This window comes from Sphingomonas gellani (assembly GCF_900110035.1).
GTDB lineage: Bacteria > Pseudomonadota > Alphaproteobacteria > Sphingomonadales > Sphingomonadaceae > Sphingomonas > Sphingomonas gellani.
In genome coordinates this window covers 65,172-122,842 of sequence record NZ_FOCF01000004.1, presented here as the reverse complement: position 1 = coordinate 122,842, position 57,671 = coordinate 65,172, and the positions used below count along the sequence as shown (strand labels likewise).

General features: G+C 68.1%; 51 protein-coding genes (2 of these 51 cut by a window edge). 26 read left to right on the top strand and 25 right to left on the bottom strand.

The window, feature by feature from the left end:
• The 5 genes from BMX37_RS09325 to hflK form a co-directional block, all read right to left on the bottom strand.
• Positions 1-796: the 5' portion of a M20 metallopeptidase family protein gene (locus tag BMX37_RS09325; protein ID WP_093665475.1), read on the bottom strand. It extends 440 nt beyond the left edge of the window; 796 of the gene's 1,236 nt are visible here — the first part of the coding sequence; its start codon is at positions 794-796; its stop codon lies off the left edge, out of view.
• Positions 797-826: 30 nt separating this feature from the next.
• Entirely contained in the window at positions 827-2,497 is a 1,671-nt protein-coding gene (locus BMX37_RS09320) for a helicase HerA-like domain-containing protein (RefSeq protein ID WP_093665474.1), read from the bottom strand.
• Positions 2,498-2,805: 308 nt separating this feature from the next.
• Positions 2,806-4,341, bottom strand: coding sequence for a Do family serine endopeptidase (locus BMX37_RS09315; RefSeq protein ID WP_093665473.1), 1,536 nt, complete (start codon positions 4,339-4,341; stop codon positions 2,806-2,808).
• A gap of 137 nt (positions 4,342-4,478) precedes the next feature.
• On the bottom strand, positions 4,479-5,336 hold the full coding sequence (hflC, locus tag BMX37_RS09310) for a protease modulator HflC (RefSeq protein ID WP_093665649.1): 858 nt from the start codon (positions 5,334-5,336) through the stop codon (positions 4,479-4,481).
• Between the two features lie 5 nt (positions 5,337-5,341).
• Positions 5,342-6,460 (bottom strand): protease modulator HflK, encoded by a 1,119-nt coding sequence (gene hflK / locus BMX37_RS09305; RefSeq protein ID WP_093665472.1) that lies wholly within the window; start codon positions 6,458-6,460, stop codon positions 5,342-5,344.
• A 72-nt stretch (positions 6,461-6,532) separates the two neighbouring features.
• Here hflK and BMX37_RS09300 point away from each other — a divergent pair, with 72 nt between their 5' ends.
• Both BMX37_RS09300 and BMX37_RS09295 read left to right on the top strand, forming a co-directional pair.
• Positions 6,533-7,480 carry an Mrp/NBP35 family ATP-binding protein gene (locus BMX37_RS09300; RefSeq protein ID WP_093665471.1) on the top strand — a complete coding sequence of 316 codons (948 nt, stop codon included), beginning with the start codon at positions 6,533-6,535 and terminating at the stop codon, positions 7,478-7,480.
• A gap of 300 nt (positions 7,481-7,780) precedes the next feature.
• Positions 7,781-8,218 carry a CoA-binding protein gene (locus BMX37_RS09295; protein ID WP_093665470.1) on the top strand — a complete coding sequence of 146 codons (438 nt, stop codon included), beginning with the start codon at positions 7,781-7,783 and terminating at the stop codon, positions 8,216-8,218.
• 83 nt (positions 8,219-8,301) lie between these two features.
• Here BMX37_RS09295 and BMX37_RS09290 read toward each other — a convergent pair whose 3' ends face one another.
• From BMX37_RS09290 to BMX37_RS09280, 3 genes are all read right to left on the bottom strand, one after another.
• Entirely contained in the window at positions 8,302-8,838 is a 537-nt protein-coding gene (locus BMX37_RS09290) for a TspO/MBR family protein (protein WP_093665469.1), read from the bottom strand.
• On the bottom strand, positions 8,835-9,080 hold the full coding sequence (locus BMX37_RS09285; protein WP_093665648.1) for a glutaredoxin domain-containing protein: 246 nt from the start codon (positions 9,078-9,080) through the stop codon (positions 8,835-8,837). The genes BMX37_RS09290 and BMX37_RS09285 overlap by 4 nt, the downstream gene beginning before the upstream one ends.
• Before the next feature lie 117 nt (positions 9,081-9,197).
• The gene (locus BMX37_RS09280) at positions 9,198-10,403 is read right to left on the bottom strand and encodes an NAD(P)/FAD-dependent oxidoreductase (protein WP_244501500.1); all 1,206 of its coding nucleotides are present in this window, start codon (positions 10,401-10,403) and stop codon (positions 9,198-9,200) included.
• A 259-nt stretch (positions 10,404-10,662) separates the two neighbouring features.
• Here BMX37_RS09280 and BMX37_RS09275 point away from each other — a divergent pair, with 259 nt between their 5' ends.
• Positions 10,663-12,066, top strand: coding sequence for a carboxylesterase/lipase family protein (locus BMX37_RS09275; protein ID WP_093665467.1), 1,404 nt, complete (start codon positions 10,663-10,665; stop codon positions 12,064-12,066).
• A gap of 76 nt (positions 12,067-12,142) precedes the next feature.
• Here BMX37_RS09275 and BMX37_RS09270 read toward each other — a convergent pair whose 3' ends face one another.
• The 5 genes from BMX37_RS09270 to BMX37_RS09250 are packed head-to-tail and all read right to left on the bottom strand — an operon-like array spanning position 12,143 to position 16,426.
• Complete coding sequence (locus BMX37_RS09270) at positions 12,143-12,529, bottom strand: reverse transcriptase-like protein (RefSeq protein WP_244501499.1); 387 nt, start codon at positions 12,527-12,529, stop codon at positions 12,143-12,145.
• Entirely contained in the window at positions 12,526-13,062 is a 537-nt protein-coding gene (locus tag BMX37_RS09265) for a pseudouridine synthase (RefSeq protein WP_093665465.1), read from the bottom strand. The genes BMX37_RS09270 and BMX37_RS09265 overlap by 4 nt, the downstream gene beginning before the upstream one ends.
• Before the next feature lie 8 nt (positions 13,063-13,070).
• On the bottom strand, positions 13,071-14,687 hold the full coding sequence (locus BMX37_RS09260; RefSeq protein WP_093665464.1) for an NAD(P)/FAD-dependent oxidoreductase: 1,617 nt from the start codon (positions 14,685-14,687) through the stop codon (positions 13,071-13,073).
• Between the two features lie 56 nt (positions 14,688-14,743).
• Entirely contained in the window at positions 14,744-15,655 is a 912-nt protein-coding gene (locus BMX37_RS09255; protein WP_093665463.1) for a glycoside hydrolase family protein, read from the bottom strand.
• Positions 15,656-15,658: 3 nt separating this feature from the next.
• Positions 15,659-16,426: an SDR family NAD(P)-dependent oxidoreductase gene (locus BMX37_RS09250; RefSeq protein WP_093665462.1), complete on the bottom strand. Its 768-nt coding sequence runs from the start codon at positions 16,424-16,426 to the stop codon at positions 15,659-15,661.
• 187 nt (positions 16,427-16,613) lie between these two features.
• Here BMX37_RS09250 and BMX37_RS09245 point away from each other — a divergent pair, with 187 nt between their 5' ends.
• From BMX37_RS09245 to BMX37_RS09235, 3 genes are all read left to right on the top strand, one after another.
• Positions 16,614-17,585 carry an SDR family oxidoreductase gene (locus tag BMX37_RS09245; protein ID WP_093665461.1) on the top strand — a complete coding sequence of 324 codons (972 nt, stop codon included), beginning with the start codon at positions 16,614-16,616 and terminating at the stop codon, positions 17,583-17,585.
• Entirely contained in the window at positions 17,582-17,908 is a 327-nt protein-coding gene (locus BMX37_RS09240) for a hypothetical protein (RefSeq protein ID WP_170841913.1), read from the top strand. The genes BMX37_RS09245 and BMX37_RS09240 overlap by 4 nt, the downstream gene beginning before the upstream one ends.
• A 100-nt stretch (positions 17,909-18,008) precedes the next feature.
• Positions 18,009-20,483 (top strand): GH92 family glycosyl hydrolase, encoded by a 2,475-nt coding sequence (locus BMX37_RS09235; RefSeq protein ID WP_244501498.1) that lies wholly within the window; start codon positions 18,009-18,011, stop codon positions 20,481-20,483.
• Positions 20,484-20,534: 51 nt separating this feature from the next.
• Here BMX37_RS09235 and BMX37_RS09230 read toward each other — a convergent pair whose 3' ends face one another.
• Complete coding sequence (locus BMX37_RS09230; protein ID WP_093665459.1) at positions 20,535-21,422, bottom strand: aldo/keto reductase family oxidoreductase; 888 nt, start codon at positions 21,420-21,422, stop codon at positions 20,535-20,537.
• A gap of 88 nt (positions 21,423-21,510) precedes the next feature.
• Here BMX37_RS09230 and BMX37_RS09225 point away from each other — a divergent pair, with 88 nt between their 5' ends.
• A complete protein-coding gene (locus BMX37_RS09225) occupies positions 21,511-22,458 on the top strand; it encodes a LysR family transcriptional regulator (protein ID WP_093665458.1) in 948 nt (315 codons plus the stop codon).
• 11 nt (positions 22,459-22,469) lie between these two features.
• Here the strand turns inward: BMX37_RS09225 and BMX37_RS09220 are convergent, their stop codons facing one another.
• On the bottom strand, positions 22,470-24,263 hold the full coding sequence (locus tag BMX37_RS09220) for an ABC transporter ATP-binding protein (RefSeq protein WP_093665457.1): 1,794 nt from the start codon (positions 24,261-24,263) through the stop codon (positions 22,470-22,472).
• A 432-nt stretch (positions 24,264-24,695) separates the two neighbouring features.
• Between BMX37_RS09220 and BMX37_RS18785 the strand changes: the two genes are divergently transcribed.
• Positions 24,696-24,836 (top strand): hypothetical protein, encoded by a 141-nt coding sequence (locus BMX37_RS18785; RefSeq protein WP_212611423.1) that lies wholly within the window; start codon positions 24,696-24,698, stop codon positions 24,834-24,836.
• A gap of 64 nt (positions 24,837-24,900) precedes the next feature.
• Here the strand turns inward: BMX37_RS18785 and BMX37_RS09215 are convergent, their stop codons facing one another.
• Together BMX37_RS09215 and BMX37_RS09210 are read right to left on the bottom strand one after the other, a co-directional pair.
• The gene (locus tag BMX37_RS09215; RefSeq protein WP_139198059.1) at positions 24,901-25,950 is read right to left on the bottom strand and encodes a heparan-alpha-glucosaminide N-acetyltransferase domain-containing protein; all 1,050 of its coding nucleotides are present in this window, start codon (positions 25,948-25,950) and stop codon (positions 24,901-24,903) included.
• Between the two features lie 206 nt (positions 25,951-26,156).
• Complete coding sequence (locus BMX37_RS09210) at positions 26,157-26,894, bottom strand: GntR family transcriptional regulator (protein ID WP_093665455.1); 738 nt, start codon at positions 26,892-26,894, stop codon at positions 26,157-26,159.
• A gap of 260 nt (positions 26,895-27,154) precedes the next feature.
• On the opposite strand from BMX37_RS09210, the gene BMX37_RS09205 reads away from it, so the two are divergent.
• The 6 genes from BMX37_RS09205 to BMX37_RS09180 all read left to right on the top strand — a co-directional run bounded on the left by BMX37_RS09205 (position 27,155) and on the right by BMX37_RS09180 (position 35,955).
• The gene (locus tag BMX37_RS09205; RefSeq protein ID WP_244501497.1) at positions 27,155-29,809 is read left to right on the top strand and encodes a family 20 glycosylhydrolase; all 2,655 of its coding nucleotides are present in this window, start codon (positions 27,155-27,157) and stop codon (positions 29,807-29,809) included.
• Between the two features lie 185 nt (positions 29,810-29,994).
• Positions 29,995-31,773 carry a glycoside hydrolase family 9 protein gene (locus BMX37_RS09200; RefSeq protein WP_093665453.1) on the top strand — a complete coding sequence of 593 codons (1,779 nt, stop codon included), beginning with the start codon at positions 29,995-29,997 and terminating at the stop codon, positions 31,771-31,773.
• 142 nt (positions 31,774-31,915) lie between these two features.
• Complete coding sequence (locus BMX37_RS09195; RefSeq protein WP_093665452.1) at positions 31,916-33,433, top strand: circularly permuted type 2 ATP-grasp protein; 1,518 nt, start codon at positions 31,916-31,918, stop codon at positions 33,431-33,433.
• Positions 33,433-34,368, top strand: a complete 936-nt coding sequence (locus tag BMX37_RS09190) for an alpha-E domain-containing protein (RefSeq protein ID WP_093665451.1) — start codon at positions 33,433-33,435, stop codon at positions 34,366-34,368. Before BMX37_RS09195 ends, BMX37_RS09190 begins: the two co-directional genes overlap by 1 nt.
• Complete coding sequence (locus BMX37_RS09185) at positions 34,368-35,192, top strand: transglutaminase family protein (protein ID WP_093665450.1); 825 nt, start codon at positions 34,368-34,370, stop codon at positions 35,190-35,192. Before BMX37_RS09190 ends, BMX37_RS09185 begins: the two co-directional genes overlap by 1 nt.
• A gap of 16 nt (positions 35,193-35,208) precedes the next feature.
• Positions 35,209-35,955, top strand: a complete 747-nt coding sequence (locus BMX37_RS09180; protein ID WP_093665449.1) for a proteasome-type protease — start codon at positions 35,209-35,211, stop codon at positions 35,953-35,955.
• A gap of 3 nt (positions 35,956-35,958) precedes the next feature.
• On the opposite strand, the gene BMX37_RS09175 is transcribed toward BMX37_RS09180, so the two are convergent.
• Entirely contained in the window at positions 35,959-36,528 is a 570-nt protein-coding gene (locus tag BMX37_RS09175) for a Clp protease/crotonase-like domain-containing protein (RefSeq protein ID WP_093665646.1), read from the bottom strand.
• Between the two features lie 169 nt (positions 36,529-36,697).
• The gene (locus BMX37_RS09170) at positions 36,698-37,444 is read right to left on the bottom strand and encodes a glucose 1-dehydrogenase (protein WP_093665448.1); all 747 of its coding nucleotides are present in this window, start codon (positions 37,442-37,444) and stop codon (positions 36,698-36,700) included.
• 107 nt (positions 37,445-37,551) lie between these two features.
• Between BMX37_RS09170 and BMX37_RS09165 the strand changes: the two genes are divergently transcribed.
• Positions 37,552-37,908 (top strand): ArsR/SmtB family transcription factor, encoded by a 357-nt coding sequence (locus tag BMX37_RS09165; protein WP_093665447.1) that lies wholly within the window; start codon positions 37,552-37,554, stop codon positions 37,906-37,908.
• 150 nt (positions 37,909-38,058) lie between these two features.
• On the opposite strand, the gene BMX37_RS09160 is transcribed toward BMX37_RS09165, so the two are convergent.
• Together BMX37_RS09160 and BMX37_RS09155 are read right to left on the bottom strand one after the other, a co-directional pair.
• Complete coding sequence (locus BMX37_RS09160; RefSeq protein WP_212611422.1) at positions 38,059-38,802, bottom strand: hypothetical protein; 744 nt, start codon at positions 38,800-38,802, stop codon at positions 38,059-38,061.
• A gap of 91 nt (positions 38,803-38,893) precedes the next feature.
• On the bottom strand, positions 38,894-40,270 hold the full coding sequence (locus BMX37_RS09155) for a sugar porter family MFS transporter (protein ID WP_093665446.1): 1,377 nt from the start codon (positions 40,268-40,270) through the stop codon (positions 38,894-38,896).
• 490 nt (positions 40,271-40,760) lie between these two features.
• On the opposite strand from BMX37_RS09155, the gene BMX37_RS09150 reads away from it, so the two are divergent.
• The 8 genes from BMX37_RS09150 (at position 40,761) to BMX37_RS09115 (ending at position 49,394) form a co-directional block, all read left to right on the top strand.
• Positions 40,761-42,170: an NAD-dependent succinate-semialdehyde dehydrogenase gene (locus BMX37_RS09150; RefSeq protein ID WP_093665644.1), complete on the top strand. Its 1,410-nt coding sequence runs from the start codon at positions 40,761-40,763 to the stop codon at positions 42,168-42,170.
• A gap of 280 nt (positions 42,171-42,450) precedes the next feature.
• Positions 42,451-44,985: a TonB-dependent receptor gene (locus BMX37_RS09145; RefSeq protein ID WP_093665445.1), complete on the top strand. Its 2,535-nt coding sequence runs from the start codon at positions 42,451-42,453 to the stop codon at positions 44,983-44,985.
• A gap of 8 nt (positions 44,986-44,993) precedes the next feature.
• Positions 44,994-45,722, top strand: a complete 729-nt coding sequence (locus BMX37_RS09140) for a tetratricopeptide repeat protein (protein WP_093665444.1) — start codon at positions 44,994-44,996, stop codon at positions 45,720-45,722.
• The gene (locus BMX37_RS09135; protein WP_093665443.1) at positions 45,716-46,399 is read left to right on the top strand and encodes a Fe2+-dependent dioxygenase; all 684 of its coding nucleotides are present in this window, start codon (positions 45,716-45,718) and stop codon (positions 46,397-46,399) included. The genes BMX37_RS09140 and BMX37_RS09135 overlap by 7 nt, the downstream gene beginning before the upstream one ends.
• Entirely contained in the window at positions 46,396-47,034 is a 639-nt protein-coding gene (locus tag BMX37_RS09130; RefSeq protein ID WP_093665442.1) for a PepSY-associated TM helix domain-containing protein, read from the top strand. Before BMX37_RS09135 ends, BMX37_RS09130 begins: the two co-directional genes overlap by 4 nt.
• Positions 47,035-47,045: 11 nt before the next feature.
• Complete coding sequence (locus BMX37_RS09125) at positions 47,046-47,525, top strand: DUF2271 domain-containing protein (protein ID WP_093665441.1); 480 nt, start codon at positions 47,046-47,048, stop codon at positions 47,523-47,525.
• A 16-nt stretch (positions 47,526-47,541) separates the two neighbouring features.
• Positions 47,542-48,408, top strand: coding sequence for a DUF4198 domain-containing protein (locus tag BMX37_RS09120; protein WP_093665643.1), 867 nt, complete (start codon positions 47,542-47,544; stop codon positions 48,406-48,408).
• Positions 48,309-49,394 (top strand): FAD:protein FMN transferase, encoded by a 1,086-nt coding sequence (locus BMX37_RS09115; RefSeq protein ID WP_244501523.1) that lies wholly within the window; start codon positions 48,309-48,311, stop codon positions 49,392-49,394. Before BMX37_RS09120 ends, BMX37_RS09115 begins: the two co-directional genes overlap by 100 nt.
• A gap of 16 nt (positions 49,395-49,410) precedes the next feature.
• Here the strand turns inward: BMX37_RS09115 and BMX37_RS09110 are convergent, their stop codons facing one another.
• The 3 genes from BMX37_RS09110 to BMX37_RS09100 are packed head-to-tail and all read right to left on the bottom strand — an operon-like array spanning position 49,411 to position 53,810.
• Positions 49,411-50,313 (bottom strand): alpha/beta hydrolase, encoded by a 903-nt coding sequence (locus BMX37_RS09110; RefSeq protein WP_093665439.1) that lies wholly within the window; start codon positions 50,311-50,313, stop codon positions 49,411-49,413.
• Entirely contained in the window at positions 50,310-52,832 is a 2,523-nt protein-coding gene (locus BMX37_RS09105; protein ID WP_244501496.1) for a glycoside hydrolase family 9 protein, read from the bottom strand. The genes BMX37_RS09110 and BMX37_RS09105 overlap by 4 nt, the downstream gene beginning before the upstream one ends.
• A 60-nt stretch (positions 52,833-52,892) precedes the next feature.
• Positions 52,893-53,810, bottom strand: coding sequence for an alpha/beta hydrolase (locus BMX37_RS09100; RefSeq protein WP_093665641.1), 918 nt, complete (start codon positions 53,808-53,810; stop codon positions 52,893-52,895).
• 310 nt (positions 53,811-54,120) lie between these two features.
• On the opposite strand from BMX37_RS09100, the gene BMX37_RS09095 reads away from it, so the two are divergent.
• The gene (locus tag BMX37_RS09095) at positions 54,121-55,965 is read left to right on the top strand and encodes a diguanylate cyclase (RefSeq protein WP_244501495.1); all 1,845 of its coding nucleotides are present in this window, start codon (positions 54,121-54,123) and stop codon (positions 55,963-55,965) included.
• A gap of 42 nt (positions 55,966-56,007) precedes the next feature.
• Here BMX37_RS09095 and BMX37_RS09090 read toward each other — a convergent pair whose 3' ends face one another.
• On the bottom strand, positions 56,008-56,667 hold the full coding sequence (locus tag BMX37_RS09090; RefSeq protein WP_093665437.1) for a hypothetical protein: 660 nt from the start codon (positions 56,665-56,667) through the stop codon (positions 56,008-56,010).
• 240 nt (positions 56,668-56,907) lie between these two features.
• On the opposite strand from BMX37_RS09090, the gene BMX37_RS19015 reads away from it, so the two are divergent.
• Positions 56,908-57,306: a hypothetical protein gene (locus BMX37_RS19015; RefSeq protein WP_212611421.1), complete on the top strand. Its 399-nt coding sequence runs from the start codon at positions 56,908-56,910 to the stop codon at positions 57,304-57,306.
• Positions 57,296-57,671: the 5' portion of a TIM barrel protein gene (locus BMX37_RS09085; protein WP_244501494.1), read on the top strand. 77 nt of this gene lie beyond the right edge of the window; only the first 376 of its 453 coding nucleotides appear in the window; the start codon lies at positions 57,296-57,298; the stop codon falls past the right edge of the window. Before BMX37_RS19015 ends, BMX37_RS09085 begins: the two co-directional genes overlap by 11 nt.

The window sequence follows — 57,671 nt, the reverse complement described above, 5'->3', positions numbered from 1 at the left end:
TGTCGGGAATGATGTTGTGCGCACCACCATCAGCCATCAGCCGCGTGATCGACAGCACCGCCGGGTCCTCCACCGGCACGCGCCGGGCGATGAACGTCTGCAGCGCCGTGACGATCTCGCACGCGATCGGCAAGGGATCGATATTCTCGTGCGGCATCGCGGCGTGGCCGCCCCGGCCGATGATCCGCGCATGCACGGTGTTGGCCGAGGCGAGCAGCGGGCCGGGCCGGGTCACCACGGTACCGGCCGACATGTTGGGCGAAACGTGCAGGGCAAAGGCGGCTTCGGGCGCCGGATCGGCCAGCAAGCCGTCCTCCATCATGAACCGCGCGCCGTGATACCCCTCCTCGCCCGGCTGGAACATGAAGACGATCGTGCCGGGCAGCTCCTCGGCGCGCGCGCACAGCGCCTTGGCCGCGCCGACCAGCATCGCGGTATGCGTGTCATGACCACAGGCGTGCATCGCGCCCGCCGTCCGGCTGGCAAACGGCAGCCCCGTCTCCTCTGTCAGCGGCAGCGCATCCATATCGCCGCGCAGCAGCACCGTGCGGCCGTTGCCGCCCTGCCCCGACGCCGCCGCACGCCCGCCGCGCAGGATCGCGACGAAGCCCGTGGTGGAGGACCCGTCGCGGATCTCCAGCGGCAGGCCGGCCAGCGCAGTCTTCACCTTTTCCGTGGTCCGTGGGCAGTGCAGGCCGATCTCCGGATCGGCATGAATCGCGCGGCGCAGCGCCACCGTGTCCGCCAGGGCCGCTTCCCCCACGGCCGTCCAGTCGGTGTCGAAATCCTGGCCCATCGTATGCGTCCCTTGTTACAGCCGACGATCCTAACGCCCGCGCAGCAGGTTGCCTAGGATCGAGCGGGCGACGGTGCCGATCAGGCCGCCCGCCCCGCCCGATGCCGACGACCTGCGGCGGCTGCCGGTGCCCAGCACCTCTCGCCCGATCTCGTTGGCGACCTGTCGCCCCAGCGACGAACTCGCCGCCCGCGCCGCGCTGGTCGCCACCTTCGCCCAGGGGGAGTTGGCTGCGGCGCGATCCGCCTCACGCTGGCGCGCCTGCTCCGCCGCCTCGGCGCGGGCGACGCCGCGTTCCACCGCGATCCGTGCCCGCTCCGCCCGCGCATCCTCCTTCGCCTGCGCCGCAGCCGCCTTGGTCGCGGCGTCGCCCGCCTTCGCCTCCGCGACGGCGGCAGCGGCTTCGCTGGTCTTGGCGGCCAGCATCTCCTCCGCCGACTCGCGATCGACGAGCGTGTCGTACTTCGTGCCGACCGCGTCCGTGTCGATCAGCACGCGCCGTTCGTCCGTCGTGATCGGACCGACGCGGCTGGACGGGGGCGCGATCAGCGTGCGCGATACTGGCGCGGGCGCGCCGTCGGGCTGAAGCAGGGAGACCAGCGCCTCGCCCACCGCCAGTTCGGTGATCGCCGCGGCGACGTCCAGGCCCGGCCTTGGGCGAAACGTCTCCGCCGCCGCGCGCACCGCCGCCTGATCGCGCGGCGTGAACGCGCGCAGGGCATGCTGAACCCGGTTGCCCAGCTGCCCCGCCACCTTGTCCGGAATGTCGAGCGGGTTCTGCGTGATGAAGTACACGCCAACCCCCTTCGACCGGATCAGCCGCACCACCTGTTCCACCTTGTCGAGCAGCGCGTCGGGTGCCCCATCGAACAACAGGTGCGCCTCGTCGAAGAAGAAGCACAGCTTCGGCTTGTCGGAGTCGCCGACCTCGGGCAGTTCCTCGAACAACTCACTGAGCAGCCACAGCAGGAAGGTCGCATAAAGCTGCGGGCTGGCCATCAGCTTGTCGGCGGCGAGCAGGTTGACGACCCCGCGGCCCTTGTCATCGAGGCTGAGGAAATCCTTCATCTCCAGCGCCGGCTCTCCGAAGAAATGCTCGGCCCCCTGCCCGCGCAATTGCAGCAGCGCGCGCTGGATCGCACCGACCGACTGCTTGGACACATTGCCATAGGTCGTGGTCAGCTCACCCGCGCGGTTCGCGACATCGGCCAGCATCGCCTGCAGATCGTCCAGGTCGATCAGCGGCAGACCCTCCTTATCGGCGACGTGAAAGGCGATCGCCAGAACCCCCTCCTGCGCGTCCGACAGGTCGAGCAGTCGGGACAGCAACAGCGGCCCCATCTCCGTCACGGTCGTGCGGATGGGATGACCCTGCTGACCAAACAGGTCCCACAACTGGACCGGTGCGCCGGCATAGCGCCAGCCCGAGTCGCCGATCGTCGCAGCGCGCGCGGCGAACGCATCGTGCGTCCGCGCGGTCGCGGAGCCTGCCATTGCCAAGCCGGACAGGTCACCCTTCACATCGGCTACGAAGCACGGCACGCCCGCCGCCGAAAACCCCTCCACGATGCGTTGCAAGGTCACCGTCTTGCCGGTGCCCGTCGCCCCCGCGATCAGCCCGTGGCGATTGGCGCGGGTCAGGTCGAGATATTGCGGATCGGTACCATTCGCCCCCGCGCCGATCAGGATGCCGTTCGCCATCGTCCCTCTTCCTCCTTCCTGTCCATGATGAGCCCGTGCCGCCGCTAATCAAGTGCCCGATGGCGCAGGTCGAGAACGCCAAGCCGAGCCTCGGGCGCCCAGCGCCCCATCCTCTTTGATGTGGCGAGGGTTCTGCCCGCGAACCGCCGTCGTCAAGCGCGGCCGCTCACCCCCGGCACCCTGGGCTGTCGACCTATGGCCGGCACAAGCGCTCGAGGCCGTCAAGCTGACCCTGAAAAGCGAAGGGCCGCCGCGACATGATCGCGACGGCCCGACACATTCTCGAAATAGCGACCCTCCGGCCCGGCTTACTTGATCTTCACCGGAATGAAGCCGGCATTGCCCCGACCCCGGTTGACCAGCAGCAGTACCTGCGGCCGGCCCGAAGACTTCGCCGCCGCGACGGCGCGCGCCACATCGGCGGCGGTACGCACCGGCACCGAGTTGACCGACTGGATCACATCGCCACGCTTCAGCTTCTGGCCCGCATCGCTCGACGGATCGACCTGGTTGACCACCACGCCCTGCACCGTCGAATCGACGCCGACCTGCCGCGCGATCGCGGGGGTCAGCGGCTGGACCGAGATGCCGATCGCGCTGGACGAGGGCTGCGCCTGCTGCTGCGACGAGCCGCTGTCGTCGTCATCGCCGCCGAAACCATCGTCACTGCCCTGCGCCGCAGCCAGCTGATCCTCTGCCGGACGCGTGCCGACCGTCACGTTGACCGCCTGCGGCTTGCCGTCGCGCAGAACGTCGAGCCGGACATTGGAGCCGGGCGTGGTGTTCGCGACCAGCGACGACAGCGTCGTGTCGGGCGTCACGTCCTTGCCGCCGACGCGGGTCACCACGTCGCCGACGCGCAGACCGCTCTTCGCCGCCGGACCGGTCGGCTCGATCGTGCCGATGATCTCGCCCTGGTTCTTCTGGATGCCCAGAGCGGCGGCGATGTCGCCATCGACCGGGCGGATGCCGACGCCCAGATACCCGCGCTGGATCTTCTGCCCCGCGCGCAGCTTGTCGATGATCGGCCGCGCCTCGGATGCGGGGATCGCGAAGCCGATGCCGATATTGCCGCCCGACTGAGAGAAGATCTGGCTGTTGATGCCGATCACGTCGCCCTGCATGTTGAACATCGGGCCGCCGCTGTTGCCCTGGTTGATGGCGGCGTCGGTCTGGATGAACGTGTCGAACGGCCCGGCCTGGCCGGTCTGGCGATGCACGGCGGAGACTATGCCGGCGGTCACGGTGCCGCCCAGGCCGAACGGCTGGCCGATCGCGACCACCCAGTCGCCGACACGCGCACGGGTAGAGTCGCCCAGCCGCACGAACGGAAGGTTCGCGGCCTCGATCTTCAGCAGCGCAAGATCGGACGCCGGGTCGCGACCGATAAGCTTCGCCTTGTATTCCTTGCGGTCCTGCAGCGTAACGGTGATCGACTCGACGCTGGCGCCGCGCGCACCCGGCGCGATGACGTGGTTGTTGGTAACCACATAGCCGTCGGCGGAGATCAGGAAGCCCGACCCCAGCGACTGCGCCTCACGCGTCACCGGTGCGCCACCGCCGCCGCCGAACTGCTGGCCGAACAGGTCGCCGAACGGGGTGCCCGCGAACGGATTGGCCGGCTGCTGCTGCGTGATCTTTTGCGTGGTGGAGATGTTGACCACCGCCGGCTGCAACTTCGCCACTAGATCGGCAAAGCTGTTCGGCGCGCCTGCGCGCGGCACAGCGGCCGCGATCTGGCCGGGATCGTTCTGCGCCGTTTGCGGCGGCGCGGGCTGCAGCGCGAGGGCGGCCGTCGCTCCGCCGAGAAGAAGGGCACCGGTAATGGCGTGGGCGTTACGCAAGGGAATGAATTCCTCTCAGCAAAGCGTTCAGTTTCGGCGACTACTCACGCAGTCTTGCTGAACGCCGTTTGAATGTGGCCGATCACCCGGCCCGCGACAACGAAGGTGGGCATGGTGTGGGTGCAACGCCACCCCTTTTATCGGCTCCGCCCCGAGAATTCCTTCAGATAGGCGTTGTCGGGACCGAGCACGAAGCTGGTCGATCCGGCCGGTGCCGGGCCGCCATCGGCGCCGAACGTGTGCCGGTACGACTGCATCGCGCGGTAGAAGTCGTAGAACTGCGCATCCTTGCCGAACGCGTCGGCGTAGATACGGGCCGCATTGGCATCGGCATCGGCGCGAAGGATCTGGGCATTACGCTGACCCTGCGCGCGGATGGTGTTCGCTTCCTGCTGGCGCTGCGTCCGCATCGCGGTCAGCGCGCTGTCCAGCGGCGGTCCGCTGGGCAGATCGGCGCGCTTGATGCGGACATCGACGATCTCGACGCCGTACTTGCCCGCCTGCGCGTTCAAGCGGGTCTGGATGTTGTCCATCAGCTGCGCACGTTCCGGGCTGAGCAGGTCCGCGAACCGCCGCTTGCCCAGCTCGTTACGCAGCGCGGAGCCGAAGATCGGCCGCAACTGCGCCTCCACCCCTTCCTCGGACCCGGCGGTGACCACCATGCGCAGCGGGTCTACGATACGGAACCGCGCAAAGGCGTCGACATTCACGCGCAGCTGGTCAGTCGACAGGACGGGCGTATCCTCCAGGTCCAGGTCCAGCACCCGCTTGTCCACCCATACGATCTTGTCGATGAACGGCAGACGCGCGATCAGCCCCGCACCCGTGCGACCGAACGGCTGGTTCGGCTGGTAGCGGTTCACGGTGGCGACCGGCTGTTCGAAACGCAGGATCACCGCCTGTTGCGTTTCGGGCACGATCGCAAAGGTCGCGGCGGCAATGATCACCAGCAACAGCGCGGCGATGCCGACGAAGACCGGGTTGCGCAGGGTCATGGCGTTCACTGGCCGCCTCCCGCCTGGGGCATCGCCTGTTGTTCGGGTGGCGGGGGCAAGGGGGTCGCCCGCTTCAACGGCAGGTACGGGGTGACGCCGGGCGTCTCCACCACCGTCTTGTCGCTGCGCGCCAGCACCGCCTCCATGGTCTCGTAATACATGCGACGGCGGGTCACCTCGGGCGCCAGCCGGTACTGCTCGTACACCTTGTTGAACTGCGCCGCCTCACCCTCTGCGCGCGCCACGACCTGACCGGCGTAGGATTGCGCGTTGTTGAGGTTGGCGACCGCCTCCTGCTGCGCCGCAGTGACTGCGTTGAAGTCGTCGATGATGCGCGCCGGCGCCGATGCCTGCTTGATCGAGACGCCCTGGATGCGGACGCCCGATTTGTAGCTGTTCAAGATTTCCTGCGTCACCTCGGCGACGCGGGTCTCGACCACCGTGCGCCCCACGCCGGTCGCCTGTTGGAAGGTGGTCGTGGCCAGCACCTGGCGCATCGCGCTTTCGGCGGCATCGCGCACCGTCTGCTGCGGGTCGGCCAGCTCGAATACGAAGTCCTGCGGATTGGCGATGTCCCACCGCACCGCATAGGCAAGGTCGACCACGTTGCGGTCGCCGGTCAGCATCAGGTTCTCCGCATCGCCCACCGGGAAATTGTCGGTGCGGATCTTCTGCACGTCCAGCTTGCGGACGGTGGCGAAGGGCGCGGGCAGCGTCACCCGGATGCCTGGGTCCAGCGTGCCGGCATAGGCGCCCAGATAGGTCACGACACCGCGCTGCTGCGGGCCGATCGCATGGACGGCGGTGAACACGATCCACAACCCCGCGATCAGGGCTGCGCCGCTCCCCCACAGCGCCCGAGCGCTTCCGCCGCCGGGCATGCCGCCGAAACCGCCACCGCCGCCACCATTGCCGCCGCGCGCGCGCTTCAACAGCTCATCCAGCGCGGTCGGCTTCGCAGAGGCTGGACGCCTCCCGCCGGGCGGGACCGCCCACGGATTGCGTGGGCCGGCGCCGCCGTCTTCTCCACCGGAACCGCCGCCCCACGGCCCCTTCGGCTCTTCGGCGTTCAGGATGGGCGGAAGATTGGCGGCGCGGGTCCGCCAGCCGGTCAGCATCGTCATGGGCCCTCTATAGGAACGGCCCCGGCACAAAAACAGTGCCAAGCGCGCGTGCCGGGCGTATGCGCCCCTGCCATGATCGATCGAAGGCAGATTGAGGGCGCGGTTGCGGCAGTCGCAGGCCCGCGCGCGACCGTCCGCGTAGAGGGCGACCGCGTCGGCGTGGTGGTCGACGCGACCGGCCTGGACCCGCAGGCCCGCGACGCGCTGGAGGCATCGGTACGCGCCGCCGCCAGCGTTCCGGGTGCGGAGGTCCGGGTGGTAATGACCGCCGAACGCGCCACCCGCCGGCTAATCGCGGTCGCATCGGGCAAGGGCGGTGTCGGCAAGTCCACGGTGGCCGCGAACCTGGCGATCGCCCTGTCGCGCATGGGTCGGCGCACCGGACTGGTCGATGCCGACATCTACGGCCCCTCTCAACCCAGGCTGATGTCCGCCGAGGGGGAGCGGCCGACCGCCCGCGATGGCAAGCTGGACCCCGTCCCCACCCCCTATGGCGTACCGATGCTGTCGATGGGACAATTGGTCGAGCCGGGCCGCGCGATCGCGTGGCGTGGGCCGATGACCGCGGGCGCGCTGGGCCAGCTGGTCGACGCCGACTGGGGCGCGACCGACACGCTGGTGGTCGACCTGCCACCCGGCACCGGCGACGTACAATTGACCATGATCCAGAAGCACCGCCCGGCCGGCGCGGTGATCGTGTCGACGCCGCAGGACCTGGCCCTGATCGACGCGACCCGTGCGATCGACCTGTTCGCAAAGGCGGGCGTGCCGGTCATCGGGTTGGTGGAAAACATGTCTGGCTATGCCTGTCCCCATTGCGGCGAAGTGTCCGATCCGTTCGGCCGCGGCGGCGCGGAGGCGGAGGCGCAGCGCCTGGGTCTGCCCTTCCTGGGCCGCGTTCCGCTGTTGATCGCGATCCGCACGGCATCCGACGCAGGCCGCCCCCCGGCCAGCGACCCGGCCGATCCGGTCTTCGCGCCCATTGCAGAGCATGTCGCGGCGTGGCTGGCGGATCATTGAGGCGGTGGCGACAGCGTACTTCGTCGCCTGACGCATAACAGTAGACGCGATCACTTTGTGGGAAGTGCACCGCTTCTGCGCGCAACGCGCCCGATGCGCTTTCGCAATGACGTCAAGCTGACGCATGGCCGCGATCGATGACAAGGGGCGCAGCAAAAGTCTGGCGAGTAGCTCACGCCTTTCTCCGCCCCGATCTGCGGACCCACGTCTTCAGAAACGCTCCATACGGTACGCCCCGCGAACCGGTTTGAACCGCCTTTTCGCGCGCGCGTTCAGCTTGTGACCTATCGGAGAGTTGCCATGCCGCTGACCCGGGACGAAGACATAAAGGCGCTGCTGGCGGGGGCGCGGACCATCGCCATGGTCGGGGCGTCGGACCGGCCCAGCCGCCCCTCCTACGGGGTCATGGCGTTCCTTCAGCGGCATGGGTACCGGGTCATTCCGGTCAATCCGCAGATCACGGGCGAGCATGTCCACGGCGAGTTCGTGTTTCGCGACCTGCACCAACTGGGCGACCCGATCGACATCGTCGACATCTTTCGTCGCCCGGAGGCCGCCGGGGAGGCGGTGGATGAGGCGATCGCCGTGGGTGCAAAGGCCGTCTGGATGCAGTTGGGCGTCGTCAACCACGACGCCGCGGCTCGGGCGGAAGCGGCAGGGTTGCAGGTCGTGATGGATCGCTGCCCCGCCATCGACATCCCGAGATTGGGCGTCCCGCCGGTCGGCGGTACCGCCTGAGGCAAAGGATCGACCCCGGCCGCGTCGCCTTCAGAGGGCGCGGCTGCCTCCGCGGGCGTCGCCGCCCCGACGGGGCCGGTGGGCTATGCCGCCACGTGATCCTTGTCGGTGTTTCGAACCCATAGCTGTTCCGCCAGCACTGTCGCGAAGCCGAGCCATGCAACGAACGGCACCGCCAGCGCGGCGGCCGGTCGGTCGACCTTGGCCGCGGCGACGGCATAGCCGGCGCCCGTCGCGATCATCGCACCCGACGCAGCCGCACTGGCGCCCAGCTCGCGCTCGCGGAAGAACAGCGTGGTCCACCCGCCGATCATCCCGGCATTGACGAGCCACAGGCCGACCGTGACGTTGCGCAGCGGGGCGGCGGGTCGGCGCAGCAGGCGGTATCCACCGATGCCCAGCCCCACCTCCAGCGCCGGCCACACCGCGCCGAACACGGCGTCCGGCGGGGTGAAGGACGGCTTGTCCAGCCGCTTGTACCAGCGGCGGATAGCCGGATGCTGTCGGTCGGGCGCGTTGCGGCGGCCGACAAGGGCGCTGATCCCCAGCACGCCGAGTACCAGGCCTGCCGCAACCGGCCGGGACAATCCCGAAGCTGACGTCCCAACTGCCTGGCTCATGCCGCCAGGAACCGTTCCAGGTCGTCGCTGCCGCCGATCGGCTCGCCATCGATGACGATCTGCGGCGTCGTTGCGACGCCATGCTCCTGCTTGAAGGCGTCGACCTCTTCACGCGACGAAAGGATGCGGTCGTCCACCGTGTAGCCTGCGTCCTCCAGCATCTGCTTGGCGCGGACGCCGAACGGGCAGGTGTGATCGGGAAGGATCATCCGGTAGAGGATCGCACTCTTCTGCTCGGCCATGTCATCGCTCCTTGCCGGCATCATCGCCCGGCTCTGGTAGAGCGCAGGATGCGTCCCGGCGTTCCCTCGGGCGCAGCAGTTCAACAGCCGGATCGCGCTGGGACCGTGAGGATCGCGTCAGCCCATCTCCTTCAGCGGGATGGTCGCATCGCCCAGCCGCTCCGGCGGGGTCGTGGCGCCGGCCAGGACCATAGCGCGCCCCTGCACATAGTCGCGGGTCGCGTTGACGCAGTCGAGCGCGACCACCCGCCCCTGCCGCAGGTACACGAGGGAGAAGCTGCGCGTGGCCGGGTCGCCGCGCATCACCGCCTGGTCATGGCCCGCCGACAGTCCGACGGTTTGCAGACGCAGGTCGTATTGGTTGGACCAGAACCACGGCACCGCATGGTAGCGCGCGTCCGCCCCCATGATCGCCCGCGCGGCCACGACCGCCTGGTCGTTCGCATTCTGCACCGATTCCAGCCGGATTTCCGCCCCGTCCGCGAAGGCGTTGGCATGCAGGGCGCAATCCCCCACCGCATAGACGTGCGGCAGCGTCGTACGGCATGCCGCGTCGACCCGTACGCCGTTACCCCCCGCCGCCCCGGCCGCCAGCAGCGGCGCCACCGACGGCACAATGCCGACGCCGACCACGACCATCTCGCACGCCAGCGTCTCACCATCGGCCAGCCGCACGCCGACGGCGCGGCCCCCTGCCTCCTCGATGCAGGCGACGGCCGCGCCTAGCCGCACGTCCACGCCCCGCGCGCGATGCTCCGCCTCGAAAAAGCGGGAAAGCGGCTCGCCGGCGACACGGGCCAGCACCCGGTCGAGCGCCTCCAGCACCGTGACATGCTTACCCAGCTTGTTCAGTACCGCCGCCGCTTCCAGCCCGATATAGCCGCCGCCGATCACGACCACGCGGCTGGTGGCGCCCAGTTCCGCCGCCATGCGATCGACATCGGCGCGGGTCCGCACCGCATGGACGCCGACCAGATCGTGACCGGAACAGGTCAACCGCCGCGGCGCGCCGCCGGCCGCCCAGATCAGGTCGCGATACCCGATCGTCTCTTCGTCCTCGGTCGCCACGGTGCGCGCTTCGGCATCCACCGCCACTACGCGTCGCCCGGGCAGCAGCATCACCTGCTTCTCGGCCCAGAAGGCACGCGGACGGATCAGCAGCCGCTCGAACGGCTTGTCGCCGGCCAGATAATCCTTCGACAAGGGCGGGCGCTCATACGGCGCCTCATCCTCTTCACCGACGATCGCGATCGATCCCGTGAACTTCGCCTGCCGCAAGGCGATCGCCGCCTGCGCGCCCGCATGGCCGCCGCCGACGATCACGACGTCGAAAGTGGGTTCGGGCAGGTTGGTTTCGGTAAACAGGGTCGCGATCGAAGGTCTCCCGTAAGCCAGGACGCATGCTCAGCCGCGCCGTCGGCCGTCGCTACGGCAATTCGGCGGCGCTGAACATCGCGAAGCTCGGGCGGTCGGAGGCAGAGCCTGCCATCGCTCGCCGTGACGTCGAGCAACGCACGCTCTGGTCGCGCCCGGTCACCACCGCTACGATGCACCCTTTGACCCTTCCCGCCGGAGATATGACATGCGCGCCTTCCTTATCCTCGCGGCGTCGTCGGCGCTGGCGGTGGCCGCCTCCGCGCAATCGCAGGATCGGGGGACCCGCGTCACGATCGACACCGGCGCGCTTCGTGGCAGCAGCACGGACGGCGTGAGCGCGTTCAAGGGCATCCCCTTCGCCGCGCCGCCCGTCGCCGACCTGCGCTGGCGCGCGCCGCAGCCCGCCGCGAAGTGGTCGGGGGAGCGTGATGCCACGCGCTATGGCAACGATTGCATGCAGCTGCCCTTCCCCAGCGACGCCGCCCCCCTGGGCACGCCGCCCGCGGAGGATTGCCTGTACGCCAATGTGTGGAAGCCGACGGCGACGAAGGGCAAGCTGCCGGTCTTGGTGTGGATCTATGGCGGCGGCTTCGTGAACGGCGGATCGTCGCCGCCGACCTATTCGGGTGCGGAACTGGCGAAGCAGGGTATCGTGTTCGCCAGCTTCAACTATCGGCTCGGCCGCTTCGGGACCTTTGCGCATCCGCAATTGACCAGGGCGGATGCCGACCGGGGCCTCTTGGCCAATTACGGCTATATGGACCAGCTCGCGGCGCTGCGCTGGGTACGGCGCAATATCGCGGCGTTCGGCGGCGATCCCGCAAACGTCACCATCATCGGCGAAAGCGCGGGGGGCATGTCCGTCCACGCGCTGGTCACTTCCCCCTTGGCGAGCGGCCTGTTCAGGAAGGCGGTGATCCAGTCCGGCGGACCCAGCATGGAACCGGGCGCGACGCTGGCCGACGCGGAAAAGATCGGCGTCACCTTTGCCGCGGCCAAGGGGATTGCGGCCGACGATCCGCAGGCGCTGGTCAAGCTGCGTCGCCTGCCCGCCGACCAGCTGGTCGATGGCCTCAACCTTGCCGCCATGTCGCCAAAGCCTGGCCAGCCCAGGACCTATAGCTGGCCGATCGTCGACGGGCGCATCGCGGTTGATCTGCGCCAGGCCTATGCCAGCGGCCGCTTCAACAAGGGGCCGGTGATGCTGGGCGCGACCAGCGCCGATATCGGCGGCCCGTCGGGTTACATGATCAATGGCGCCCGCGACATGGCGAAGCTGTTCGCGACAAAGGGCGTGCCGACTTATTACTACCGCTTTTCCTATGTCGCGACATCGGCTCGGACGCCGGCGACGCAGGGAGCGGGTCACGCCACCGACATCCCGTTCTTCTTCGACACCGCCGCAATCAAGTACGGCGCGGACACCAGTGCGACCGACCGGGCCGCCGCCCGCACGGCCAGCCGCTACCTGGTCAATTTCGTCAAAAGCGGCGACCCCGCCGGTGCCGGACTGCCGGCTTGGCCCAGCTATTCGGTGGCAAAGCCGACCATGCTGGATCTGGATGCGGCCGGCGGCGCTCACACGGTGACGGATACACCCGCGCCGTAAGGGCGCGGGGACATAGCCCGCCTTGCCGCAGGCGGCGGACGCCGCGCCGCAGCCGGCTGATCGCAGAAGCATCGCCTCAGGGCGTCGCGCGGCCAGCCCGTTCGTGTGCCATGGCCAAGGCGATGCCCGCCAGGTTCTGCGTCCGTTTGACGTAGCGGATACGCCGTCGCCCCACCTGCCGCTCGATCGCGCGCAGCTCTTCCAGATGCCGCAGATGGGGCGCGGGGCATCTGACGGTCCCGTTCGCCTGCGCGATCACGGCCTTGGCATCGCCGAGGAACAGCGGATCGGCCAGGCCCATCGCCTGCGCCAGCCTGATCGCGCCGAGCAGCGCCAGCCATTCCGCCGTCATGCTGGTGCCGGGACCCAGACCGGTTTCCCGGTGGCATCGTCCGCCGACCACCACCGCCCACTCCATGCCGACCGGGTCCGGACGATACCCGCCGTCGAAGAAGACCTTCACGCCCTCCGCCACGTGCCCGGCGCGATCCCGTCGATCGTCCAGGCCCCCACGCTCCACCGCACCAGTCGCAGCGTCGGGTAGCCGACGGCGGCGGTCATGCGGCGGACCTGCCGGTTGCGGCCCTCCCGGATCGTCAGGCGCAGCCAGCTGTCGGGGATAATGGCACGGACGCGGATGGGCGGGTCACGCGGCCACAGCGCGGGTGCTGCGATCGCCTCGACCTCCGCCGGCGCGGTCATTCCGTCGGCCAGCGCCACGCCCCGGCGCAGCCGCGCCAGCGCGGCATTGTCGGGTACGCCCTCCACCTGCACGAGATAGGTCTTGGGCAGCTTGAACTTCGGCTCCGCGATCCGTGCCTGCATGCGTCCGTCGTCGGTCAGCACCAACAGTCCTTCGCTGTCACGGTCCAGCCGCCCCGCCGGATACACGCCGGGCACATCGACGAACTCCGACAGGGTGGAGCGCGGCGTCGGGCGACGCCGGTCGCTGAACTGGCTGAGCACGCCGAAGGGCTTGTTGAACAGTATCAGCATGGCGGAGATCAGCCTGCGCGGATGTTCAGCGCGACCGCTTCTGCGACCTTGATGCCGTCGACCGCGGCGGACAGGATGCCGCCGGCATATCCCGCCCCTTCCCCCGCCGGATACAGGCCGGCGGTGTTCAGGCTCTGCATGTCGTCGCCGCGCGTAAAGCGGACGGGCGAGGATGTGCGCGTCTCCACACCCGTCATGACCACGTCGGGATGATCGTACCCGCGGATCTGCCGTCCGAACACGGGCAGCGCCTCGCGCATCGCCGCGACCGCGAAATCGGGCAGGCACGCGGATAGATCGGCCGGCTGCACACCCGGCTTGTAGGAGGGGACGACACTGCCCAGCGTCGTCGACGCACGGCCCGCCAGGAAGTCGCCGACCCGCTGCGCCGGCGCCTTGTAGTTCGATCCCCCCGCGACATAGGCGCGCTGTTCCCAATGACGTTGCAGCGTCAGGCCGGCGAGCGGATCGCCTGGATAATCGCGCGCCGGATCGATCGCGACGACAAAGCCGGAATTGGCGTTCCGCTCGTTGCGCGAATATTGGCTCATGCCGTTGGTCGCGACCCGCCCCTCCTCAGACGTCGCGGCGACCACCGTGCCGCCCGGACACATGCAGAAGCTGTAGACGGTCCGCCCGTTCGAGCAGTGGTGAGAGATGTGGTATTCGGCCGCGCCCAGAATGGGATGGCCGGCATCGGCACCGAAACGGGCCTGGTCGATCCAGGACTGCGGATGCTCGATCCGGACGCCGATCGAGAACGGCTTTGCCTCCACATGCACCCCCGCCGCGTGCAACATCGCGAACGTGTCACGGGCGCTGTGCCCGATCGCCAGCACGACATGGCTCGCCTCCAGATAGCCGCCATCGTGCAGGTGCAGACCCCGGATACAGCGCTGCCCAGCCCCGTCCGTCTCGACATGCAGGCCGTCGACGCGCGTGCCGAAGCGGTACTCGCCGCCCAGCGCCTCGATCGTCTCGCGCATCGTCTCCACCATCTTGACCAGCCGGAACGTACCGATGTGGGGATGCGCCTCGGTCAGGATTTCCGGCGGTGCGCCGGCCTTCACGAATTCGGTCAGCACCTTGCGGTCCAGGTTTCGCGAATCCTTGATGCGGCTGTAGAGCTTTCCGTCTGAAAAGGTGCCGGCGCCCCCTTCGCCGAACTGGACGTTGGATTCCGGGTTCAGCACGCCGCGCCGCCACAGGCCCCAGGTGTCCTTTGTCCGTTCGCGCACGACCTTGCCGCGATCCAGGATGATCGGGCGGAAGCCCGACTGCGCCAGGATCAGCGCGGCAAACAGCCCGCACGGCCCCGCGCCGATCACCACCGGGCGGCCGCTCCCCTCCGGCGCGGTGGCGACCGGCCGATAGCTGGTGTCGGGCGTCGTGCCGATCTGGCGATCCTTGCGGAACCGGGCCAGCACCGTGCCCTCGTTGCGGACGTTGACGTCGACCGAATAGACCAGAGCGATGTTGGTCCGGTCGCGCGCGTCGTGCGCCCGCCGCGCCACGGCATAGCGGACCAGGTCGCGCGGGCCGATGCGCAGCCGCTTGCAGATCGCCGCCGGCAGCGCCTCGTCGGGATGGTGCAACGGCAGCTTCAACTCGGTGACGCGGATCATGCCCGCCGCTTACCCGCGAACGGCCGCCATACCAACCGGGCCGCGCTTGCCAGTCGCTATCCGTAGCGGCGAACCAGCGCGCGGCGCAGGATACGATCCTCTATCGAATAATAGAGCGCGATCAGCTCCCCCTCCATGACGGTCGACGCGGCAAAGGCGATGTCGGTGTCCGCGCGGCTGGTCGCCGGGGGCGGCACCAGAAACGGCTCGATCCCGCGTCCGGTCACGCGCGTGAAGCCGGGGTCGAAACTGATCCACCCGATCCGCCAGCGCGCGTCATGGGTCGCACCATTGTAGAACATCACCGGGTCCTGTCCGGGCAATATGGTCATCGGCCCGGTCGACAGGTGCCAATTGTCCCAGCTGTCCTCCCGTATCCCGAACGGATCGGGCTGCACGGTCCAGAGTCCATGCGGCGTCGGGCCGGCGGCCATGCCGATCCGCGACGCCTCGTCCGCCGCATATTCGTAGAACAGGCGCCAGTCGCCTTGCGGCGTCTGCGCCAGCGTCGCTTCCTTCATGTTGCCCTCCCCCGGCGGTGCCTTCAGCACCACTTCGCGCTTGGTCAGGGAGGACAGGTCGGGGCCGCACGCCAGGATCATCGCGCCCTGCTGGTGGGCGGCGTCGACGCCGGTGTAATAGACCAGATACTCGCCCGCGCCGTCGCCATGGCCGGTGCCCGTGACGACCACCGTCGGGTCCTCGCAGCCGCCGGCATCGTCGGCGCCCGGTCCCGGCGTGATCGCCAGCCCCTTGTCCATGTGGAAGAACAGGCCGTCCGTGCCGGCGCCGCCCGCGATGATCCCCGTCGGCATCGCCGGGGTCAGCGATCGCGGCACGCCCCGCACCATGATCCGGTACAGGTCGCCCTCCTTCCAGACGAAGGGGCTCATCAGGTCCATGCCGTCGATCGCCGATCCGGCGGAGATCGCGACGGTGTCGAGCTGCTCGACCGCAAAGGTGGGCATCGCTCAGGCGCCCTGCGCGACGGTCAGCGACAGCGCGCCGTCGATCGTGACGGTGGTGCCGGTGATATAGTCGGCGGCCGGCGACAACAGGAATGCGACAAGGTCCGCCACCTCGTCCGGCCGTCCGGCACGCTGCCACGGGATATTCGCCTCCAGCGTGGCGCGATAGGCGGCGTCCTCCATCGCATGCTCGTTCATCGGGGTCAGGATCATGCCGGGGGCTACCCCGTTCACCGCGATCCCCTTTGGCGCGAGTTCCAGCGCCAGCGTCGCGGTCAGCTGCGACAGGCCGCCCTTCGCCGAATCGTAATCCACGCCGCCGGGCCGCGGCGCGCGTTCGTGGATGGAGGAGATGTTGACGATGCGTCCCTTCGCGCCCTTCGCCTCCAGCGCGCGGACGAAGCGGCGGCAGGTGAGGAACGGACCGTACAGGTCGGACCGGATCACCCGGTCGAACTGCGCCAGTTCCATGTCCACCAGCTTCACCCCGCTCATGTTGAGACCGGCGGAATTGACCAGCCAGGTCGCCGTGCCGAACGTGCCTTCGACCGTGTCGAACAGGCGGCCGACCGCCGCCTCGTCCGCGACGTCGGTCTGGACGGCGATGGCACGATCCGCGCCGCCGATCCCGGAACACACGCGGGCGGCGGCGGCCTGATCGCGGAAATAGGTGATCGCCACGCGCGCGCCTGCGGCCGCCAGTGCGGCGGCACAGGCGGCGCCGATGCCGGACTCACCCCCGGTGACGATCGCTACGGGTGTGTCGGTCATGTCGGCTCCTGCGCAAAGAGGTGGTGGGCGGTGGTCCGTAAACGGTTCACCATGTCAACCGCTCCTCCTGAGGATGTCGTCGCTGTAATGTTGGCTGTAATGTTGGCCACCGGTGCTCCTGATTTTTGCGAGGCGGAACAGTGACGTCGGGCAATCGTCTCTCACGCCAAGGAAGCGAGGACACAGCATGGCCGGGAAGACCAAACTCCACCGCGTCGTCATCACGGGCGCATCCAGCGGCATCGGCGCGGCGACCGCGCTGGCCTTTGCCGAACGCGGCGCGCGGCTGGTGCTGGCGGCGCGGGGCGAGGCCGGGCTGGAGGATATCGCCCGCCGCTGCCGCGATGCCGGTGGAGAGGCGCATGTCCGCATCGTCGACGTGACCGACGCGCCGGCCGTGGCCAGGCTGGCGGCGGACGCCCGCGCGGTGTTGGGCGGGATCGACCTGTGGTTCAGCTGCGTCGGCGTGGGCGTGGTCGGCAAGTACGAGGATGTCCCGATCGCCGACCACCGCCAGGTGATTGATGCGAACTTGGTGGGCCACATGAACGAGGCGCACGCCGTGCTGCCGATCTTCCTTGCCCAGGATCGCGGCACATGGGTCAACATGATCTCGGTCGGCGGCTTTGTCGCGACACCCTATGCGGCGGCCTATGCCGCCAGCAAGTTCGGCCTGCGCGGCTTCAGCGAGGCACTGCGCGGCGAAGTGTCGAAGCGGCGCCACATCCACATCTGCGACGTCTATCCGACATTCGTGGACACCCCCGGCATCGATCATGCCGGCAACTACACCGGTGCGCGCCTGTCGCTGCCGCCCGGTTCGCTGTCGCCGGAGACCGTCGCGAAGGCGGTGGTGCGGCTGGCCCGGCATCCCCGGAACACCACGGTGATCGGTGCCCCCGCCCTTGCGCTGAAGCTGAGCCAGTTCACGGCGCCGAACCTGGGCGCCGCCGTCATGAACGGCTTCATGGATTGCTGGTCCGCACGGGCCGAGCCGGGGGAGGACACGTCCGGCGCACTGCACGACACCCCGGCCGCACCCAGCGGGGTCGAGGGCGGCCGGCGCCATCCGGACCGGCGGCGCAAGGTCGCCGGCGGCGCTGCGGTCGCGCTCGGTGCTGCGGCGCTGGGCACCTGGCTGTGGCGGCGCCGGCGTTGACCGATGCGCCCGTGACGCCGGACGGGCGCTACCTGGTGGTGCGTGGGCGTTTGTGGCGGCGGTCGAACCCCGACCTGCCGGAGGCCGTGCGACAGTCGCTGGTCGGCAGGCTGATGGACGCACGCCGCGCGGTCGGCCGGACGATGCGCTCCGGCGACGCGGACGCGCTGTCCGCTGCCCGCAGGGAGGTCGACGCAGCGAAGACGGCGCTTGGCGAACGCGGGCCCGTCTGGTGGACGGACGGCGCGCCCGACCTGAACCGCCGCATGGCGCGCAACACGTCCTATCGCGCGTGGTTCGAGGGGTTGTCCGGCCAGCCCTGAGCATGGCGGATCACGGGCCGGCTTACCGCGTGGCAAGTCCCTCCCCTTGCCTGTCCGGCCCCGCACGATAGGGTCGCGCCCGACGAACAGGGAGAGCAGCGTGGCACGACCGGGACACAGGCACGGCAGGCTCCAGACGAACAATGGCCGCCCTCTGGCGAGACGCCGCGCGACGGTGACCCTCGCCCGTGGAACCGCGCTCGTCGGCGCCGCTCTGCTGCTGAGCGGGCAGACCGCGCCACCGCCCGATCCCGCCGGAGAGGTCAACGTCTTCATCGGCACGACCAATGGCGGCAACGTGTTTCCGGGTGCGACGCTGCCGTTCGGCATGGTGGCGTTCAGTCCGGAAATGACACCGCTGCCCGGCAAGCGGTTCGCCATGTCCGCGCCCGGCGGCTATGAATGGCACGGCAACGGCGTGCGCGGGTTCAGCCTGACGCACGTGTCGGGCACCGGCTGTACCGGCGCGAGCGGCGACATTCCGATCATGCCGGTCACCGTTCCGGTGGAAACGTCCCCGTCCGCCGTCGACGCAGGTCTGGGCTATGCCGCAATCCTGGATCACGGCGAGGAACGCGCCAGCCCCGGCGCGTACCGGGTGAAGCTGGGCAACGGCGTCCTGGCGGAGCTCGGCGCAACGGCACGGACGGCGGTCGCGCACTTCGGCTTTCCCGCGGACAAGCCCGCGAACCTGTTGTTCCGCACCTCCGACAGCGAGGTCGGCAGCACGGCATCCACGATCCGCATCGATCCCGCGACGCGCACGGTCAGCGGCTCCGTGACCAGTGGCAATTTCTGCGGCTATCTGGCCGAGGATCGGCGCGAGAGCTATTACACGCTGCACTTCGTCGCGACATTCGACCAGCCGTTCACCACCGGCGGCACCTGGCACGACGACACGGTCGCGAAGGGATCGGGGACGGGCGTCGGCGGCACCGGCTATGGCAGTCGCGGCCATCCCCCGACGGGCAAGGGTGCAGGCGGGTGGATCAGTTTCGATCCCGCACAGTCGCCGGACGTTACGATGCGCGTCGGCATATCCTATGTCGACGAGGCGAGCGCGCGCGCCAATCTGGACCGCGAAAGCCCGGCGGGCACGACGCTGGCATCGGTGCAGGCGGCGGGTCGGTCCGCATGGAACCGCGCGCTCGGCCAGGTCGCGGTGACCGGCGGCACCGGCGATCAGCGCAGCGTGTTCTATTCCGCGCTGTACCATTCGCTGCTGACCCCGACGCTCTACAGCGATGCCGATGGACGTTACCGCGGGTTCGATGGCGCCGTTCACCACCTGTCGCCACGTCAGCAGGCGCAATATGCCAATTATTCCGGCTGGGACGTCTATCGCTCGCAATTGCAGTTGGTGACCCTGCTCGATCCGCAGCGTGGGTCGGACATCGCGCAATCGCTGCTCAACCAGGCCAACCAGCACGGTGGCGTATGGGACCGCTGGACCCATTTGACCGGCGCGACCAGCGTGATGAACGGCGACCCCTCGCCCCCGTCGCTGGCGGCGATCCACGCGTTCGGCGGCCGTGGGTTCGATCTGGCGCGCGCCTATGCCTCGCTGAAGCGGGCGGCGACCACGCCCACCCCCGGCGATCTGAGCCGCAAGGGGTGCCCGGTTCTGTGCGTCGGTCAGCGGCCCGGCCTCGATCAATGGCTGTCGCACCATTACATGCCGGTCGGCGCGCCCGGCTGGGGCACGGCCGCCGACACGCTGGAGATGGCGGCTGCCGATTTCGGCTTGGCGCAGCTGGCACGTGCGGCGGGCGACCGGCGCGGCGAGCGGATGTTCCTCGACCGGTCCGGCTGGTGGCGCAACCTGTTCAATCCGACCGCCACCCCGGCCGGCGGCTATATCCAGCCGCGTCGGGCGGACGGCAGCTGGCCGAGCTTCGACCCGGCATCCGACGACGAGTTCGTGGAGGGCAGCGGCGCGCAATATCTGTGGATGGTGCCGTTCGACCCGGCGGGCCTGGTCGGCGCGCTGGGCGGTCGGGACAATGCCGTCCGCCGCCTGGATGCCTTTTTCAAGACGCCCGAGGGCGAGTGGGCGGTGACCAAGTCCGGGCCGCTCCACGCAGAACTCGACAACGAACCGTCGATCGCCTCCCCCTGGCTGTACAATTTCGTCGGCCAGCCGTGGAAGACGCAGGAAACGGTGCGGGCGGCGATGGACCGGATCTGGACCAACACCCCCGCCGGCATTTCCGGCAACGACGATCTGGGACAGATGTCGTCCTGGTATGTGTGGGCGGCGCTGGGCCTGTACCCGCTCTATCCGGGTCGGGCCGAGCTGGTGATGGGCAGCCCGATGTTTCCCGCCGTCACCATCGATCGACCCGGTGGTCGCATCGCGATCACCGCCCGTGGCGCGGCGGCCGATGCGCCCTATGTCCAGTCGCTGCGCGTGAATGGTCGAACAAGCGACCGGCCATGGTTGCCCGCCAGCTTCGTGGAGCGCGGCGGTCGGCTCGATTTCGTGCTGGCGACGACGCCCGATCGAAGCTGGGGCAGCATGTCGGCGCCGCCAACCTTTCCGCCGGCCGGCAAGGGACGATCCCGCTCCCGCTGATCTACACAGGATCGCAAGTCCGGTCGGCCGGCCTCGCGATCCTGCGCGTCGTCAGTCGGCCGGACACCGCGCGCCGATCCCGTCCAACGCCGCCAGCGCATCGTCGGGCAGATGGAGTGAGGCGGCCGCCAGATTCCGCCGCAGGTGACCCACCGACGACGTGCCGGGGATCAGCAGGATGTTGGGCGAACGGTGCAACAGCCAGGCGAGCGCCACCTGCATCGGCGTCGCCCCAACCCCGACCGCGACGGTATCGAGCCGTTCCGATTGCAGCGGGCTGAACCCGCCGAGCGGGAAAAAGGGGACGTACGCGATCCCGTCCGCCGCCAGCGTGTCGATCAGCGCATCGTCGGCACGATGCGCCAGGTTGAACTGGTTCTGCACGCACACCACCGGCGCGATCGCGCGTGCCTCCGCCACCTGTGCCGCCGTCACGTTGCTGACGCCGAGATGGCGGATCATCCCCTCTTCCCGCATCCTGGCCAGCGCCTCGAACGGCGCGGCGATCGATCCCTCGGTCGGGCCGGCAGTGCCGCCGCCGAGCATCGACCGGAAATTGACCACCTCCAGCGTATCGAGCCCCAGGTTGCGCAAATTGTCCTCCACCGCGCGGCGCAGGTCGTCCGGCGACGCGGCCAGGTTCCACGACGCGTCCTGGCCCCGCACCGCGCCGACCTTGGTCACCACCACCAGATCGTCGGGGAACGGCGCCAGCGCCTCGCGGATCAGCTGGTTGACGATGTGGGGGCCGTAGAAATCGCTGGTGTCGACATGGTTCACCCCCGCCGCGATCGCCTCCCTCAGCACCGCCAGCGCGCCGTCGCGATCGCGGGGCGGTCCGAACACATGGGGCCCGGCAAGCTGCATCGCGCCATATCCCATCCGCCGCACGCTGCGGTCGCCCAGAGTGAAGCTGCCGGCCGTATCAAGCATCTGCATCGTCGATCTCCTTTCCACGCCAGGTAAGGGTTGCCGATCACGCCGATAATCCATCATGATCCGCACGGGCTGTACGGAAAGTCGGACAATGAATGCGGACCTGTCGGACCTGAACGCGTTCCTTGCGGTGGCCGGCGCGCGGGGCTTCCGCGAGGCGTCGCGAACCGCCGGGACCAGCGCATCGACCCTGAGCGAGGCGGTGCGCCGGCTGGAGAGCCGATTGGGCGTCCGCCTGCTCCATCGCACCACGCGCAGCGTCACGCCGACCGAGGCGGGTGCGCGACTGCTGGAGCGCCTCGGTCCGGCCTTGGGAGAGGTGGCGGCGGCACTCGGCGGCGTCGACGAACTGCGCGACGGGGTCAGCGGCACGCTGAGGCTCAACGTGCCGGTCAGCGCGGCGCGGCTGGTGATGCCCGCGATCCTGCCCGGCTTCCTCGCCGCCCATCCCGGCGTGCGGGTGGAGGTCGTCGCGGAGGACGGCTTCGTCGACGTGCTCGCCTCCGGCTGCGACGCCGGCATCCGGTACGACGAGCGACTGGATCAGGACATGATCGCGGTGCCGATTGGGCCGCGCGTGCAACGCTTCGCTACCGCCGCTGCGCCCGCCCATCTTGACCGGTTCGGACGGCCCGAGCACCCGCGCGCCCTGCTGGACCACCCCTGCATCCTGGGCCGCTTCGCCAGCGGCAGGCTGACGACGCCATGGGAGTTCGAGCGCGCGGGCAAGATCGTGCGGATCGAGCCGCAGGCCCGGCTGGTCGTCGGAGTCAGCGGCGCGATCGACCTGGGCGTGGAGGCCGCCCTGGCCGGCGCCGGCGTGATCCACCTGTTCGAGGACTGGCTGCGCCCCCATCTGGCGAACGGGTCGCTGGAGCCGGTGCTGGAGGATTGGTGGCAACCCTTTTCCGGGCCGTTCCTGTATCACTCCAGCCGCCGTCTGGTGCCGCCGCCGCTGCGCGCGTTCATCGACCATGTCCGCGCCAAAGCCTGGTCCGAGCCGGCCGTCACGACGCCACCCGACCCCGCCGCCGGGTAAGGAACGGTCGCTCAGCCGACGATGTCCGCCGCCGCCGTCCCCGCCTGACGCTCGAACAGGCGACGATATTGCCCGTCCCCTTCGCGGAGCAGCGTGTCGTGGGTGCCGTCCTCCATGATCTGCCCGCCGGAAAAGACCAGGATCCGGTCCAGCGACCGCACCGTCGACAGCCGGTGGGCGATGACGATCGTGGTCCGCCCCTCCATCAGGCGCACCATGGCCTGCTGGATCGCCGCCTCCGACTCCGAATCCAGGCTGGATGTCGCCTCGTCCAGGATCAGGATCGGCGCATCCGCCAGGAACGCGCGCGCGATCGCCACCCGCTGACGCTCCCCGCCTGACAGCTTCACACCACGCTCCCCGACCAGTGTGTTGTACCCCTTGGGCAGGCCCGCGACGAAGTCGTGCGCATTGGCTAGGCGCGCGGCCTGCTCGATCTCGGCGTGCGTGGCACCGGCGCGGGCATAGCCGATGTTCTCGGACAGGGTGCGGTGGAACAGCACCGGCTCCTGCGGCACGATCGCGACCTGCTGCCGCAGCGAGCTTTGCGTCGCATGCGCCACGTCCTGCCCGTCGATGGTCACACGACCGGCATCCACGTCGTAGAGCCGCTGGATCAGCTTGACGAAGCTGGTCTTGCCCGATCCCGACGGCCCGACCAGACCCAACCGCTGCGCGGCCGGAATGGTGACGTTCAGATGCTCGTACAGCGGGCGGTCCTGGCCGGCATAGCGGAACGTCACATCCTCGAACCGGATCGCGCCAGACGAAATCGCGATCGGCCGCGCATCGGCGTGATCCGCGACGCCCAGCGGCTGGTCGTGCAGCTGCACCAGTTCCTCCATCTCGTTCACCGACCGCTGCAACTGATGCACATATTGGCCGATGTCGCGGAGGTAACCGTTCAGTACCAGATAGCTGGTGATGACATAGGCCATGTCGCCCGCCCCTGCCGCGCCGCGCGACCACAGCCACAGCGCCGATCCCGTCGCCGCGACCCGGATCAGCCACAGCAGCGCGAGCTGGGCGGAACCCGCCCAGGTGAACGCCAGCCAGGTGCGCAGCGTCCGTCGGCGCCACTTCGCCAGGGTCTGCGCCAGCCGCGCCTCCTCGCGCGCCTCGCCGCCGAATGCCTTGACCACAGCGTTGGTGCCGATCGCATCGGCCAGCACGCCGCCCACTTTCGTATCCCACTGGTTCGACAATCGCGCGATCGGCGCCAGCACGCGCGTCGCCAGCGCCACGGTCAGCACCAGATAGGCCAGCGCGCCCAGGCCCATCACCAGCCCCAGCACGGGCCAATGCAGCGCCAGCAGGATCACCGTGCCGACCAGAACGGTCAGCGACGGCAACAGCGACAGCAGCAGCACGTCGTTGAGGGTGTCCAGCGCCCACATGCCGCGCGTGATCCGTCGCACGGTGGACCCGGAAAAGGCGTTGGCATGCCAGTCGGTGGACAGCCGCTGAACACGCGCGAACGCCTCCTGCGCCACGGATCGCATCATGGTCAGCGTCAGCGGCGTGATCGTCCACCACCCCAGGTGTCGGAACACGACCATGGCGCCGCCCAGCGCGGCGATGACGGAAAAGGCGCGCCATGCCTGCGGCGCGGCACCGCTGCCCACCGCATCGATCATGTGGCCGGCATACAGCGGCACGAAGATCTCGGTCGTCGTCGCCAGCAGCATGGTCGACGCGCAGGCCGCCGCCAGCATCGGGGTGCGCGCCCACAGGCGAAAGGTGAAGGACAGCACGTGCCGCAGCACGGAGGCGCGCGGAAACAGGTCTTCGGTGTCGTCGGTCATGGGAAGATCACCGCGCCGAACGCGCGGTCCTTATGTCAGCGAGGATGGCATGGGCTCAGGCGCAGAACCCGCCGCTTCAGTGGTGCAGCAGGCCACCGACACACAGATCGCCGGGGGTGAGCATGACATGATCGGTCATCGTCGCACTCCCTTCCCGCTGATCGCTAACGGGCGGGCACATAGCGCATCCGGATGCGAGAATCTATCGCGCGTGTGGTTAGGACCGGCCGGTGCTTACCTGCTCCAGTGGAGGCCGCCTTGTTGGGCAGCAGCGGCTCGATCACACGCAATTGCAAAGTCGGTGAGATCATATCGGCTCATGCCGAATCTGAATCAGAACCTGATGTCCTGCGGAAGCGGGTGTCCGAAAAACTTGTAGATCAAGCGGAAGTCCGCCAGCTTTTTACCTGGGAGACAATCTAACGCATGGATATGAACAGCAAGGCCTTTGGACCATTCGGCTATAGCAACCGCTGGTATGACCGGCTCGGCGGCCGCAATTTTAATCCCAAAGAGTTTGCAATGCTCCTGCTCGTCGTCGTCATTCTAGCTGCGATATGGCAACTTTCCTGAGATGGCCCGCGCAGCGTCGCGCTTGGAAGGAGCGCACGCTCCGTCCCGTTAAAGAGTTTACGACCTAATCCGACCCTACCCGCCGGCCGTGGCGCCAGACGCCCTTCGGCACGCCCTCCCGCCCCAGCCACGCCAGATCGGCAAAGCGCCCGACGACGACGCTGCCGGTAACGTCATCAAAGCCGAGGAAGCGCGCAGGCGCACCGGACGCCATGTGCGACGCATCCGCGATGTCGATGCCGGTCATGCCAACGATGTTGCGCAACGCCGTCGTCATGTCCAGGTCGCACCCGGCGAGCGTGCCGTCGCTCGACCGGCAGATGCCGTCCCGCGCCTCGATCCGCTCGCCGTTCAGGATAAAGGATTTGTCGCTGCTGCCGACGCTGGGCATCGCGTCGGTGACCCCCTGCGCGATCGCCGGCAGGGTGCCGAGCAGCCCTTCGGGATCGTATCCCTGCGGTCCCGCCACATAGATGTGGTTGCCCGCCCCCAGCGTGGCACGGTCGGCCCACCCAGCGAGGTTCAGCCCCCTCACCCGAAGATCCGTCGACTGACCATCGGGTTGCGGCAGCAGGATCAGCGGCCAATACGCGACCAGCAGCACCGTAGCGGTCGCGACCCAGGCGCGGATGCCGCTCTTCAGAAAAATGAGCGCACAGATGCCGTAAACGATGCCGATCCGTTGCAGCACGCCCCAGAAGCGCCAATCCGCCGTCGCCATGTGCGCCAGCCAGTGCAGATTGGACAGCAGGAAGCCGATGACGAACAGCCGGACGCAGCGTCTGGTGATACGAAGCCCGACGGCGCCCGGTCCGACCCCGCGCTTGTCCCGATCCAGCGACGTCGGGATCGCCACGCCCATCATCATCAGAAAGGCGGGAAACACCGTGTCGGCCAGATGCAGCCCGTTCCAGTGTTCATGGCTCAGCGTGGCATAGACCTGCGCCTTGTTGTCGTAGGACATCGCCGCACTGGCATTGGCGAGGATCATGCCCATCACGGCAAGCCCGCGCAGCACGTCGAGCGACGCATCCTGCCTGGTGTCCGACCCTCCCCCCGATCTTCGTGCACAGCCACCATCCTCCGGACGATCATCGGCATCTAACGCGAACACGGCCGCTCGGATGGCGCCAATGTTTAGATAGGTATTGTTGTTGTCTCGTGGTTTCGGCGGCTGGCAGTGTCGCCCGGCAGGCAACAGTGGCACGCCATCGATTCGGCAGCGCTCCTACGCGATCGCACACCAACTTCGCAGATTGGCCAGCGTCGACGCGTCAGTTGCCGCGACCATCCGCCGCCCGAACGCGGACGCGAACGGCGCTACAGGTCGTTCAACTCCGCCACCAGGTCATAGGCGTCGCCCCGGTAATAGGACTGGGTGAACTCCGTCGTGCGGCCGTCCGCCAGGAAACTGCGACGCTCGATGAACAGGCCCGGCTGACCCGCTTCCACCCCCAGCGCCTGCGCCTGCTCGGGCGTGAACGCCACCGCACGCAGCCGCTGAAGCGCGCGCACAGGGCGGAAGCCGGCCTGTCCCAGCGCCTCGTACAGCGACTCCTGCACGACCGTCTCGGACGTCAGGCAGAATCCGGGCACGGTCGAATATTCCAGCGCCATAGAGATCCCGTCCGCATAGCGAATGCGGTGGAAGCGATAGACCTGGGATCCCGGCGACAGACCAAGCGACAGCGCCTCCTCGGGTGTCACGGCCCCGGCCGTGCGGCTGACCCAAGTGCTGGACGGCGTACGGCCGCGCAGTTGCATGTCCTCGGAAAAGGAGGACAATTTGGAAAAGCTCTTTTCGACCCGGCCGCCGACCACGAACGTCCCCGCGCCGCGCCGGCGCGACAACAGTCCCTCGCTGACCAGTCCCTCCAGCGCCTTTCGCACCGTGATCCGCGACACGTCGAAATGCTCCGCCAGATCGCGTTCGGTCGGGATCGCCTCGTCGGATTTCACGAGTTCGCCGGCGATCGCCTCGCGAAGTACCTTCTGAAGCTGCAGATACAGCGGTGTGGCCTGCTCCTTTTGAAGCGCCCCGATGGCTTGGCTGAGCAAATGCGCCTCTCTTGCGGCTGCAAACCTTTTGAACCTGTCCCGCTGTGCAGCGACGAGGATGTTCAGTCAATCGCCTGGGTCGGCCCGGAGCCTAGTACTTTGAGACCAGTTCTGGGACATGCCCCCACCCGCGACCACTTCCCGGTGGGGCATCCTTGTTGACGCGTCGTGTCCGGCATGACAATTCCATAACAAATCGGGAGGGTTGGTTGATGTCGTCTTCCACTGCACTTGCTGCCTTGTTGACAGCCGCCCCCTTGATGGCTGAATCGTCCGCCCAGCTATCCCCGCCCCCCGTCCCGATGCGGACCACCGCGCCGCCTCCTGCATACGCCACGACCTTCAGCGCACTCACCCAATCGGAACTGGACGAACTGGCCGAAGGGCTGGGGTTCCGCCTCACCATCGCCAGCAATCACCCGAACGACTGTCCGTCGCCAAAGGTCGGCTGCTTCGACGTCGACCTGGCCATCACCACGCCAACGCAGTTGCCGAGGCGACTGGAGACGGCAGGTCTGGAAATCCGGTTCGGTTTCGTGAACGCGATCGTCGGATCGCACAGCGATACGTTCGACGTTCGGCTGATCAACGGCGACCTGAACGCCCTTACGCTGAAGCCCGGTCGCGTTCTTGCGCCGGGTACGACCTATACCATCCATCTGGTCGGCGCAGGGCGCTGGTTCTCGGCCTATCACGCCATGCCCAACGCCCATGTCGTGGCACCCGGGCTGGAAGGACACGTGATCGCGGCGACTCGCGCGCGCATCGATCCGGCAACAGGGTTGGAGACACTGCCCTTCGTGACGCCGATGACCGACGAAGCGGCGCTGGCGACGCAGGCGGCGGACGACATGACCCGTTGGCTGACGCCGGAGCGCGCCTTCGCCCGCTACAGCGCGCGCGGCGCGGCCACCGCGCCTGACGTGGCGGTGTTGCCCAAGCCCCAGTCCGCGACCCGTCCGGCGGGTGGACCGCTGGACCTGACGCGCGGCGTCGACGTGCGGGTGTCCGGCGTGGCGCGGGGCGACGTGGCTCCCGCCATCGACGCCTTGCGCGCCATCGGGATCGGAACGGGCCCCGTGCCGTTGCGGATCGTCGTCGGCCGCTCATCGGGTTTGGGCGCGGAAGCCTATCGCCTGTCGATCGGCAGCGACGGCATCGCCATCCGTGCCGGCGGCGCGGCCGGCGCGTCCTACGCACTGCGCTCTCTGGTGCAGCAGGCCGCCTTCGAACAGGGACATCCCCGCCCCCTCATCATCCAGGACGCGCCTCGCTTTCCGTTTCGCGGCCTTCACCTCGATCTCGGGCGCAATTTCCACAGCCGGGATGAGATCCTGAAGCTGGTCGAGCAGATGGCCGTGCTGAAGCTCAACACGCTTCACCTCCACCTCGCCGACGACGAGGGGTGGCGACTGGCGATCCCCGCGTTGCCGGAGTTGACGCAGGTCGGCGCATATCGCTGCTTCGACGAGGGGGAGGGGACCTGCCTGTCACCACAGCTGGGCGCCGATCCCGACCGCGCCGCCCCCACCAACGGCTTCCTGAGCGAGGCGGATTATGTCGCGATCCTTCACGCGGCGCGGGACCGGCAGATACAGGTCATCCCATCCTTCGACATGCCGGGCCATTCGCGTGCCGCCATCCGGTCGATGGAGGCGCGCTACAGCCAGCTGAAGGCGGCCGGTCGGCGCGCGGAGGCCGAACGCTTCCGCCTTGTCGAACCGGGCGATGCGACCCGGTATCGCAGCATCCAGAATTACGACGACAACACGCTGAACGTGTGCATCGACAGCACGTATCGCTTCATCGACACGGTGATCGACGCGATCACCGCGCTGCACAAGGCGGCCGGCGTGCCGCTCAAGACCTATCATATCGGTGCGGACGAGACGGCGGGCGCCTGGGTCGCGTCGCCCGCCTGCACGGCACGCATGGCGCGGACCGGCGAAAAGCCGGCCGATCTGGGCGCGGCGTTCATAGAGCGCGTTGCCGGCGACCTGGCAAAGCGCGGCATCACCGTCGCGGGATGGAGCGACGGGTTGGGCCACACGACCGCCGAGCGGATGCCCGCGAAGGTGCAGAGCAACATCTGGGGCAGCCTGTTCTCCGGAGGGGTCGCGGAGGCGCATGACCAGCTGAACCGTGGCTGGGACGTGGTGCTGTCGATGCCGGACGTGACCTATCTCGACATGCCGAACGCACCTGACCCGCTGGAGCGCGGCTATGACTGGGGCACGCGGGAAACCGACAGCTTCAAAGCGTTCGCGTTCATGCCGGAAAACCTGCCGGCCAACGCCGCGTTGATGACGGACGTGAAGAGCAGGCCCGGCACGATCGCCGACCCGAACCCCATCGCGCAGGGCCGGCGCGTGGTCGGATTGCAGGCGCAGGTGTGGAGCGAGACGATACGCAGCGACGCGCAGGTCGATTACATGCTGTTCCCCCGCGTCCTGGCCCTTGCCGAACGCGCCTGGCATCGCGCCGAGTGGGAGCCCGCCTATGTCGCGGGCGCGGCCTATTCCTATGGCGATCCGCGCGTGTCGGCCGCGGCCTTGGGGGACGACTGGCGCGACTTCGCCGGACGCGCGGGCGTGGCGCTGGCGTCGCTCGACCGGGCGGGCATCGCATACCGGCCGGCACCACCGGGCGCCCGGATCGCGCAAGGGCGGCTGGAGGCGGTGTCGGAACTGCCCGGCGAGACCATCGAGTACCGCACCGCCGGGGGGCAGTGGCAGGCGTATCGGACCTTGGTTGCCGTGACAGGAAGCGTGGAGGTCCGGACGCGCTCCCCCGATGGTCGCAGGGTTGGGCGGACCGTGGCGGTGACGCCCGAGACGGGTGCCTCGCCCGTCTCGAACGCAAACCCGGCTCCAGTCGATGCAACCGGCGACACCGTCAATCGCGCGCAACCCTGACACGGCGGCAGGCCGCACCCTTGTACCGGGATCGATGCGCCGAACGAAAGACAGGTGACTTCGCCCGCGAGCACAGGCACGTAAATGTGCCTGGGACGAGGAAACGCGGTGCAGCAACAGTCTGAGTTCAGGTCACAAAGGGGTGCGGAGGCCGTCGCGCCATGACGATTGGCGCAAGGTGGGGGATGGCGGCCCTGGCGACCCTGCTGCTCGGCGCGACGGACGAGCCGGCCGCTTCCCCGATCCGCTTCGATCAGGTCGGGTTCGAGGCCGATGGCCCGAAGCGTTTCGCGATCGAGACTACAGCGCCGGTGGACTGGACGCTCCGGACCGAAGCCGGCGACGCGGTCGCGAACGGGTCGGCCAAGCCTGTGCCGGACGCGGGTTCGGATCAATCCGTGGCCACCGTCACGATCGACCGGCATCTGGCGCCCGGCCGCTACACGCTGGCGGCCAACGGGGTCGTCAGCCGCCCGATCATCGTCGCGGAGCGGCCCTTTGCTGCGCTGTTCCGCGACGCGATGAGCTTTTTCTACCAGCAACGCGCGGGCATCCCCATCCTGGCCGCGCATGTGCAGCGCCCGGACCTGGCCCGCCCCGCCGGCCACTCGCATGAGGTGGCGACGTGCTTCACCGGCACCGACACGTTGGGCGTGGTGTGGCCCGGCTGCAACGCCAAGGTCGACGTCACCGGCGGGTGGTACGACGCGGGGGATCGCGGCAAATATGTCGTGAATGCGGGGATCAGCGTCTGGACGCTGCTCAACGCCTATGAACGTGCGCATGGCGGCGCGCTGATGCATGATGGCGTACTTGCGCTGCCGGAGGCGGGCAACGCGGTTCCCGACCTGCTCGATGAGGCGCGCTACGAGATCGACTGGATGCTGCGCATGCAGATCCCGGCCGGTACGCGTGTCGCCGTTCTGGCGGCGGACGGCAGGGGCACGCGCATGATCGAGGGAGGCGGGCTGGCCTGGCACAAGGTTGCCGACACGCACTGGGCCGCCCTGCCCCTGCGCGTCGAGGACGATCACGCCACCCGCGCGCTGTATCCGCCCTCCACCGCCGCTACGCTGAACCTGGCCGCGGTCGCGGCACAGGCGGCGCGTATCTGGCGGACGATCGATCCCGCTTTCGCCAGACGCTGTCTCGACGCTGCGATCCGCGCCTATGCCGCCGCCGCGCGGGAGCCGGCGCTGTTCGCAGACGCCCGCTTCACCGGCAGCGGCGGGTACGGCGACCGGACCGTCGCGGACGAGGCCTATTGGGCAGCCGCCGAGCTGGCGATCACGACCGGCGATGCCAACGCCGTGGCCGCACTGTCGCAGTCCCCGTTCGGCGCACGGGGAGCGCCCGGCGCGATCGGCTGGGGCGATACCGCCACACTGGGCGCGATCTCGCTGCTGAGCGTGCGCAGCAACGTGCCGGCGGACCTGATCGCCGTTCAGCGCCGGGCACTGCTGGCCGGCGCGGATCGCCTGCTCGCGGATGACGCAGCGCAGCCTTATCGCTTTCCCGCAGCGTCCGGTGACACGCAGTGGGGGTCGAACGGCGCCCTGCTCGACCGCGCGGTCCTGCTCGGCACCGCCTACGACCTGACCGGGCGCGTGGAATACCGGACCGCCGTCACCGATGCGCTGGATTATGTGCTGGGCCGCAACCCGCTCGATCGGTCCTATGTTTCGGGTTATGGCGTGCGGCCGATGCGAAACCCACACCACCGGTTCTGGGGCCACGGCATCGACCCGTCCTTTCCGCTGCCACCGCCCGGCGTCCTGTCCGGCGGCCCAAACAGCGTCGCGATGACCGATCCCGTCGCGGCCGCGATGAAGGGACGATGCCGGCCGCTGACATGCTGGTCCGACGATGCGCGCGCCTTCACCCAGAACGAGGTAGCGATAAACTGGAACGCGCCGCTGGTCTGGGTTGCGGCTTTCCTGGACGACACGCGGGGCCGACGCTGACGATCGTATCGCTGCCCGCGCAAGCGGTTGGCGATCATGCGACGGGGGCGCTGTTTCAGGCCCCGCGCGAAAGTAAGTGCCGGATAAACCTCTTGTGCAACGCACAAACCTCATGCAGCTTTACGGGAAATCTGGAGATGCCATGCAGGATCGCGAGGTTTTCGATGAAGTGTTCGGCGTCGGTGGTGATCCGCGCCGGGAACTGCGCGCGCTTGTGGACTGGATCGACCGGACGCCGGTCGCCGACCTGAAGCGTCGCCACGATGCGGCCGAGGCGGCCTTTCGCCAGATCGGCATCACCTTTGCGGTTTATGGCGAGGAAGAGGCGGCGGAGCGGATCATCCCGTTCGACGTGCTGCCCCGCGTGTTCAGCGCCGGCGAATGGGCCTCGCTGACGCGTGGCCTGGAACAGCGGGTGGAGGCGATCAACGCCTTCCTGCTCGACATCTATGGCGAACGGCGGATCCTGCGCGACGGGGTGGTCCCGGCCGACCTGATCCTGCGCAACCCGCAATTCGCCGCCCCGATTGCCGACATCCGCCCGCCAAAAGGGATCTTTGCCCATATCTGCGGCATCGATCTGGTGCGTACGGGGCCAAGCGACTTCTTCGTGCTGGAGGATAATGCCCGGACCCCGTCCGGCGTGTCGTACATGATCGAGAATCGGGAGGCGATGCTGCGCCTCTGCCCCGAACTCTTCACCCTGTTCCCGGTACAGCCGGTGGATGGATATCCCGACGCGCTGTTGTCGACCCTGCGCTCGGTGGCGCCGGACCGCGCCGCGAACGAACCGGTGTGCGTCCTGCTGACGCCGGGTCCTTTCAATTCCGCATTCTACGAACACAGCTTCCTCGCCGACAATCTGGGCATCGAGCTGGTCGAGGCGGCGGACCTGGAAGTGCGCGACGACGTGGTGTGGATGCGCACCATTTCCGGGCCGGTCCGGGTCGACGTCATATACCGCCGAATCGACGACGACTTCCTCGATCCGCTGGTCTTCCGCCCGGACTCGATGCTCGGTGTGCCCGGGCTGATCGCCGCCTACCGCGCGGGAAACGTCGCGCTGGTCAACGCGCCGGGCACCGGCATCGCCGACGACAAGGCAATCTACAGCTACATGCCGGAGATCGTGCGATATTATTCGGGTGGCGAAGCGCTGCTGCCCAACGTGCAGACATTCCGTTGCCGCGAGCCGGAGGCGCTGTCCTATACGCTCGACCATCTGGAAGAGCTGGTGGTGAAGCTGGTCGACGGGTCGGGCGGTTACGGGATGCTGGTCGGACCGACGTCCAGCAGGGACGAGATCGAGCGGTTCCGCGCCGCGCTGAAGGCGGAACCGCATCGCTACATCGCGCAGCCGACGCTGGCGCTGTCGACCTGTCCCACCTTGGTCGAGCAGGGCCTGGCGCCACGCCACGTCGACTTCCGCCCCTTTGTGTTGAAACGGGCGGACGGGATCACGATCACGCCCGGCGGCCTGACCCGCGTCGCCCTGCGTGAAGGGTCGCTGGTGGTCAATTCCAGCCAGGGCGGCGGCACCAAGGACAGTTTCGTGCTGGGCGACCGCAGCACCATGCAGTCGCAATCGTTGGAGGGCATGCACCAGAGTCAGATCCTGCCCGACCTGTTCACCGATCCGCCGCTGGGAGGGAGCGTCTGATGCTGTCGCGCACTGCCGCCTCCCTTTACTGGCTCGGCCGCTATGTCGAACGGGCCGAGTTCACCGCCCAACTGGTCGAGGCGACGCTGCGGCTGGATCAGCTGGCGGCGCGTCCGGCGGGCAGCGACGCCTGGTCGTCGGCGCTGGCCGTCGCCGCCGCGGGCGTGGATGTCGGCGCGGAGGGTGAAGCACTGTCCCCGGCGGAGGTCGCGCAATACCTGCTGCTGTCCACCGCCAATCCAAGCTCGATCCGGTCCTGCATCGACGCGGCCCGCCACAATGCCCGGGCGGTGCGCACCGCCCTGTCGCGCGAAGCGTGGATCTCCATCAACCGCGCCTGGATCAGCGTGCGCAGCCGCCAGCACCTGCCGGATTCGGAAATCATCCTGACCCTGGTCGAGGAGGTGAAGGCCGACGCGCGCGGGTTCGAGGGGGCGCTGAACCGGATGCTGCACAACGAGGCGCGCGCGCTGATTGCGCTGGGTACGGCGGTGGAGCGCGCGAACGGCACGGCGCGGCTGCTCGACGTCAAATATCACCTGTTGTTGCCGGAGGGCGAGCCGGTCGGCGGCGCGGTCGATCGCGACCAGTGGACCGGCATCCTGCGCACGGTGTCCGCGGTGACCGCCTATCGATGGCTGTACCGACAGGGGCTGAAACCCTGGCTGGTGGCCGAGTTCCTGATCCTGCGCGACGAACTGCCGCGATCGCTGATGGCGTCGATGGAGCGGATCGTCACGCTGCTCAACCGCATCGGCCAGCGGACAGGCATGCAGGGCGAGGCGGATCGCCTGGCCCGGCGCCAGCGTCAATCGATGCGCGGCGCCAGCATCGATGCGCTGTTCCAGGGCGGACTGCACGAGTATCTGGGACGCTTCATCGACGACATGTCCGATCTGGATCGCGCCATCTCCCAACAATTCCGGTTCACCTGATGCGCCTGAAGATCCGCCATCGCACCACCTATCGCTTCGACCAACCGCAGGTTCGGCTGGTCCAGCTCGCGCGCCTGACACCCGGCAGTTTCGCCGGCCAGACGGTGATCGGGTGGGAGATCGACGTGGATTGCGACGCACGGCTGCGCCCGACGCGGGACGGTTACGGCAACGAGATCACCATGATCTATGTCGATGGCCCGCTGGAGGCGCTGACGATCGAGGTTGCCGGCGACGTGCTGACCGAGGATCGCGCCGGGGTCGTCAGGGGCGCGGCAGAGCCGTTACAGTCGGCGGTGTTCCTGCGATCGTCGCCATTGACCAAGGCCGATGCCGCCATCGTCGCGCTGGCCGACGACGCGCACCACGCCGCCGACAATCCGCTGGGCCGGCTGCACGCGCTGAACGGGATGCTGGCGGATCGCATGCGCTTCGACGCCGGCGGCATGGACGTACGGCGGACGGGGGCAGAGGCATTGAGCATGGGTCACGGCGTGTGCCAGGATTTCACGCACGTCTTCGTCGCGGCGGCGCGCGAGATGGGCATTCCCGCCCGCTATGTCTCCGGCCATCTGTTCCGCCGCGACGGGGCGGACGAACAGCCGGCGGCCCATGCCTGGGCGGAGGCGTGCGTCGAGGATCTGGGCTGGGTTGGCTTCGACAGCGCGAACGGCATTTCCCCCGACGACGCCTATGTCCGGGTTGCGGTCGGGCTGGATTACCGGGAGGCCGCACCGATCGCAGGCGCCAGGACCGGCATGGGAGAGGAAACGCTGGACGTGGCGGTGTCGGTGACGCAGTCGGGATACCAGCGGCAGAGTTGATGGAGCGATCGTTGCAGTGACGTACGGTCTCGGCATGCTGGTCGAGGAAGGGTTGGTGATGATCGCGGACACCCGCACCAATGCGGGCGTCGACGACATCTCGACCTATCGAAAACTGCATCTGGTCGCGAGCGGGGCGGACCGGCTGCTGGTGGCGGCCACTGCGGGCAACCTGTCGGTCACGCAGATGATCCTGGCCACCCTGGCGGAGGGCCTGCCCCCGGCCGAGGAAGGCGGGCCGCCGCGACGGCTGAGCGAGGCGACCTCCATGTTCCGCGCCGCGCAGATGGTGGGCGAAGCGATGCTGGCCGCCCGCCATCAGGTGTCGGCCGGCCTGACCGCCCAGGGCATCTCCACGGGCGTGTCTCTGTTGCTGGGGGGGCGGATCGGGTGCGAGCGCCTGCGCCTGTACCTGTTCTACGAAGCCGGGAACTTCATCGAGTGTCAGCGCGACAAGCCGTTCCTCCAGATCGGGGACATCAAATACGGCAAGCCGATCCTGGACCGATCGCTGCGCTACGACATGCCGGCGAACGAGGCGGTGAAGCTGGGTCTCATCAGCTTCGATTCGACGATGCGCTCCAACCTGTCGGTCGGCCGGCCGCTCGACCTGATCGTCATGCCGGCCGATGCTGCGGCGCCGGTCGTGTCGCGCCGGATCGAGGCGCGCGACGCGTATTTCGACGACCTGTCGATGCGCTGGTCGATGCTGCTCGATGAAGTGCGCGCGACCATTCCGTCGCCGCCGTTCATGCCGGATTGACGCTTAAAGGACCGCCTCGACCAGGCCGCGTTCCTGCGCCTCGAACGCCTCGACATACCAGTTGCTGGGCGCCCGACTGAGCAGCTCGTCCAGCGATACGTCCGACCCGCGCACCAGGTTGGTGAACCCCTCGTTCTGGATGTCGATCGATGCGGTCAGTTCGTGCAGCTTCGCCGTCACCGTCGCAACGCACTGGGTCAGGGGCCCGTTGATCTGTAATGTGGATCCCATCAGCCGCTCGTGGATCATCAACCGGGTACCACGGGTCAGATAGCGGTTCGACTTCGCGAAGAAGCTCATGAACGTGACGCCGGCCGAATAGACCGCTGCCTTGCCGAGGAACACGAAGCGCCGGTCGGGGCCCAGGTCGCTGTGGAAACGAATGTCCTCGCCCATCATGCGCGCGACTTCGGGATCGCCGCCCAGGGTCGACAGCTCGACGATGCACAGTCCCTCCTCCGGGGCCGCATCGAGCTGACGGCGGAAATTGCCGTACATGTCCTGATCGACTGTGCCCGACAGCAGGATGGCGGGGCGCAGGAACGCGGATGGCTGGAGGATGTTGCTGTCCATGCCGCGATAAAGAGCGACCCAGCGCGAAGTTCCCAGATAGTTGCGCCGATTGCCTCGCACTTGCGGCATCGATACAGCGGCAGATACCGCCGCTCCGGCCGATGAGACTGAATCCCAAGCCGGCCACGCCTCGCCGGGGAAGCAAGGCGTGGCCGAAAGCCAGCGGAAACTAGCGGATGCCGCCGCTTGCGGTGATGTTCTCACCGGTCAGCCAGCCCGCATCGTCCGACGCCAGGAAAGCCACGACCTGCGCGATATCGTCCGGCTGACCGGCGCGACCGAGCGGCGTCTGGGCGACGATCCCGGCCTCCATGTCGGAACCGATGATCCCCGCCGTGTGGGTGCCCTCGGTCACGACAAAGCCGGGGCTGACCACGTTGACCCGAATTTTGCGCGGCGCCAGTTCGTTGGCCAGCACGCCGGAGATGGCGTTCACCGCCCCCTTCGTACCCGCATAGACAGCCGCATTGGGCGTGCTGACATGGGTGATCGCGGACGAAATGGTGATGACGCTGCCACCCTCGCCAAGATGCCGCGACGCAGCCTGGGTGGCGAGAAGCACGCCCAGCACGTTGACGTCGAACTGACGGTGATAATGCTCCTCGGTCAGATCCCCGATGGGCGAGAATTCGTACACGCCGGAATTGTTGACCAGCACGTCCAACCGACCGAAACGCTCGACCGCCGTATCGATCAGCGCCTGCGCGTCCCCCGCCTTCGACACGTCGCCGCGTACCGCGACGGCCTGTCCGCCCGCGGCGGTGATCGCGTCCACGACCGCATCCGCTCCCGATTGACTAGACACGTAGTTCACCACGACGGAGGCACCGCCCGCCGCCAGCTCCTTTGCGATCGCCGCCCCGATCCCCTTCGACGCCCCGGTCACGACCGCGACCTTGCCATCCAGCTTTGCCATAACTGCGACACTCCTGCATGGGGAGGCTCCAACATCGGTAGCCGTTGTCCCATGGTTCGGGAATCTGGAACTAGTGCGGCGATAATCAAGCCCCATATGGAAGAAACATGAGGCCCCTGCTCCATCCTTCCCTGGACGACATACCGCCGGAGGCGATCCTGCATGCGCTCGCCGATCCCGATCGCGCGGCGATGTTCATCAAGATCATGACGGATGGCTGCGTCGGCGCGTGTTCGGCGCTGTCCTCACTGGGTGACCGCGTCATTCCGAAATCGTCGCTGTCCAACCACTTCAAGGTGCTGAGGGAGGCGGGGCTGATCCGCAGCGAGCGCCACGGGGTCGAGGTGCGCAACCACCCGCGCTGCAAGGAAGTGGAGGCGCGGTACCCCGGGCTGTTGGAGGGTATCATCAACGCCTATGCCGCCGCCGGTCGCGCACCGGCGGCAACGGTGGTGGAGGAATGACCCCCGACCGAGCGCCTGGCGCGTCGGTCATGCAGCAGCCCGACTCCGGGCCGGCTTTCAGCCTGAGACGCTTGATTTAAAACCCGGCGCCGGAGCCGGAAGAGAGTCAGCCCGAACGGCCGCCTTCGGGCAGTAGTAATCAGGCGCTGGTCAGCCGACCGGCTTCAAAGTGGCGGAATCGATGCGCCAGCTACGATCAACGGCCGAAGCACCCGGCACATCATTGGCGCGGCGCAGCACATAGCTGCCCCGGAACCGCTGGCGCGCACCGGACCGCGTCGTCGCCTGCACCGTGACCGGCAGTGTGACGTAGGTCGACCCCGCCGCGTCCTCCGGATCGGACGGCGTGCCGGGATCGACAGACGTATCGGCCGTGTCCGCAAAGCCGCGGGTGAAATCGGCCAGGCTCTTGCCGCTCGCCCTCCCCTCGTCGCGCCAGAGCCGATAGGCACGGCCATAATCGTGCGCAGCGATAGCCGAATAATAGGCGCGCACCACGGAAACCGGCGTCGTGGCGGTCGCGGCACCCTGCGTCGGGCACAGGTCCGCCGGCAGCGGATCGGTGTCGGCGAACAGCTTGCAGCTCCGCTCGATCTCGTCGCGGATCATCGAGCAGCTGTTCGCGACATTGCATGGCGGCCGCGTCGCCGGGGACGCAGCCCGGCATTGCGCGGCCAGTCGCCCGGCGGCGGCGGGGCCGATTTCGTCACGGCAGGATTGCGTGCCTTGCGCAGGGGTCGATCCGCTCGCTTCCTTGGCGGCGGGCAGTTCCGTCACGGTCGCGTTGGCGGTGACCGGGGCCACCGCATCGGACCGGTTCCGGTCGGCATGGTTCGACGGCGTAGGGCCGCAGCCCGCCAACACCACCGACACCGCCAACACCTTCATCCGCATGACCACCCGTCTCCATCCTTGCCAAGAGTGCCTACAACGTCCCGCGCCGCCCCTGGCATCCTCGGTACGGCTCCACCCCGCCCCAGTCCTGTCAGGCCGTGGCCCGCCTCAGGTCCATGTCCTCCAGCGCCACACCGTTGGTTTCCGGCATCACACGCCACGTCCAGACCAGTTGCAGCAGCATCATCGCGCCGAAGAACGCGAACACCCAGCCGCCGACCGCGCCCGCGACGATCGGGAACAGCCAGGTGATGGCGGCGGCCATGACCCAGTGCGTGGTCGATCCCAGCGCCTGCCCCTTGCCGCGCACCGCGCTGGGAAACACTTCGGAAATGAACACCCAGATCACCGCGCCCTGGCTGACGGCGAAGGCGGCGATGAAGCCGAGCAGCCCGGCCAGGATCAGCGTGCCGTTCGGCGCCGCGCGCTCCAGCTGCCACCCGACCAGCAGCAACGCCGCTGCACAGACCACCGACCCGACATAAAGCAGCGGCCGCCGCCCGAACCGGTCGATCAGGAACAGCGCCACGATCGTGAAGACCAGGTTGGTGCCGCCGACAGCCACCGACTGGAGCAGGGCCGATTGCGCACCGGCACCGGCAAGTTCGAAGATGCGCGGCGCGTAGTAGAGCAGCGCGTTGATGCCCGACAGCTGGTTGAACATGGCGATGGCGATGGCACATGCGACCGGCACGCTGTGTGCCGCCTGGAACAGCCTGGGCGCGCCATGGCCATGCTCGCGTCGTTCGGCCGCATCGATCCGGCCCAATTCCGCCTCGGGATCGAGGAAGCCGAGCCGCGTCATCACCACCTTCGCCTTTTCGCGACCACCGCGGACCGCCAGCCAGCGTGGGCTCTCCGGCAGCAACAGGGTGACAACGAGGTACAGCGCCGACGGCATGGTGACGATGCCGAACATCCAGCGCCACGCGCGATCCGGCGGCAGCGCCTGCGCGATCAGGTAGTTGGACAGGAACGCGATCAGGATGCCGAGCACGATGTTCAGCTGGTTCATCGCAACCAGCCGCCCCCGGAAACGGGCAGGCGACACCTCCGCGATATAGATGGGCGTCACGACCGAGGCGGCGCCGATGGCAAGGCCGCCCAGCAGGCGGAACGCGATCAGCACCAGCCAGCTCGCGGCGACCGCCGTGCCCAACGATGATGCCACATAGGCGATCGCGACGGACAGCATGACCGCCCTGCGACCATACCGATCCGCCGGAGCGCCCGCGATCAGCGAGCCGATCACCGTGCCGATCAGCGCCGACGCCACCGTGAAGCCAAGCGCTGCATCCGACAGCGCGAACCGCGCCTGAAGTGCCTGCGTGGCGCCGGAGATCACCGCCGTGTCGAATCCGAACAATAGGCCCCCCAGCGCCGCCCCGGCCGCGCTCTGCACGATCGCGGTGGTCACCCGGGCGTCGTCGGGGGCGCCGGTTGGGGCGGCAGGCGACATGTCATGCATGGCTTCTCTCCGGGTGGCGCGTGAAGCGGGCTTTGCTCGCAGCGTTCACAGTCTGCGGCAGATTGGAACCGGAGCGGGCGCAGGATTGCTGGAGGAGCGCCGGCGTGTTGAGAATCGGGACGCCAGTCGCGCAGTCCCTTGATGCGCCAGCAGGTCGCGCGACTTGGTTGCTCTCCATGGCGCATCATAGGCATGACCGAGCGACCGTGTCACTCTTGGGCGATCGGGCGAGGAGCGCGGCTGAAGGACTGTCCCCTCGCCTTGGACGAACCCAGCCGTGCAGGGTGCGTGCGGCAAACGGGCTCTCGATGGTCGTGAGGGCACAACCGAGCGGGATGTCGCGTTTACGAAACTCAAGACGCGCTTCGCCGGTGTCTGTTGCCGCACCTATCGGCAACGCGGCGTGCAAGAGCACCTATATAGCCGAACAGCAGGCTCAACAGATCGACCGCGCAGCCCCCGATCACCGTAAATGGGTACAGAGACCGACATGACCGACATCAAGATCGACACAGCCGCCGCGGTTTCGCGCAATCCGGCGACCGGTGCGCTGATCGCCACCTACCCCTTCCAGACTCCGGAGGAGGTGGAACAGGTGCTTTCCGCCAGCGAGGGCGCGTACCGGCTGTGGCGCGACACGCCGATGACCGAGCGCGTCGCCGCATACCGGAAGCTTGCCGCGATTCTGCGCGAAAGGATCGACAGGCTGGCAACCCTCATCACGGATGAAATGGGAAAGCCGATCGCCGCCGCCCGCGCGGAGGTGGAGAAGTGCGCCGCGACGATCGAGTGGCTCGCGGACCATGGTCCCGCCATCCTTGCCGACGAGCCGGTAGCAGTCGAAGGCGACGACCGGGTCTATGTCTCCTATCTGCCGATCGGCACCATCCTGGGCGTGATGCCGTGGAATTTCCCTCTGTGGCAGGCGATCCGCGCGTCGGCGCCGATCATGCTGTCTGGCAACGGCTTCGTGTTGAAACATGCGCCCAACGTGATGGGTGCCGCCTACGCGCTACAGGCCGCGCATGAGGATGCCGGCTTTCCCGCAGGGTTGTTCGCCAATCTGAACGCGGACAACGACGCGGTCGCGCATGTGATCGAGGACAGACGGATCTCCGCCGTGACGCTGACAGGCAGCATGCGGGCGGGCGCGGCGGTCGCCGCAACGGCTGCGGGCGCGCTGAAGAAGAGCCTGTTGGAACTGGGCGGCAGCGACCCCTTCATCGTCCTCGCTGATGCCGATCTCGACCGGGCGGTGGCGGCGGGGATCGAGGCGCGCTTCCAGAACACGGGCCAGGTCTGCCTGGCGGCCAAGCGCTTCATCCTGGAGGCACCAATCGCGGGCGCGTTCACGCGCAGATTCGTGGAGGCGGCCAGGGCGCTGACGGTCGGCGACCCCTCCGACGCGACAAACCGCATCGGGCCGATGGCGCGCGCCGATCTGCGCGACCAGTTGCACGATCAGGTGCTGCGGACGATCGATCAGGGTGCGACCCTGCTGCTCGGCGGGCACAAGGTGCCTGGCGACGGCAATTACTACCAGCCGACCGTGCTGGCCAATGTGCGGCCGGGCATGGCGGCGTTCGACGAGGAAACGTTCGGGCCCGTCGCGGCGATCACCGTCGCGGACGACGCCGAGCACGCGATCACGCTGGCGAACAGCAGCGAGTACGGCCTGGGCGGCAATCTTTGGACCGGCGACGTGGCGAAGGGACAGCGGATCGCCCGGCGGATCGAGACGGGCGGCGTCTTCATCAACGGGTTCAGCGCGACCAATGCACGCATACCGGTCGGCGGCGTGAAGAAGAGTGGCTACGGTCGCGAACTGTCGCATTTCGGCCTGCGGGAATTCACCAACGCGCAGACGGTCTGGGCCAAGTCCCTGCCCCACGCGCGTTGATCCGCGAAGGGTAGACGCGAGGCCGGACCGAAGCCAAACGAGGGCACTTTGAGGGGGTGTGGGTACATTTTTGTGCATCCTCTGCCCGCATGCTTACGCCGCCAAGGCTGACCCAATGGCTACGTGAAAGTCTTGAGCTTCCGGTCTATGCGCGCTCCGAACCAAGGTTTGATCCCGCGCAAAGAAAGCGCGACAGGCGCCCGCCCATGCAATAACGATTCGCAATAGCGTTGACATCGCGAGTCAGTCGCAATAGCGACGCGTCATCAGGGGGGATTTGATGACGTTAGATGTTCCGCGTTCGGGCGCCTTTCTGGCGCTGTCCTGTGTAGGCGCGTTCGGCACGGCCCCGGCCTTTGCCGACACGGCGGCCAAGCCTGCGGTTGCCGATCCCGATCCGCAGCAATCCCGTTCCGACGACGTCGTCGTGACCGGTGAGCGCGCCCGTCGCGCCGCCGATCCGAAGGATGTCGCGCCGCTGGTCGACACGCCCCGCTCCATCGTGGAACTGCCGGCCGAGGTCATCCAACAGACCGGCTCCGTGTCGCTCCAGGACGCGCTGCGCACCGTGCCCGGCATCACTTTCGGCGCGGCGGAGGGCGGCAATCCGATCGGCGACCGCCCCTTCATCCGCGGCTTCGACAGTCAGGGGTCGATCTATGTCGACGGCGTGCGTGACATCGGTGCCCAGACGCGCGAGGTGTTCGCGGTCGACACGGTGCAGATCGTGCGCGGCTCCGACTCCACCCTGGGGGGACGCGGATCGGCGGGCGGTACGCTCAACATCATTTCCAAGCTGCCCGTCGCCAAGACCTTCGCCAGCGTCAGCGCGAGCGCGGGCAACGCGGATTTCAAGCGCGTGTCCGGCGACGCCAACTATCGCCTGTCCGACATCGTCGCATTCCGTATCCAGGGCCTGTGGCACGATCAGGATTTTGCCGATCGCGATGCGATCTACGCGCGCCGATGGGGCGTGGCCCCGTCGTTCACGATCGGCATCGGCACGCCGACGCGCCTGACCGCCAGCTATTACTATCTGGAAAGCCACGAGTTGCCCGACAGCGGCATTCCCTATCTCTACACGATCAACAACGCGCCGGGCACCGGCGACATCTATTCGCGTCCCGCGATCGGCGACGTGACGCTGTTAAACGGCCAGACCGGCCATGTCGACCGATCCACCTATTACGGCCTGAAGAACCGCGATTTCCGCGATGCCAAGACGCATCAGGCGATGATGCGGATCGAGCATGATTTCGGCACGCTGACCCTGCGCAACACCGCGCGGTACAACCGGTCGACGCAATCCTATATCTTCCTGCTGCCCGACGACAGCACGGGCAACGTCTACGGAACCGCCGCCGCCAATCCGACGACCGGGGCGGCGGGCGCACGTGGCGACCAGATTTCCGGCGGCTATGTCTGGCGGCGCGGCAACACGCGTTACGGCTATACCGACAGCATCATCGACCAGACCGACCTGTACGGCACCTTCGACACCGGATCGGTGCAGCACAGCATTGCCGTCGGCACCGAGTTCGCGTGGGAGAAGGCGCGGCGCGGCACCTTCGTCACGCGCGGTTTCCTGAACGGCAACGGCGTCGAGATATTGTCAGCCGGGTCGACGATCACGCCACGGTGCAACGCCGCGACGATCGCGCGCTTCTACTGCACCAGCCTGTTCAACCCGAACCCGTCCGACCCGTGGGTCAATTACGCCAGCGACACGTCGACCGTGGCGTCGCCCATCGTCAAGTCGCTGCCGAACGAGGAAACCCAGCAGGACGGCACCACCCAGGCGGTCTACGCGTTCGACTCCATAACCCTGTTGCCCCAGCTGATCCTCAACCTGGGCGCGCGGTACGACCGGTTCAAATCGGTCCTGCAACCCGGCCTGACCTATGCGAACACGGCGCGGTTCCGGTTGAAGCGGGTCGACAACCTGTTCAACTGGCAGGCCGGGCTTGTCTTCAAGCCGACTGAGGAGACCAGCCTCTACGCAAGCTACGCCACCTCCGCGACGCCGCCCAACAGCCTGCTGGGCGAAGGACAGGAGCAGAACTCGCTCGGCACCGTCAACAGCCCGGCCAACCTGGCGTTGATCGACGCGTTGAAGCCGACGAAGACCAAGTCGTACGAGGCGGGCGCGAAGGCGTCGTTGTTCGGTGGCCGGCTGGGCGGCCAGGTGGCCGTGTTCCGCACCGACATCAGCAACGCGCGCGTGACCAGCGACCAGAACACGGCCGCTTTTATCGGCCGGAGCCGGATCGACGGCGTAGAGGTCAGCGTCAGCGGCACCATTCTGCCCGGCTGGTCTGTTTTCGGCGGCTACACCTATCTCGACCCGAAGATCTTGGACGGCGGCTTCGCCACGCTGACAGCGCCGGCGATCGGCGCGCGGGCGGCACAGACGGTGCTGGTGCCCTCCGTCAACACGGGCAAGCAACTGCCCCAGACGGCGAAGAACAGCTTCACCGCCACCACAAATGTGGAGGTGCTCCATGGCCTGCAGATCGGCGGCACCGCGATCTATACCGGGCGGCAGTTCGGCGGGTATGCGGACAACCGCTCCGCGACGCAGACGTCCGCCGGCGTGGTGACGGTCACTCCGGCGACCAAGACGCTGTACCGCACCATCGACGATTACTGGCGCTTCGATCTGCGCGCGAGCTACGATGTCGCATCGTACCTGCAACTCAGCGTCAACGCACAGAACGTGACCAACAAGACCTATTTCACCCAGGCGTACAGCTCGCATTACGCGTCGATCGCGCCGGGGCGGACGGTGTTCGGCACGGTGACGCTGCGGTACTGACGACCGCCATGCTCGCGCTCGATGCGCTCTCGAACGAGGATATCCAGGCCCGCCTCGCCGCTCCAGCGGCGGAGCGGGCGGCGTTCCTGCGCGCCGCGGCCGAGGCGGGGCATGCAGAGGCGCAGCTGGTCTATGCGCAGATGTTGCTCGACGGCGCCGACGTTGCCGCCGATCCGAGGGCGGCACTGGGCTGGTTCGTGAAGGCGGCGGCGCAGCACAATGCGATGGCGCTCAACATGGTCGGGCGATGCTACGACCTGGGATGGGGCACGCAAATCGACAAGGCACGGGCCGTTGCCTGCTTCCGCGTGGCGGCGGAACTCGGGCTGGTCGAGGCGATGTACAATCACGCCACGCTGCTCGCATTGGGAGAGGGCGTGGCAGAGGACAAGGTGGCGGCGCTGACCCTGTTCGAACGGGCGGCCGCTCTCGGTTATGCCAAGGCGATCAATCATATCGGCAGCTTTGCCGAGGACGGCTGGGTGCACCAGCGCGACATGGCCAAGGCGGCGGACTGTTATGCAAGGGCGGCGGAGGCGGGCGACTTTCGCGGTCAGTTCAACCATGCGCGCATGCTGATCGACGCCGGGAATGTGGATGCGGCGCTGCCCTGGCTCGCGCGGGCGGCGGCGGGCGGCACGCCGGCTTTCGTGGACAAGGCGGTCGCCTGGCTGCGCGCGACCGGCGATGCCCGCCTGACACGCGAAGGGGTCGCGGCGATGAGGAACGCATGCTGATCGCGATACCGGACATGCTGGACGCCGCCACGCTAGCGCGTGTGCGGGACCTGGTCGGCGCGGCCGAATGGGTCGACGGCAACATCACGTCCGGCGCCCAGTCGGCGCTGGCCAAGCGCAACCGACAGCTGCCGGAGGACTCGGCGGCGGCGCGGGCGGCGGGGGGCATCATCCTGGATGCGCTGGCCGCGTCACCCCTGTTCGTCGCGGCCGCGCTGCCGCTGAAGGTCTTTCCGCCCCTATTCAACCGCTATGAGGGCGGTGAGGCGTTCGGCCTCCATGTCGACAACGCGGTCCGCATCCGCCGGGGCAGCGACTTCCGCATCCGGTCCGACCTGTCCGCGACAGTATTCCTGGAAGACCCGGCATCGTATGACGGCGGCGAACTGGTGATCGAGGATCAGTTCGGGCCACACACCGTAAAGCTGCCCGCCGGCCACATGGTCCTGTATCCCGCATCCAGCCTGCACCGCGTCACGCCGGTCACGCGTGGGGTGCGCACGGCCAGCTTCTTCTGGATCCAATCCATGGTGCGCGACGAGGGGGAACGGCGGACGCTGTTCGAACTCGATCAGGCGGTGCAATCGGTCGCGGCGGTTCAGGGGCAGGCCGATCCGGCGGTGGTGAAGCTGACCGGGGTGTATCACAACCTGCTGCGCCGCTGGGCCGACGCGTGAACGCGCCCGCCGTCCGCGCCAGGCCACGGCGCAAGTGGCGTGGATGGTGGGTGAAGCAGCTTCATACGTGGCATTGGATCAGCGCCGCGATGTCGCTGGTCGCGATGCTGTTGTTCGCGGTGACGGGCATCACGCTCAACCACGCGGCCTCGATCACGGCGGCGCCGACCACCAGCGAACGGACCGGGCAGCTTCCCCGCTCGCTGCTCCGCCCGCTCGCCACCGCGCATGCCGCAGACGCGCCACTGCCGGACGCGATCGCCGCCGAGATCGACGACGCGGTGCATCTGAACCCGCGCGGCCATGCCGGCGAGTGGTCCGATGCCGAGGTCTATGTGGCGCTGCCCCGACCAGGCGGCGACGCATGGGTCAGCGTCGACCGGCACAGCGGCGCGATCAAGGCGGAGGTCACGGATCGCGGCTGGGTCAGCTATCTGAACGACCTGCACAAGGGGCGGAACACGGGCCGTGCGTGGTTCTGGTTCATCGACCTGTTCGCGGGCGCGTGCGTGCTGTTCACCCTGACCGGGCTTCTGCTGCTCCAGCTCCATGCGCGCCATCGTCCGTCCACTTGGCCGGTCGTCGCGGCCGGCGTGATCGTGCCCGCCGCCATCGCCGCCTTCCTGATCCATTGAAAGGTCAACCCATGCGCCTGTCCTCCCTCGCCCTTGTCGGCACCGCGATCGCCGCACCGGCCACGGCCGGCACGATCAACGTCACCATCCCGGCCCAGTCGGTCGCCGAATACCACCGCCCCTATGTCGCGATCTGGCTGGAACCGGCCGCTGGCGGCCCGGCGCGCACGCTTGCGCTGTGGTACAACGGCAAGCCCGGCGGCAAGGAGCCCGGTACGAAGTGGCTGCCCGAGCTGCGCGCCTGGTGGCGCAAGGGCGGCAGCAGCCTGGCGCTGCCGGCGAACGGCGTCAGCGGCGCGACCCGCGCGCCCGGCACGCACGCCATTCCCCTGCCCGCCGACCTGAAGCCCGGCGCCTATATCCTGAACGTCGAGGCGGCGCGGGAGACGGGCGGCCGCGAACTGGTCCGGGTGCCGTTCACCGCGCCCGCCGATGCCGGCCGGGCGGCGGGGACGCACGAACTGGGCAGCGTCACGCTGACCCCACGCTGATCCAGGAGCCATGGTCATGACGCTTTCCCGCACCCGCCTGCTCATCGCCGCCGCGCTGTTGTCGGTTCCGGCCGCCGTGTCGGCGCACCGCATGTGGTTGCTGCCGTCCGGCACACTGTTCTCCGGTACTGACAGCTGGGTGACCGTCGATAGCGCGATCTCCAACGACCTGTTCTATCCCGATCACTTTCCCGGCCGCATCGAACAGGTAAAGGTCTGGCAGCCCGATGGAACGCCCGGCCGCATCCAGAACGGCGCCACGGGCCGCTATCGCTCCGTGTTCGACGTCGCGCTGGACAAGCCGGGGACGTGGAAGATCGGCACCGAGATGTCGGGCGTGATGGGCAGCTTCAAGATCGACGGGGTCGAAAAGCGGGTCGGCGGTCGCGGTGGTCCGCCGCCGGCCATGGCTGGCCAGTCCGGCCGCCCCGCTGCCGGTACGCCGCCGCTCACCGTCGCCGACATTCCGGCCAACGCGACGGATGTCCAGCTGACCGAGACGTGGAGCCGCAACGAGATCTTCGTGACCGCCGGTGCGCCGACGACGACAGTGCTGAAAACCACCGGCAAGGGGCTGGAATTCGCGCCGATCACCCACCCCGATGGCCTGGTCGCGGGGGAAACCGCGCGGTTCCGCTTCCTGGTGGATGGCAAGCCTGCCCCCAATCTGAAGGTCACGCTGGTTCCAGGCGGCAAGCGTTACCGCGATGCGGAGGGCGCACGGGAGCTTACCACCGGCGCGGACGGCGTGCTGGCGATCGAGTGGCCGGCGGCAGGTATGTACTGGCTGAACGCGACGCTGACCGACAGCCACGCGACCCTGCCCCGCGCGACGCAGCGGCGGATGAGCTATTCGACCACGCTGGAGGTCATGACGCCCTGACCCTGCCCCCGCGCATCGCCCTGACCCCGCGCATCGCCCTGCCCGCGGAGATCGATCCGGCGGCCTTCGTCGGGCATGATCGCACGGCGCCGATCGTCGAACTTTGCGGGGAGACGATGGGCACCACGTGGCGCGTGCTGTTCGCCGCGCGCGTGCCGCCGCCCGTTGTCCGGGGGAGGATCGAGGCGCGGCTGGCGGAGCTGGTTGCGCAACTGAGCAATTGGGACAGGGCGTCGGCTCTGAGCCGCTTCAACGACGCGCCCGCGAACAGCTGGGTGGCGCTGCCCCCCGATCTGGCGCGCGTCGTCGAAGAAGGTCTGGCGATCGCGGCGGTGAGCGATGGCGCGTTCGATCCGGCGGTTGGCGTGCTGGTCAACCTATGGGGCTTCGGCCCTGCCGGGCCGCAGCCGCCGCCGACCCCGGTGCAAGTCACCGCCGCGCTGGAACGGAGCGGCTTCGCGCGTATGGGCTGGCGTCCCGCCGACGCTTCGCTGTTTCAGCCGGGCGGGGTGCAGCTGGACCTGTCGGGCATCGCCAAGGGCTATGCGGTGGATGCGATCGTCGATCTGCTCGCCACCTGCGGCATCCGGCATTGCCTGGTGGAGGTCGGTGGCGAATTGTCGGGTCGCGGCATACGGCCGGACGGCGAGCCGTGGTGGGTCGATCTCGAACTGCCGGACGGGGCGTGCTTCGCACCGTTGCGCGTGGCGATGCACGGACAGGCGGTCGCCACGTCCGGCACCTATGTCCGCGGGGGCCACAATCTGGACCCGCGCACCGGATCGGCGCCGCGCAACGGCGTCGTCTCCGTCAGCGTCGTCGCGCCAACGGCGATGCGGGCCGACGCCCTCGCCTCCGCCGCGCTGGTCGCCTATCCGTACCTGGCTGCGCCGGCCTTCGATGGCGTCGCGATGCGGCTGATCGTCGCGAGGGAGGGCGGGTATGACGAGATCGTCACCGCGCCACTCGCCGCAATGCTCGACTGAGCGCCCCCCGGTCCTGCTAACGCCGCCGTGGCGACAGCCAGCCGCCATCGGCAAGCCAGTCGTACAGGCGATCGGGCCAGTGCAGGATCGATATCCGGTCGGACTCATCCAGGTTGAAGGCGTGCCCGGCCTCCGCATACAAATGCAGTTCCGCCGACACCCCCGCCTTCTGCAACTGCTCATAGAGGCGCAGCGGCGGCAACGCGCAGCACGGATCGCGGCTGCCCGCGACAAGGAAGGCGGGCGGAGCGGAGGCGATCGCCTGGCCAGGGATGCCGTGCGGTCCCGGAAACACCAGGACCTGGAAATCGGGACGTGCCGACTGGCGATCGATCGCGTCGACCGCCGGGCGTCCGGCCGGCTCGGGATTGTCGGCGATCAGCGACACCAGCTCGCCACCCGCCGAAAAGCCCATCGCGCCGACCCGCTGCGGATCGACGCCATAGTCCGCGGCATGCGCCCGAACCCAGCGCACCGCGCGGCGCGCATCGTCTGCGGCGTCGCCGTCCACCGAGTAGGGTGAGTTCGGCTCGTTCGCGAGGCGGTATTTCAGCACAAAGGCGGTGACGCCGATCCGGTTCAGCGCGGTTGCGACCTTCGTCCCCTCGTTGGTCCAGACGAGCAGCTTGTGGCCGCCGCCCGGAATGACGATCACCGCCGCCCCATTGCGCCGCGCGGCCGGTGCCGGAAACGCGATCAGCGACGGCGAATGGATGTTGCGCACCCAGTAATCGCGGCCGATCTCCGGCTCCTGCGCACGCTTCCCCACACCGGGCGCGCCATTCGGCCATAGCGGGATCGGCTGGTAGCGCGGCGGAACCTCTGCCGCCGGGTCCTGCGCCGAGATGGCAGGCTCGGTCTGCGCAACCGCCACCCCCGCAGGCAGCGCGAGGAGCGCGGCCAGGAACAGGCGGATCATCGCGGCGCAGCCACTGCCGGCGTGGAGGCACCCTGATCGATGCCCTTGGCCGCACTCTGGGCGGCACGCGCGGCGAGGATATAGGCCGATGTCGTGCTGACCGTATACTCGTTCTCGAACCACAGGAACGGCCAGTCGGTCTTCGCCTCCGGCAGGTCGGGCTTCACGATCAGAACGCCGGGGACCAGACCGCCGGGGATGAAGCTGTAATCGGCGCGGTTGTGACCGTATCCGATCAGCTTCGACTGCGTACCCACGGTGGAGACCAGGGACAGGTTGTTCGCCGGATGCCGCCCCAGCACATAGTCGATCGCGTCGAGCGTGTAGCTGGTGCCGACGATGTCCGGAAAGGCGGTGTGCAGCAGGTGCATCGTGGAGCCGAACGCGACCACTTGGTTCGACCCGGCCCATGTCCCCTCCGTGATCGGAACGCCGAACGGGTTCTTGATCAGATCGCCGTCGACCTTGGCCTTGAACGTCCGCACCGCGCGCGCGATCCGGGTGCGATAGGCGGCATCCATGGCGGGCAGTGCGCGGACCGAGGCCGCCGCCGTCCAGGCGAAGTTCTTCTCGATCACCGGCAGCGACGCGCGCAGGCGGGTGGCATAGGTTTTGTCGTTGGTGGTCAGCAGCAGTTCCACCGTCGCGACCACATTGGCGACCTCCGCAGAGCGCGGCGAGGAGGAATCGTCCCGGCCGTCGCCCGACTTGACCGGCCGACCCTGCTGCCGGGTCCACAGCACCTTGGCCGCGTCCAGCGCCTCTGTCGCCATGGCGGGATCGCTCGCCCGCAATGCGCGCGCGGCACCGGCAAGCGCGCCAGCCACCGCCAGGTTGTTCGCCGGCAGGTCCGTGGTGAACGCCCAGCGGTCATCCGCCTTTCCGGACGAGTCGCCGCGAACCTCGTCGGGCTTCAGCGCGGGATCGTAGAGGCGGCCATCCGTCTGCGAACCGGCGTCGCCCAAATGGGCGTATTGGCGAAGCGCGGGATCGACGATGCCGACGATCGCGTGCCCGAACACCTTGTACTGCGCGAGCAGTTGCAGCGTGCCGTGGCGGATCTGCTGGATCGCATCCTCCTGCCCGTCGGGCTTGCGGATCTCGACCGCGCGCGCTGCCTCGTCGACGCTGGTCTGGTCCCAGTCCAGCCCATAGAGTTCGCGTGCCCAAACCAGATCGCGCACCACCTGCGCGTTTTCGGGCGTCTGGATGTCGTAATCGCCCGCGTCCTGGAACCCGCCGACCGCCAGGCCCGGAATGTGCTCGCCGGCCTTGAAGGGGGAATCGAGGTTCGGTCCCATGCGATAGCCGTCGAAATGCACATGGTTCGCCGGCGCCTGGCGCGCATCGTCCAGGTGCGAGGGTGCCGACCAGACGCGATATTGCTCGCGAATGCCGACATGATCCATCTGCTCCGCGATGAACGTGTCGAGCGAGGTCTGCCAGATGCGGTCATAGGCGTCCGGCGCGATGCGGAACGGGTTGCTGGTGTGCCCGGCATAGCGGATCGCGTAGATGCCCGGATCGCGCACGCCCGAGAAATCGAACGCGGCATAATCATATCGCGTGTAGCGGCCGCGCGGCGTGGTGGGTGCGCGCAGCACGACATGCTCGCCGTCCGTGCCCAGCTTCACCAGCTCCGCCTCGCGCGGCGCGGCGAAATTGGGGTCGAGTTCGATCAGCGCGACCTTGGCGCGGCCGGGCGTGTAGCCGGCCTGGTTGAACGAGACGACGGGCGGGCGGACCCAATCCTTCACCACATTCGGGCGCACGTGCCAGACGACGGCATTGTCCTTCGCCCCCGCCGCGATCTCCGACCGCACCACGAACCAGCCGTTCTGCGCCCGCGCACGCGCGTCGTAGAGCGACAGGGTGCCGGTGTCCGACGTGATCGCGATCTGGGTCAGCGGGTCCTCCGGCGCCAGCGTCAGCGACCTGCCGCCCGAGGCGAGCGGCAGCGGATCGCCCGATCCGTCCGTTGCCATCGGACCGGTCGGATGGCGCGGGAACAGGCCGGGACCGTTGTCCATCAGATAGGTCTTGCCGAAATAGCTGGACGGCAGGAAATCCAGGTTGAACCCCGCCTTTCCGACCAGCGCGGCGGGCAAGGGCTGGTCCAGGTCGACGGCTATGCGGAAACCGCCCTCCCCCTCCGGCGTGACGCGGACGCGGTAGCTGAGGTTCTGGTCCTTGTAGGCGGACCGGACAATCACCGATCCGCTCGCCTTGTCCACCGTGCGGTCGACAAAGGCGGGAACCGGCGCCCATTGTTCCGGCGTCTTGTCCAGCCGGACGGCGCCGTCGGTGGCGATCCGGTCGCCGTGCAGCACGATCTGGATGCCGGCATTCTTCTCATCGAAGAAGATCGGGCTGAACTGGTTCTGGTCGACAAGGACGCTCAACCCCCGCGTTTCCAGCGTCTGCGCGGGCGATACGGTCAGCGTCTGCGCGCCGGCGATACCGATGGTGAGCGCACACACGGCCACAGAGGCCGACAAGGCGCGAAAAGCCTTCAGCACGGATCATTCTCCTGATGTTCATGCCTGCTCGCCGGCCATCCGACGCGCGGGGTCGTCACGTCACTGCGCGGGCTTCATCCAGCCATGCATGGTCAGCCAGCGGGCGAACGCATCGAACCAGCCGGTCGAGGTCGTCGCCTTCGGATACATGCCAAAGCCGTGACCGCCCTGCTCGTACAGGTGGAACTCGACCGGACGCTTGGCCGCGCGCCAGCTGTCGATCAGGGCAAAGTTGCCGTTGCCGAACAGCGGATCGTCCGCCGCGATTGCCGCGAACAAAGGCGGCGCGTCGGCCGGCACCGTCACCGCGGCCAGCGGACCATAGACGTTGCCGAGAAAGGCCGGCTTCGCATCGTTGCCCGACATCGCAGTCGCCATGGTCAGCATCGCACCGGCCGAAAAACCGACCATGCCGATGCGATTGGGATCGACCCGCCACTCCCCCGCGCGCGATCGGATCAGCGCAAAGGCCGCGCGGGCGTCCGCGATCTGCGGCGCAAGGTTCGCCATGGCGCGATCCGGTGCGGGACGGGTGCGCGATACGGCGGAGAACATGTCCTTCATCGACTTGTCGAACGCGGCCATGTCCTGCGGCGTCTGGTTGAGCCGGTATTTGAGGACGAACGCGGCGACGCCGCGCGCGGCGAGCGCCTTGGCGACATCCCACCCCTCATTCTCCATCGACAGCGTCCGGAAACCGCCGCCCGGCGCGACCACGACGGCGGCACCGCTCGCCTTTGCGGGATCGGGGAGGAACGGCGTCAGCGTGGCGACGACGACGTTGCGGGCGAAGACGCTGTTATACTGGCTGTGCCAGACCTCCGGCGCAGTGGCGCCGGGCAGCTTGCCGGTGTTCAGCGTGATGGCGCCGGGCTGTGCCGGGATGGGGATCGGCACCATCTGATCGTTGGCCGGTGCAGACGTCGCGGCGGCAGCGGTCTGGACCTCGCCAAGCGCAGGAGCGCCCATGGCCAGCATCGCCGCCGCGGCCACCGCGGCACTCAGCCGCCCTGCACCACCCTTGCGCGAGCCCGGTGCAGCCCGGCCCACCTGCATCCTGCGAATCATCATCGCTCTCCTGTCTTCTTGTTGTTTTTCAGGAGGCTATAGATAGCGCTACCAGCAAGCAATCCCCTCCCGCACGGCCGGTGCGATTATCCCGACCCGGCGGCCGCCAGAGTGCGGTCGGGGTGACGACGGCAAACGCCGCTTCAGCGGCGCAGGGCGGTAAGGGATTGTCGCGCTAAGGTCGGGCGGTGGGCGTGATCGGTAACCTGACGCTAAGCTCATGCCGGTACCTCCACGCGCCATGTTCGCCTCCCTATCGGCCCGGATCGCCGCCATTGGCGTCGTCGTCCTGATCGCGCTCGGCTCGCTCGCGGGGTTGCTCGCCGATGCCTCGCATCAGACCAGCGAGAGTTTCCGGTCGGCCGCGCATTCCGCAACCGTGATCGAGACCACCGAGGCGGCGCTGGGCGACCTGCGCGAGGCGGAGTCGGGACAGCGCGGCTTCGTCATCACCCGCAACCCGGCCTATGCGCAGACCTTTGCCGAGCGCGTCGACAGCTCCGCGCGCAACATCACCGCCGTCGTGCGGCTCACTCAGGACGATCCCCTTCAACATGCCCGCGCACGGGAGATCGCGCTGCTGATGAAACAGCGTTCGGCCTTTTTGCAGCAGCCGCTTCAGTTCGCGCGGCGCGGCGACTTCACCAGTGCCGTCGCGTTCATCGTCAGCGGGCGCGGGCGCGAATTGATGGACGCTATCAGCGTGCGCGCGACGGGCTTCCTGGACGAGGAGCGTGCGATCCAGATGGCGCGGCAGACGGCGGCGGACCAGCGCATCGTCAACGGCAAGCGGCTGGCGATCATCGGCGCGGTCGCTGTCGCCCTGCTCGTCATGGGCAGCTGCGCGCTGCTGATCCGCGGCATACGCCGGCCGCTGGACACGGTGCTGCGCGCGATGACGGCGCTGGGCCAGGGAAAGCAGGACACGCGCATCGATACGGCGATGGGCTCGCGTGAGTTCAGCCAGTTGGCCGAGGGGTACAACGCCATGGCGGCGCGGCTGCGGCGTGCCGTGGCCGATCGGGGTGACAGCGAACGCCAGTTGCACGTCGTCAACGCGGAGCTTCAGCAGAACACCGTCGCGCTGCGCGAACGCGGCGACGTGATCGAGTTGCTCGGCGGCATGGCGCACCGCATGCAGGCGGCGCGTACCGACGACGAGCTGGCGCAGATCATCCGCGTCTTCGTGCCGCGCGTGCTGCCCGACATGCCGGGCGCCTTGTTCGCGCACAACAACTCGCGCAATTGCCTGGTCCCCGTCGCCAGCTGGGGCGGCACCGAAGTTCCGGCAGAGGGCTTCGCGCCGGAGCGGTGCTGGGCGCTGCGTCGCGGACAAAGCCACTGCGTCACCGAACCGGGGCGCGACATCGTCTGCGGCCATGCGGCGGAGGACGAGATCTACCATTGCGAGCCGCTGCTCGCCGGCGGCGAGGTGATCGGCGTCCTGTATCTGCGCGGACGTGTGGAAAGCGAGAACAGCTTTCGCATGAAGGTGCTGGTGGAAAACATCGCGTCGGCGCTGGTCAACCATCGCCTGCAAAGGTCGCTGCGCGAGCAGACGATCCGCGACCCCCTCACCGGCCTGTTCAACCGGCGCTACATGGAGGAAACGCTGAAGCTGGAGATCGCCCGCGCATCACGCGCCGGCACCCCGCTCAGCCTCGTCATGTGCGACGTCGACCATTTCAAGCGCTTCAACGACGAGTTCGGCCATGACGCCGGCGATCTGGTGCTGCAAACCGTCGCCACCGAAATGCGCAAGCGGTTCCGCGATGGCGACATCGTCTGCCGCTTCGGCGGGGAGGAGTTCACCATCATCGCGCCCGGCAGCACGGCGGAGGCGATCGCCAGCCGGGTGGAGGCGGTGCGCTGCGCGATCACCGCCCTGAACATCCGCCAGGGCGGCCGCGCGCTGGGTTCGACCAGCATGTCGTTCGGCATCGCGACCTGGACCCGGACGATGGCGCAGGACGGCTCCACGCTGGTTCAGGCGGCGGATCTGGCCCTGTACCAGTCGAAGCGGGAGGGGCGGAACCGCGCCACGATCAACCGGCTCGCCGCCTGAGCCTTTGGCGGCCGTCAGCCGGCGGGGATGTCGCCGCGGGGATCACGAGCATCCCTCGACATATTCCAGCACCGGTGCGGTGCCGACATGCATCAGGCTCACCTTGCCGTCCCGCCCGATCTCGAAGCGGAGCGCCGGGTCACCGCTGGCGGCGTTCGGGGCGCTGAGATATTTGGCCGGGGCGTCCTCATATTTGTGCGGTTCCTCGCGGAAGCCGGCGAACCACTTCTTCACCTGTGCCTCCGGGGTGCCGACACCGATCCCTTCGGCCAGTTGCACGTCCGACCGCTTGCCCACGGTGATCCGCCGCACCTTGCCCTCGGTCACGATGGCATAGACGCCGGGATAGTCGGGCGAGCTGACGGTCCGGCAGCCTTCGGACTCCTGCGCTCCACGCTCTTTCCAGGAGCTGTTCCCGGGCACCGCCTGTCCGATGCGAAGTGTGCCCAGCCCTTCCAGCGCGAGCACCTTCGGATTCGTCGGCGTCGCCGGTTCGGCCGTGTTCGCGGTCGCATCCGAAGCCGTACCCGCCGGAGCAACAGCGGCATTGGCGACCGCGCTGTTCGATGTGTCTGCCGGTACCGTCAGGTCGGTCGTCGTGTTCGCGACAGTTTCCGAACGCGGAGCCTCCGACCCAGAGGAACAGGCCGCAAGCGCCAAGACAAGAGACGACGCGATCGATGGTGCATGGAGTATCTTCATGGCCGCAATAACGCCCGCGGTGAAGAACGGGTTTCTTCCGCCCCGCGCGACGCAGAGATCATCAGGCTATCGTCTTCGATAGAAACGACATTTCCAATGGGCGTCTTACTCTAGTCCGCTGAAGTCCCAAGCCCAGAGGGTTTTCGCATCCACCGACTTGACGGCAATCCAGACGCGACCCCGACCGCTACTCCCAGTGCAGCACTTTGCCGAAGACCTCATCTCTAGTATCGAGCGGTCATGATAAACCGGCGCGACATCCTCGGCTCGTCTCTCGCGGTATGGGCCTCGGCCGGCATCGCCGCACCCGCGAAATTGATCGGCCGGCTGAAGCAGTCGGTCAGCCGCTGGTGCTACCAGGACATTCCGCTCGAACGGCTATGTGCCTTTGCCGCGAGCATCGGACTGCAAGGCATAGATCTGCTGGAGCCCGCCGATTATGAGGTACCGCGCCGGCACGGGCTGCGCTGCACCATGGGCTATGCCGCCGGCATCATGACGATCCCCGACGGGCTGAACCGGCGGGAGAACCATGCGGCCATCGAACAGGCGTATCGCAAGGGTATCCCGCAGGCCGCCAAAGGCAGGCGTTCCCAACGTCATCGCCTTTTCGGGCAATCGGAAGGGCATGTCCGATGAAGAGGGCGCCGCGAACACCATCGCCGGCCTGAACCGCGTCAAGCGGATCGCGGAGGACAATGGCGTGACGATCTGCGTCGAGTTGCTCAACAGCAAGGTCGACCATCCCGACTACATGGCCGATCATACCGCCTGGGGCGCGAAGGTGGCGCGTGAAGTCAACTCGCCCCACGTCAAGCTGCTCTACGACATCTACCATATGCAAATCATGGAGGGCGACCTGATCGACACGATCAGGCAGAACATCCAATGGATCGGTCATTTCCACACCGGCGGCGTTCCGGGGCGCCACAACCTGGACGCGACGCAGGAGGTGAACTGGCGCGCGGTCGCCCGCAGCATCGCCGACCTCGGCTTTCGCGGCT

Coding starts and splice junctions, on each gene's coding strand:
- BMX37_RS09260 (WP_093665464.1), bottom strand. CDS start 14,687: ATGATCCGCGTCACCGAGTTGAAGCTGCCGTTGCACCATCCCGACGAG.
- BMX37_RS09165 (WP_093665447.1), top strand. CDS start 37,552: ATGAGGCCCCTGCTCCATCCTTCCCTGGACGACATACCGCCGGAGGCG.
- BMX37_RS09090 (WP_093665437.1), bottom strand. CDS start 56,667: ATGAAGATACTCCATGCACCATCGATCGCGTCGTCTCTTGTCTTGGCG.
- BMX37_RS09195 (WP_093665452.1), top strand. CDS start 31,916: ATGCAGGATCGCGAGGTTTTCGATGAAGTGTTCGGCGTCGGTGGTGAT.
- BMX37_RS09185 (WP_093665450.1), top strand. CDS start 34,368: ATGCGCCTGAAGATCCGCCATCGCACCACCTATCGCTTCGACCAACCG.
- BMX37_RS09295 (WP_093665470.1), top strand. CDS start 7,781: ATGCCGCTGACCCGGGACGAAGACATAAAGGCGCTGCTGGCGGGGGCG.
- BMX37_RS09230 (WP_093665459.1), bottom strand. CDS start 21,422: ATGCAGATGCTTGATACGGCCGGCAGCTTCACTCTGGGCGACCGCAGC.
- BMX37_RS09145 (WP_093665445.1), top strand. CDS start 42,451: ATGACGTTAGATGTTCCGCGTTCGGGCGCCTTTCTGGCGCTGTCCTGT.
- BMX37_RS09170 (WP_093665448.1), bottom strand. CDS start 37,444: ATGGCAAAGCTGGATGGCAAGGTCGCGGTCGTGACCGGGGCGTCGAAG.
- BMX37_RS09200 (WP_093665453.1), top strand. CDS start 29,995: ATGGCGGCCCTGGCGACCCTGCTGCTCGGCGCGACGGACGAGCCGGCC.
- BMX37_RS19015 (WP_212611421.1), top strand. CDS start 56,908: ATGATAAACCGGCGCGACATCCTCGGCTCGTCTCTCGCGGTATGGGCC.
- BMX37_RS09320 (WP_093665474.1), bottom strand. CDS start 2,497: ATGGCGAACGGCATCCTGATCGGCGCGGGGGCGAATGGTACCGATCCG.
- BMX37_RS09140 (WP_093665444.1), top strand. CDS start 44,994: ATGCTCGCGCTCGATGCGCTCTCGAACGAGGATATCCAGGCCCGCCTC.
- BMX37_RS09290 (WP_093665469.1), bottom strand. CDS start 8,838: ATGAGCCAGGCAGTTGGGACGTCAGCTTCGGGATTGTCCCGGCCGGTT.
- BMX37_RS09110 (WP_093665439.1), bottom strand. CDS start 50,313: ATGATCCGCCTGTTCCTGGCCGCGCTCCTCGCGCTGCCTGCGGGGGTG.
- BMX37_RS09225 (WP_093665458.1), top strand. CDS start 21,511: ATGAATGCGGACCTGTCGGACCTGAACGCGTTCCTTGCGGTGGCCGGC.
- BMX37_RS09125 (WP_093665441.1), top strand. CDS start 47,046: ATGCGCCTGTCCTCCCTCGCCCTTGTCGGCACCGCGATCGCCGCACCG.
- BMX37_RS09205 (WP_244501497.1), top strand. CDS start 27,155: ATGGCTGAATCGTCCGCCCAGCTATCCCCGCCCCCCGTCCCGATGCGG.
- BMX37_RS09100 (WP_093665641.1), bottom strand. CDS start 53,810: ATGCTGGCCATGGGCGCTCCTGCGCTTGGCGAGGTCCAGACCGCTGCC.
- BMX37_RS09155 (WP_093665446.1), bottom strand. CDS start 40,270: ATGCATGACATGTCGCCTGCCGCCCCAACCGGCGCCCCCGACGACGCC.
- BMX37_RS09255 (WP_093665463.1), bottom strand. CDS start 15,655: ATGCCCACCTTTGCGGTCGAGCAGCTCGACACCGTCGCGATCTCCGCC.
- BMX37_RS09220 (WP_093665457.1), bottom strand. CDS start 24,263: ATGACCGACGACACCGAAGACCTGTTTCCGCGCGCCTCCGTGCTGCGG.
- BMX37_RS09190 (WP_093665451.1), top strand. CDS start 33,433: ATGCTGTCGCGCACTGCCGCCTCCCTTTACTGGCTCGGCCGCTATGTC.
- BMX37_RS09150 (WP_093665644.1), top strand. CDS start 40,761: ATGACCGACATCAAGATCGACACAGCCGCCGCGGTTTCGCGCAATCCG.
- BMX37_RS18785 (WP_212611423.1), top strand. CDS start 24,696: ATGAACAGCAAGGCCTTTGGACCATTCGGCTATAGCAACCGCTGGTAT.
- BMX37_RS09095 (WP_244501495.1), top strand. CDS start 54,121: ATGCCGGTACCTCCACGCGCCATGTTCGCCTCCCTATCGGCCCGGATC.
- BMX37_RS09245 (WP_093665461.1), top strand. CDS start 16,614: ATGGCCGGGAAGACCAAACTCCACCGCGTCGTCATCACGGGCGCATCC.
- BMX37_RS09265 (WP_093665465.1), bottom strand. CDS start 13,062: ATGCTGATACTGTTCAACAAGCCCTTCGGCGTGCTCAGCCAGTTCAGC.
- BMX37_RS09285 (WP_093665648.1), bottom strand. CDS start 9,080: ATGGCCGAGCAGAAGAGTGCGATCCTCTACCGGATGATCCTTCCCGAT.
- BMX37_RS09120 (WP_093665643.1), top strand. CDS start 47,542: ATGACGCTTTCCCGCACCCGCCTGCTCATCGCCGCCGCGCTGTTGTCG.
- hflK (WP_093665472.1), bottom strand. CDS start 6,460: ATGACGATGCTGACCGGCTGGCGGACCCGCGCCGCCAATCTTCCGCCC.
- BMX37_RS09135 (WP_093665443.1), top strand. CDS start 45,716: ATGCTGATCGCGATACCGGACATGCTGGACGCCGCCACGCTAGCGCGT.
- BMX37_RS09175 (WP_093665646.1), bottom strand. CDS start 36,528: ATGGACAGCAACATCCTCCAGCCATCCGCGTTCCTGCGCCCCGCCATC.
- BMX37_RS09250 (WP_093665462.1), bottom strand. CDS start 16,426: ATGACCGACACACCCGTAGCGATCGTCACCGGGGGTGAGTCCGGCATC.
- BMX37_RS09275 (WP_093665467.1), top strand. CDS start 10,663: ATGCGCGCCTTCCTTATCCTCGCGGCGTCGTCGGCGCTGGCGGTGGCC.
- BMX37_RS09160 (WP_212611422.1), bottom strand. CDS start 38,802: ATGCGGATGAAGGTGTTGGCGGTGTCGGTGGTGTTGGCGGGCTGCGGC.
- BMX37_RS09300 (WP_093665471.1), top strand. CDS start 6,533: ATGATCGATCGAAGGCAGATTGAGGGCGCGGTTGCGGCAGTCGCAGGC.
- hflC (WP_093665649.1), bottom strand. CDS start 5,336: ATGACCCTGCGCAACCCGGTCTTCGTCGGCATCGCCGCGCTGTTGCTG.